Annotated in this window: 60 protein-coding genes, 1 tRNA gene and 2 pseudogenes (1 of these 63 only partly in view); 32 read left to right on the top strand and 31 right to left on the bottom strand. The window is 42.6% G+C overall.

All coding sequences use genetic code 11. The features are described from left to right. Positions 1-39: 39 nt before the first annotated feature. Positions 40-1,065, bottom strand: coding sequence for a cysteine hydrolase family protein (locus NIES1031_RS00540; protein ID WP_073547619.1), 1,026 nt, complete (start codon positions 1,063-1,065; stop codon positions 40-42). A gap of 302 nt (positions 1,066-1,367) precedes the next feature. Here NIES1031_RS00540 and NIES1031_RS00535 point away from each other — a divergent pair, with 302 nt between their 5' ends. Both NIES1031_RS00535 and rpsU read left to right on the top strand, forming a co-directional pair. Continuing rightward, positions 1,368-1,673, top strand: coding sequence for an RNA recognition motif domain-containing protein (locus NIES1031_RS00535; protein ID WP_073547618.1), 306 nt, complete (start codon positions 1,368-1,370; stop codon positions 1,671-1,673). 322 nt (positions 1,674-1,995) lie between these two features. Further along, complete coding sequence (gene rpsU / locus NIES1031_RS00530) at positions 1,996-2,184, top strand: 30S ribosomal protein S21 (protein ID WP_073547617.1); 189 nt, start codon at positions 1,996-1,998, stop codon at positions 2,182-2,184. A gap of 687 nt (positions 2,185-2,871) precedes the next feature. Here the strand turns inward: rpsU and NIES1031_RS00525 are convergent. Beyond that, positions 2,872-3,231 (bottom strand): MerR family transcriptional regulator, encoded by a 360-nt coding sequence (locus NIES1031_RS00525; protein WP_073547616.1) that lies wholly within the window; start codon positions 3,229-3,231, stop codon positions 2,872-2,874. A gap of 75 nt (positions 3,232-3,306) precedes the next feature. Here NIES1031_RS00525 and NIES1031_RS00520 point away from each other — a divergent pair, with 75 nt between their 5' ends. After that, positions 3,307-3,657, top strand: coding sequence for a hypothetical protein (locus NIES1031_RS00520; RefSeq protein ID WP_073547615.1), 351 nt, complete (start codon positions 3,307-3,309; stop codon positions 3,655-3,657). 11 nt (positions 3,658-3,668) lie between these two features. On the opposite strand, the gene NIES1031_RS00515 is transcribed toward NIES1031_RS00520, so the two are convergent. From NIES1031_RS00515 to NIES1031_RS00485, 7 genes are all read right to left on the bottom strand, one after another. Beyond that, the gene (locus NIES1031_RS00515; RefSeq protein WP_073547817.1) at positions 3,669-4,574 is read right to left on the bottom strand and encodes a LysR family transcriptional regulator; all 906 of its coding nucleotides are present in this window, start codon (positions 4,572-4,574) and stop codon (positions 3,669-3,671) included. 386 nt (positions 4,575-4,960) lie between these two features. After that, positions 4,961-5,743, bottom strand: a complete 783-nt coding sequence (gene ccmO / locus NIES1031_RS00510) for a beta-carboxysome assembly protein CcmO (RefSeq protein WP_073547614.1) — start codon at positions 5,741-5,743, stop codon at positions 4,961-4,963. Positions 5,744-5,778: 35 nt separating this feature from the next. Then, positions 5,779-6,414 carry a beta-carboxysome scaffolding protein CcmN gene (ccmN, locus tag NIES1031_RS00505; RefSeq protein ID WP_073547613.1) on the bottom strand — a complete coding sequence of 212 codons (636 nt, stop codon included), beginning with the start codon at positions 6,412-6,414 and terminating at the stop codon, positions 5,779-5,781. Between the two features lie 91 nt (positions 6,415-6,505). Further along, positions 6,506-8,188, bottom strand: a complete 1,683-nt coding sequence (gene ccmM / locus NIES1031_RS00500; protein WP_073547612.1) for a beta-carboxysome scaffolding protein CcmM — start codon at positions 8,186-8,188, stop codon at positions 6,506-6,508. Positions 8,189-8,292: 104 nt separating this feature from the next. Then, positions 8,293-8,595 carry a beta-carboxysome shell vertex protein CcmL gene (gene ccmL / locus NIES1031_RS00495; protein ID WP_073547611.1) on the bottom strand — a complete coding sequence of 101 codons (303 nt, stop codon included), beginning with the start codon at positions 8,593-8,595 and terminating at the stop codon, positions 8,293-8,295. 12 nt (positions 8,596-8,607) lie between these two features. Beyond that, positions 8,608-8,952, bottom strand: a complete 345-nt coding sequence (locus NIES1031_RS00490) for a carbon dioxide-concentrating mechanism protein CcmK (protein WP_015187137.1) — start codon at positions 8,950-8,952, stop codon at positions 8,608-8,610. Between the two features lie 62 nt (positions 8,953-9,014). Beyond that, positions 9,015-9,323, bottom strand: coding sequence for a carbon dioxide-concentrating mechanism protein CcmK (locus tag NIES1031_RS00485; protein ID WP_015187138.1), 309 nt, complete (start codon positions 9,321-9,323; stop codon positions 9,015-9,017). Between the two features lie 579 nt (positions 9,324-9,902). Between NIES1031_RS00485 and NIES1031_RS00480 the strand changes: the two genes are divergently transcribed. From NIES1031_RS00480 to guaD, 4 genes are all read left to right on the top strand, one after another. Further along, positions 9,903-11,780, top strand: a complete 1,878-nt coding sequence (locus NIES1031_RS00480) for an NAD(P)H-quinone oxidoreductase subunit F (RefSeq protein ID WP_073547610.1) — start codon at positions 9,903-9,905, stop codon at positions 11,778-11,780. 78 nt (positions 11,781-11,858) lie between these two features. Further along, positions 11,859-13,394 (top strand): NADH-quinone oxidoreductase subunit M, encoded by a 1,536-nt coding sequence (locus NIES1031_RS00475; RefSeq protein ID WP_073547609.1) that lies wholly within the window; start codon positions 11,859-11,861, stop codon positions 13,392-13,394. A gap of 49 nt (positions 13,395-13,443) precedes the next feature. Continuing rightward, complete coding sequence (locus tag NIES1031_RS00470) at positions 13,444-14,580, top strand: CO2 hydration protein (protein ID WP_073547608.1); 1,137 nt, start codon at positions 13,444-13,446, stop codon at positions 14,578-14,580. Positions 14,581-14,776: 196 nt separating this feature from the next. Next, the gene (gene guaD, locus NIES1031_RS00465; protein WP_073547607.1) at positions 14,777-16,117 is read left to right on the top strand and encodes a guanine deaminase; all 1,341 of its coding nucleotides are present in this window, start codon (positions 14,777-14,779) and stop codon (positions 16,115-16,117) included. 180 nt (positions 16,118-16,297) lie between these two features. Here the strand turns inward: guaD and NIES1031_RS00460 are convergent, their stop codons facing one another. The 3 genes from NIES1031_RS00460 to priA all read right to left on the bottom strand — a co-directional run bounded on the left by NIES1031_RS00460 (position 16,298) and on the right by priA (position 20,599). Further along, a complete protein-coding gene (locus NIES1031_RS00460; protein WP_073547606.1) occupies positions 16,298-16,912 on the bottom strand; it encodes a trimeric intracellular cation channel family protein in 615 nt (204 codons plus the stop codon). Positions 16,913-17,202: 290 nt separating this feature from the next. After that, on the bottom strand, positions 17,203-17,781 hold the full coding sequence (locus NIES1031_RS00455; protein ID WP_073547605.1) for a YdeI/OmpD-associated family protein: 579 nt from the start codon (positions 17,779-17,781) through the stop codon (positions 17,203-17,205). Between the two features lie 349 nt (positions 17,782-18,130). Further along, entirely contained in the window at positions 18,131-20,599 is a 2,469-nt protein-coding gene (gene priA / locus NIES1031_RS00450; RefSeq protein WP_073547604.1) for a primosomal protein N', read from the bottom strand. Between the two features lie 740 nt (positions 20,600-21,339). On the opposite strand from priA, the gene NIES1031_RS00445 reads away from it, so the two are divergent. The 4 genes from NIES1031_RS00445 (at position 21,340) to NIES1031_RS00430 (ending at position 24,247) form a co-directional block, all read left to right on the top strand. Next, complete coding sequence (locus NIES1031_RS00445) at positions 21,340-22,494, top strand: RNA polymerase sigma factor, RpoD/SigA family (RefSeq protein ID WP_073547603.1); 1,155 nt, start codon at positions 21,340-21,342, stop codon at positions 22,492-22,494. A gap of 141 nt (positions 22,495-22,635) precedes the next feature. Then, a complete protein-coding gene (locus tag NIES1031_RS00440; RefSeq protein ID WP_073547602.1) occupies positions 22,636-23,139 on the top strand; it encodes a GNAT family N-acetyltransferase in 504 nt (167 codons plus the stop codon). A 108-nt stretch (positions 23,140-23,247) separates the two neighbouring features. Next, positions 23,248-23,454, top strand: a complete 207-nt coding sequence (locus NIES1031_RS00435) for a hypothetical protein (protein ID WP_015187152.1) — start codon at positions 23,248-23,250, stop codon at positions 23,452-23,454. Between the two features lie 112 nt (positions 23,455-23,566). After that, positions 23,567-24,247, top strand: a complete 681-nt coding sequence (locus tag NIES1031_RS00430) for a class I SAM-dependent methyltransferase (protein WP_073547601.1) — start codon at positions 23,567-23,569, stop codon at positions 24,245-24,247. 338 nt (positions 24,248-24,585) lie between these two features. Here NIES1031_RS00430 and trhO read toward each other — a convergent pair whose 3' ends face one another. Beyond that, positions 24,586-25,500, bottom strand: a complete 915-nt coding sequence (trhO, locus tag NIES1031_RS00425; protein WP_143167673.1) for an oxygen-dependent tRNA uridine(34) hydroxylase TrhO — start codon at positions 25,498-25,500, stop codon at positions 24,586-24,588. Between the two features lie 102 nt (positions 25,501-25,602). Between trhO and NIES1031_RS00420 the strand changes: the two genes are divergently transcribed. From NIES1031_RS00420 to NIES1031_RS25295, 6 genes are all read left to right on the top strand, one after another. Continuing rightward, a tRNA-Ala gene (locus NIES1031_RS00420) sits at positions 25,603-25,675 on the top strand. A 386-nt stretch (positions 25,676-26,061) separates the two neighbouring features. Then, positions 26,062-26,517 (top strand): hypothetical protein, encoded by a 456-nt coding sequence (locus NIES1031_RS25315; RefSeq protein ID WP_236738663.1) that lies wholly within the window; start codon positions 26,062-26,064, stop codon positions 26,515-26,517. Further along, positions 26,439-26,852 (top strand): PD-(D/E)XK nuclease family protein, encoded by a 414-nt coding sequence (locus NIES1031_RS25310; RefSeq protein ID WP_330219929.1) that lies wholly within the window; start codon positions 26,439-26,441, stop codon positions 26,850-26,852. Before NIES1031_RS25315 ends, NIES1031_RS25310 begins: the two co-directional genes overlap by 79 nt. Continuing rightward, entirely contained in the window at positions 26,849-27,739 is an 891-nt protein-coding gene (locus NIES1031_RS25305; RefSeq protein ID WP_236738662.1) for a hypothetical protein, read from the top strand. Before NIES1031_RS25310 ends, NIES1031_RS25305 begins: the two co-directional genes overlap by 4 nt. Before the next feature lie 152 nt (positions 27,740-27,891). Then, on the top strand, positions 27,892-28,257 hold the full coding sequence (locus NIES1031_RS25300; RefSeq protein ID WP_236738661.1) for a hypothetical protein: 366 nt from the start codon (positions 27,892-27,894) through the stop codon (positions 28,255-28,257). Then, on the top strand, positions 28,258-29,070 hold the full coding sequence (locus NIES1031_RS25295; protein WP_236738660.1) for a Piwi domain-containing protein: 813 nt from the start codon (positions 28,258-28,260) through the stop codon (positions 29,068-29,070). 5 nt (positions 29,071-29,075) lie between these two features. Here NIES1031_RS25295 and NIES1031_RS00405 read toward each other — a convergent pair whose 3' ends face one another. After that, positions 29,076-29,291, bottom strand: a complete 216-nt coding sequence (locus tag NIES1031_RS00405) for a DUF1816 domain-containing protein (protein WP_073547599.1) — start codon at positions 29,289-29,291, stop codon at positions 29,076-29,078. A gap of 264 nt (positions 29,292-29,555) precedes the next feature. Next, positions 29,556-30,629 (bottom strand): potassium channel family protein, encoded by a 1,074-nt coding sequence (locus NIES1031_RS00400; RefSeq protein ID WP_073547816.1) that lies wholly within the window; start codon positions 30,627-30,629, stop codon positions 29,556-29,558. 277 nt (positions 30,630-30,906) lie between these two features. On the opposite strand from NIES1031_RS00400, the gene NIES1031_RS00395 reads away from it, so the two are divergent. Beyond that, positions 30,907-31,581, top strand: coding sequence for a potassium channel family protein (locus NIES1031_RS00395; protein WP_073547598.1), 675 nt, complete (start codon positions 30,907-30,909; stop codon positions 31,579-31,581). A gap of 2 nt (positions 31,582-31,583) precedes the next feature. Further along, on the top strand, positions 31,584-32,144 hold the full coding sequence (locus tag NIES1031_RS00390) for a DUF3124 domain-containing protein (protein WP_073547597.1): 561 nt from the start codon (positions 31,584-31,586) through the stop codon (positions 32,142-32,144). Positions 32,145-32,350: 206 nt separating this feature from the next. Here the strand turns inward: NIES1031_RS00390 and NIES1031_RS00385 are convergent, their stop codons facing one another. Beyond that, positions 32,351-33,946, bottom strand: a complete 1,596-nt coding sequence (locus NIES1031_RS00385) for a cation:proton antiporter (protein WP_236738659.1) — start codon at positions 33,944-33,946, stop codon at positions 32,351-32,353. Positions 33,947-34,178: 232 nt separating this feature from the next. Between NIES1031_RS00385 and NIES1031_RS00380 the strand changes: the two genes are divergently transcribed. The 5 genes from NIES1031_RS00380 (at position 34,179) to NIES1031_RS00365 (ending at position 37,267) form a co-directional block, all read left to right on the top strand. Continuing rightward, positions 34,179-35,456, top strand: coding sequence for an aspartate aminotransferase family protein (locus tag NIES1031_RS00380; RefSeq protein ID WP_073547595.1), 1,278 nt, complete (start codon positions 34,179-34,181; stop codon positions 35,454-35,456). Between the two features lie 149 nt (positions 35,457-35,605). Next, a complete protein-coding gene (locus NIES1031_RS00375; RefSeq protein WP_073547594.1) occupies positions 35,606-35,821 on the top strand; it encodes a hypothetical protein in 216 nt (71 codons plus the stop codon). Beyond that, a complete protein-coding gene (locus NIES1031_RS24075; protein WP_178378004.1) occupies positions 35,822-35,986 on the top strand; it encodes a hypothetical protein in 165 nt (54 codons plus the stop codon). It abuts the gene before it with no gap. Positions 35,987-36,020: 34 nt separating this feature from the next. Beyond that, positions 36,021-36,347 carry a helix-turn-helix domain-containing protein gene (locus NIES1031_RS00370; RefSeq protein ID WP_073547593.1) on the top strand — a complete coding sequence of 109 codons (327 nt, stop codon included), beginning with the start codon at positions 36,021-36,023 and terminating at the stop codon, positions 36,345-36,347. Positions 36,348-36,553: 206 nt separating this feature from the next. Next, the gene (locus NIES1031_RS00365) at positions 36,554-37,267 is read left to right on the top strand and encodes an ABC transporter substrate-binding protein (RefSeq protein ID WP_073547592.1); all 714 of its coding nucleotides are present in this window, start codon (positions 36,554-36,556) and stop codon (positions 37,265-37,267) included. On the opposite strand, the pseudogene NIES1031_RS00360 reads toward NIES1031_RS00365, so the two are convergent. Continuing rightward, a pseudogene (locus tag NIES1031_RS00360) lies at positions 37,172-37,528 on the bottom strand (Uma2 family endonuclease); the annotation flags it as partial. The gene NIES1031_RS00365 and the pseudogene NIES1031_RS00360 sit on opposite strands and share 96 nt — an antisense overlap. Before the next feature lie 275 nt (positions 37,529-37,803). Between NIES1031_RS00360 and NIES1031_RS23555 the strand changes: the two are divergent. Continuing rightward, a complete protein-coding gene (locus tag NIES1031_RS23555) occupies positions 37,804-38,010 on the top strand; it encodes a hypothetical protein (protein WP_143167672.1) in 207 nt (68 codons plus the stop codon). 129 nt (positions 38,011-38,139) lie between these two features. Here NIES1031_RS23555 and ruvC read toward each other — a convergent pair whose 3' ends face one another. Beyond that, on the bottom strand, positions 38,140-38,688 hold the full coding sequence (ruvC, locus tag NIES1031_RS00355; RefSeq protein WP_073547591.1) for a crossover junction endodeoxyribonuclease RuvC: 549 nt from the start codon (positions 38,686-38,688) through the stop codon (positions 38,140-38,142). A gap of 329 nt (positions 38,689-39,017) precedes the next feature. Between ruvC and NIES1031_RS00350 the strand changes: the two genes are divergently transcribed. Beyond that, entirely contained in the window at positions 39,018-40,406 is a 1,389-nt protein-coding gene (locus tag NIES1031_RS00350; protein WP_073547815.1) for a gluconeogenesis factor YvcK family protein, read from the top strand. A 431-nt stretch (positions 40,407-40,837) separates the two neighbouring features. On the opposite strand, the gene NIES1031_RS00345 is transcribed toward NIES1031_RS00350, so the two are convergent. Then, entirely contained in the window at positions 40,838-41,131 is a 294-nt protein-coding gene (locus NIES1031_RS00345) for a hypothetical protein (RefSeq protein ID WP_073547590.1), read from the bottom strand. A 201-nt stretch (positions 41,132-41,332) separates the two neighbouring features. After that, a complete protein-coding gene (locus NIES1031_RS25880) occupies positions 41,333-41,467 on the bottom strand; it encodes a hypothetical protein (protein ID WP_269085980.1) in 135 nt (44 codons plus the stop codon). Positions 41,468-41,717: 250 nt separating this feature from the next. Between NIES1031_RS25880 and tsaE the strand changes: the two genes are divergently transcribed. Continuing rightward, on the top strand, positions 41,718-42,191 hold the full coding sequence (gene tsaE, locus NIES1031_RS00340) for a tRNA (adenosine(37)-N6)-threonylcarbamoyltransferase complex ATPase subunit type 1 TsaE (RefSeq protein ID WP_073547589.1): 474 nt from the start codon (positions 41,718-41,720) through the stop codon (positions 42,189-42,191). Positions 42,192-42,210: 19 nt separating this feature from the next. Here tsaE and NIES1031_RS00335 read toward each other — a convergent pair whose 3' ends face one another. Next, complete coding sequence (locus NIES1031_RS00335) at positions 42,211-43,539, bottom strand: dihydroorotase (protein WP_073547588.1); 1,329 nt, start codon at positions 43,537-43,539, stop codon at positions 42,211-42,213. A gap of 293 nt (positions 43,540-43,832) precedes the next feature. Here NIES1031_RS00335 and lepB point away from each other — a divergent pair, with 293 nt between their 5' ends. Beyond that, positions 43,833-44,411: a signal peptidase I gene (gene lepB / locus NIES1031_RS00330; protein WP_073547587.1), complete on the top strand. Its 579-nt coding sequence runs from the start codon at positions 43,833-43,835 to the stop codon at positions 44,409-44,411. A 12-nt stretch (positions 44,412-44,423) separates the two neighbouring features. On the opposite strand, the gene NIES1031_RS00325 is transcribed toward lepB, so the two are convergent. After that, positions 44,424-45,686: a dihydroorotase gene (locus NIES1031_RS00325; RefSeq protein WP_073547586.1), complete on the bottom strand. Its 1,263-nt coding sequence runs from the start codon at positions 45,684-45,686 to the stop codon at positions 44,424-44,426. A gap of 68 nt (positions 45,687-45,754) precedes the next feature. Continuing rightward, a complete protein-coding gene (locus NIES1031_RS00320; RefSeq protein ID WP_073547585.1) occupies positions 45,755-47,107 on the bottom strand; it encodes a histidine phosphatase family protein in 1,353 nt (450 codons plus the stop codon). A 286-nt stretch (positions 47,108-47,393) separates the two neighbouring features. Between NIES1031_RS00320 and NIES1031_RS00315 the strand changes: the two genes are divergently transcribed. Beyond that, positions 47,394-48,983 carry a type II CAAX endopeptidase family protein gene (locus NIES1031_RS00315; RefSeq protein ID WP_073547584.1) on the top strand — a complete coding sequence of 530 codons (1,590 nt, stop codon included), beginning with the start codon at positions 47,394-47,396 and terminating at the stop codon, positions 48,981-48,983. An 8-nt stretch (positions 48,984-48,991) separates the two neighbouring features. Here NIES1031_RS00315 and NIES1031_RS00310 read toward each other — a convergent pair whose 3' ends face one another. The 3 genes from NIES1031_RS00310 to NIES1031_RS00300 form a co-directional block, all read right to left on the bottom strand. Next, complete coding sequence (locus tag NIES1031_RS00310) at positions 48,992-49,429, bottom strand: hypothetical protein (RefSeq protein WP_073547583.1); 438 nt, start codon at positions 49,427-49,429, stop codon at positions 48,992-48,994. Between the two features lie 219 nt (positions 49,430-49,648). Continuing rightward, entirely contained in the window at positions 49,649-50,452 is an 804-nt protein-coding gene (locus NIES1031_RS00305) for a PIG-L deacetylase family protein (protein ID WP_073547582.1), read from the bottom strand. 11 nt (positions 50,453-50,463) lie between these two features. Further along, entirely contained in the window at positions 50,464-51,387 is a 924-nt protein-coding gene (locus NIES1031_RS00300; protein WP_073547581.1) for a glycosyltransferase family 2 protein, read from the bottom strand. Between the two features lie 411 nt (positions 51,388-51,798). On the opposite strand from NIES1031_RS00300, the gene aroA reads away from it, so the two are divergent. Further along, positions 51,799-53,139: a 3-phosphoshikimate 1-carboxyvinyltransferase gene (gene aroA, locus NIES1031_RS00295; protein WP_073547580.1), complete on the top strand. Its 1,341-nt coding sequence runs from the start codon at positions 51,799-51,801 to the stop codon at positions 53,137-53,139. A gap of 300 nt (positions 53,140-53,439) precedes the next feature. Here aroA and NIES1031_RS00290 read toward each other — a convergent pair whose 3' ends face one another. The 4 genes from NIES1031_RS00290 to NIES1031_RS00275 form a co-directional block, all read right to left on the bottom strand. Further along, positions 53,440-53,691, bottom strand: coding sequence for a hypothetical protein (locus tag NIES1031_RS00290; RefSeq protein ID WP_073547579.1), 252 nt, complete (start codon positions 53,689-53,691; stop codon positions 53,440-53,442). A gap of 74 nt (positions 53,692-53,765) precedes the next feature. Beyond that, a complete protein-coding gene (locus tag NIES1031_RS00285) occupies positions 53,766-54,749 on the bottom strand; it encodes a glutathione S-transferase family protein (RefSeq protein ID WP_073547578.1) in 984 nt (327 codons plus the stop codon). 259 nt (positions 54,750-55,008) lie between these two features. Beyond that, entirely contained in the window at positions 55,009-55,302 is a 294-nt protein-coding gene (gene gatC / locus NIES1031_RS00280) for an Asp-tRNA(Asn)/Glu-tRNA(Gln) amidotransferase subunit GatC (RefSeq protein WP_015187185.1), read from the bottom strand. 82 nt (positions 55,303-55,384) lie between these two features. Beyond that, entirely contained in the window at positions 55,385-55,900 is a 516-nt protein-coding gene (locus tag NIES1031_RS00275) for a photosystem I assembly protein Ycf3 (RefSeq protein WP_015187186.1), read from the bottom strand. A 180-nt stretch (positions 55,901-56,080) separates the two neighbouring features. Between NIES1031_RS00275 and NIES1031_RS00270 the strand changes: the two genes are divergently transcribed. After that, positions 56,081-56,611 carry a GrpB family protein gene (locus tag NIES1031_RS00270; protein WP_073547577.1) on the top strand — a complete coding sequence of 177 codons (531 nt, stop codon included), beginning with the start codon at positions 56,081-56,083 and terminating at the stop codon, positions 56,609-56,611. Positions 56,612-56,686: 75 nt separating this feature from the next. Further along, a pseudogene (locus NIES1031_RS00265) lies at positions 56,687-57,220 on the top strand (Uma2 family endonuclease). Here the strand turns inward: NIES1031_RS00265 and cobN are convergent. After that, a protein-coding gene (cobN, locus tag NIES1031_RS00260) for a cobaltochelatase subunit CobN (protein ID WP_073547576.1) crosses the window boundary here: on the bottom strand, positions 57,212-57,671 show its final stretch. Its footprint extends 3,317 nt past the window's final position; the window shows 460 of its 3,777 coding nt (coding positions 3,318-3,777); the start codon falls outside the window, past its right edge; the stop codon is at positions 57,212-57,214. The pseudogene NIES1031_RS00265 and the gene cobN sit on opposite strands and share 9 nt — an antisense overlap.

Here is a 57,671-nt window from a genome sequence, read left to right as displayed (position 1 = left end):
ATTGTCAAAAAAATATTTATTCCCATTACCCATTACCTATTACACTAACCAATCACTTGCTTGAGTCGATTTCACTAAATGCATTCCCGCCGCAGCAAACCTTTCAAAAGCTGCTTCAGCTTGTTCGGTATAATCTACTATGTCAGGGATAACAACAGAAGATGTACAATCTTCTAGCAAGTAAATTTTTTGCGCTAGATTGGAATCAATCGATTTAATTTCTGTTAATAAATCATCAATTGTCCACGCAACGCAGTGGCTTTTAGCTTGACCTGCAACTATGAGTTTGTCAAATTTTAATAAGTGCTGGATTAATTCTGTATTTTTTCGCGCGATCGCTTGACCGTTAACACCTGTTAATACTTCGGGATGTAGTACTGAATAATTTTCGGTTAATGGGTTGTTACCTTTAATTTCAAATCTTGCTTGGCTGTTACGGGCGATTGTATGGAAAAATACCGCTTCTTCTACCGCAGAAACCAAAGCATGACTAATTCCACCCAGCATCGCATGATAAGGCCAGACCGTTAAGGGATATTTACCGTGTTGTGTTAGCTGATTGACATAGTGTAGAGCGTGGTTTTGTAGAAGTCGAGCATCTCCATCACTAATACTCGGCGCTACAGCAGGATTGACTTTCCAAATACCTTCTGCTACTTCCTCAGGGGTAATTAGCGTTGCGGGTGCTGGATGATCGCCAGCTTCATTTATCCAAAATACAGGATGGAAAATTTGCATGGCAGTGTGCGTGTCCATTGTTGCCGCGATCGCGCTAATTCCACCCAAATTACGATAAATAAATTCACACAAACGTGCATTGTCTTCAACTGCACCTGTTCCAGATCTTCCCCCGACAAAGAGTTCAAATCCAGGAATGCAAAATGTATTCTGCACATCAATCAGAAGCAAGCCAACGCGAATCTTGTCTTCGTTGGCTGGTGTAATATTGTACTTATGTGCCCACGATGCTGCTTCTTGCGCGCGTTGCTGGTAAGGGACACGCCACACTTCATGAACTTTACTAGGCTCAAAGAAAGTAGGAATTGGTAGCTGATGAGTGTTCATAGGTATGAGTTTTTATTCTCATTATGATTAACTACATCAAGTCTTGCGTGCTGTTAATTTTTGCTTCATTGCCAGCATCGTTGAACTAAGCTCATTCATCAGCAAAAATAAAGCAATAGTTAATACAATTAAGACATTCTAGAAGCTCAAAACTATTTTTCATTCTGACCTCTGACTTCTACTATATAAGTTGTATGTTAAGCTGGTAGGCGAGAAGTAAATTCGGCGGTAGTGTTTGTTTTTAATTCACAAGCGCCTCTCCGGATCGAACTCTCTACAAAATTCGATGCAGGAGAGGTTCAATGTCAATCTACGTAGGTAACTTGTCCTTTGAAGTTACCCAAGACGATCTCAACAGTATTTTTGCTGAATATGGTACCGTGAAGCGCGTACAACTACCAACGGATCGCGAAACTGGTCTTCCTCGCGGCTTCGGATTTGTAGAAATGGAAAGCGAAGCTGCCGAATCCACCGCAATCGAAGCGCTCGACGGTGCAGAATGGATGGGAAGAACCATGAAAGTCAATAAAGCTAAACCCCGCGAAGACAGGCGTTCGAGTGGCGGGGATTGGGGTAACAAAAATCAAAATTACTCCAAACGCTACTAAGCATTGATGTATAGCTTGAGTGAATTGCATCAACTGATGTTAGGATTAATGACATACAGTTGCGATCGCGGCTATAAAAGCTTGTTAAGAGTTGAAAAACTGAATAACTTTCAGAAAAGTCTGCGTTTCTTTTGCTAGCTTACAAGTTTTCATTCGCAATTGATTTGTTCTTCAAGAATTATACTAAACCGAATTTGGTTAATTAACTATAGCTAGCGTTTTTCTACAGTTGATTGTTTGTCATTAAAAATAGCAGTGACTAATACACATTTTATTAAATTGGCGATCGCAATGCCAAAAATTGTCGTTAAGAGGAAATAGAATGACCCAAGTTGTTGTCGGCGAAAATGAAAATTTTGAGTCAGCACTAAGAAGATTTAAGCGTCAAGTCTCTAAAGCAGGAATTTTACCAGATATTAAGAGTAAGCGTCACTTTGAAACTCCAATTGAAAAGCGTAAGCGTAAAGCAGTCGCGAGAAGACGTAAACGGCGTTTTCAAAGTAGAGGATAACTCAATGTGATAAATGGGCGCAGTAGGTGGGCATAATTAAATATCACACTTGTTAAGGTCGGTAATTGGTAATGGGGAAGCCTCTATGATTTGCCACTTGGCTATTAGCTATCAAACAGAAGCTAATAGCCAACAGAAGAGCGGTTAATTGCGCTCAATAAACTAATTTCCCGTTACCAGTGACCAACTTGCCAATAACGTTTTTTTCACTCACCTACTTAACTATGTCTGCTTATTTTTGTTATGAATGTTATGAAGTTAGGGTTTATCTAATAAATGGGATTGCTTGCTCTATCCTTACAAGCTGCTTAATGATAAGCTTGTGCAGCAGCAATTAGCCTTTTTGATCGCTGATAGTTTTATGTTGAGCTACTAATGAGTGTTCAATCTATGCAGCATAACAGTCACTGTTAACATATAAAATTTAACGTGTAATATAACGCCTCAACTCCCCCTGATCGCTTGATAGAAGAAAAACTCATTACACGCCTCTGCTAATCTAGAATCAACTATTGCCGAAACAGCGATCGCCCTAGGCTCTGAATAATGACGCATTAAAGTCTGAACTTGTACCCTCGATACCAGGTATAGCACTACACTCTTAGATTAGGACAAGTTAGGTGGCTAGACTCATACCACAGCAAAGTTTTTCCTCCTGTCTCCTGCTACACTACAAATCCTAAAGTATTAAGCTTTATCGCAGCTTTGTAACTGTTGAAGCTTATTCATGATAAAGCTCCGAGACTCTTGGAGTCCCTCTAACTGTTTGTCGAGGCGCTTTAGTTGCTGATGCCAAATTTCGGCTTTCCGCTCATCACTAAGTCCTGATTCCCATAATTCAATTCCAGAACGCAATTCAGCAAGACTGAAGTTGGCAATTTGTCCAAGACGAATTAAGCGAATGCGTTCAAGTGCTGCTTCTGTGTATTCACGGTAGCCGTTTGTTCGGCGACGGACATGCTTTTGCGTCAGTAATCCTTGCTTTTCATAGTATCTCACTGTATCTGCTGTGATGCCAAAATGTTTAGCAACTTCGTGAATCAGCATAATCCCTGCTTGACCTGAGAGTTACTCCATAGTTTATTCTACTGGTGCTAAAGAGAGTCTTAAAAGTCAAAAAAAGTGAAAGACAGAACTTTACTTTTATCTCGCACCTTCGCAATTTTGGTTGGAACAATTACAATTTTATTTATCGTTTTGGGACTAACTCAAAATGCAGACTTGTTTGGACCTGCTGATATTGTATTAGGTTTTATTCTAATTATCGCAGCCATGACACCTAAATCTAAACTCGCTTGTTTAGGAATGCTCATCGGCTACTCATACACCGCAGGCGTTTTTTCTTTATCAATAACAGCAACTTTCTTGGATGGAACTGTCAACATAGCATCAACTATAGGATTAATTGTATGTATTATATTTATCTATGTTTTGGGTCGATGGTTATTTAACAAGCTGGACTCTCAACTTTAAGAATTTCCTGATTAAGAAGTAGCAAATTGTTTAGCCGCGTCGAGTAAATATTCTAAATAAGTACGCGCTACAACAGAAAGCTGCTTACCGTTAGGGTATACAACATACCAGTTCCGATGAATTGGGAAATGTTCTACATCTAATACAGTTAATTCACTACTAGCGCCGTCGGGTGTTAAGGTATGGCGAGATAAGACAGAAAGTCCTAAACCGCCAGCGATCGCTTGCTTGATCGCCTCGTTACTACCAAGTTCTAATTTGACTTCTACCGAAATTTCGTGTGCGGCGAAGAGTTTCTGCACGGCTTTTCGCGTTCCTGACCCAGGTTCGCGCATGATAAAAGGTTCTTCTGCAAGCCGTGATAGTGAAATGTTTTTTTCATTCGCTAGCGGATGATTTGCGGGTGCGAGTACCACAAGCGGATTATCCAAAAACGGTTGAAAAACGACGTCTAAGTGTTCAGGAACTTGACTCATTACATACAAATCGTCAAGGTTATCCGTCAAGCGTTCGAGAATGCCTGAGTGGTTTGTGACTTGTAAAGAAATATCAATTCCAGGATAGCGTTGGCAAAATGGACCTAATAGACGCGGGACAAAATACTTAGCGGTTGTAATTACTGCTAGTCTTAATTGTCCTTGTTTTAGCCCTTTGAGGTCAGCCACAGTCATTTCTAGCTGCGCTAACTGCTCAAAAATCGCCCGACAAGTCGTAAACAATTCTTTGCCAGCTTCTGTTAGATAAAGGCGCTTACCGACTTGCTCGAACAAAGGTAAACCCACCGCTTTTGTGAGTTGTTTTACCTGCATCGAGACAGTTGGTTGAGTCAAAAATAACTCCTCCGCTGCCCGCGTAAAGCTACCGTGCCGTGCCGCAGCCTCAAAAACTTTTAATTGATGAAGCGTTGCTTGCTTCAAGGTTCCCTCTCCTTTGAGATTCAAGGAGGCTCTATAGATAATATTCTATTATTACTATCAGAAATAATGGCTTTTCTTTATAAGAGTTTGCGGTTATTATCAAAACAACAACAAGAGCGTAAGATCCCTTCTGTCAAAGCGTTGCACATTTCTACGATAGTCTGCTATGCGAGCAATAACTACTTTCCCATCTGCGCTTGTGGTTTTTGGCCACATTCAGCGAATGTGCCACTCTCATCATACTATCAGTGTTATCAGTGTGCAGCGCTTTTCTCTTTTGGCATCCAGGCTACCAATCAACGTTAACCCAAGGCTGTAACTTCGGTTTTACTCCATCAACAAATAACTATTACGAGAAAAAATTATCATGACAAAACTTTAAAAATCTACTCTTCTTGCTGAATTTCTACTGGAATTGCGGCTAAGTCTGGTAGTTTAATTAACTCAGCTTCAGGCGTCTTATCTTTGATTGCTACTGGTAACTTCAGTGGCTTAGGTTGCTCTTCGATTAAGCAACTTGCTAAAGGTAAGTTTTGCTCTAAATCATCTAACGGTCTAGGAATGACGGTGACTGCATTTAACGAGTTAGCGTCAATGCGTAAAGCTTCTTGCATTCCAGCTTCGACTGCTACCACAACGTCTGCAACTGCCCCGCGAATAATTGCGGTACATAGCCCCGCGCCGATCTTTTCGTAAGACATCAAGTGTACATCAGCCGCTTTCAGCATCGCATCAGCTGCTCCGACCATGACTGGAAAGCCGCGCGTTTCCAATAAACCAATTGCTTGACTACTCACGCGAATGTCGCGTTCAAACTGAGCCAGGTCAGACAAGCGGTTACTAATCGGAAACACAACGTCTAGATTAGGTAAAGGTCGCGGTATAACCAGCGTTGAAACAAGCTGACCGAACTCTGCTGCTGTCTGTGCTCCTGCTTCCACCGCCAAGCGAATGCTGGCAACTTTACCACGCACGATTGCAGTACAGTGACCGCTACCGATCTTTTCAAATCCTACCAAAGTCACTTCTGAGGACTTCAGCATGGCATCAGCAGTTTGGATAATTGCCGGAAAGCTCAAGGTTGAAACTAAGCCCAAGGCACTTTCCCTTAGATCGTCTTTGCGGCTGAACTGCTCTTTGGGAGCGAATCCTGGGTTTGGTGTCTCCATCTTAAACCTCCATGGGAACCGATCATAATGTCAAGTTAAGGCTGATCAGAAGGAGACTGACCATCTTGTAAGGGGCGGTTTAAGGCTTGGCGGTGGGGAAACATCGTTGACAGCATACGATTTAATTGTGCTTGTCCATAGACTTTTTGACTTGTTGGTGGTGGTGAAGACGCTGCATCAGTAGGTTCAGGCTCAGATGGTGTAGGGGGTGGTATATTCATGGGCGGGGGGCGATCACCATTTGTGGCTTCGTCAGAAGCAGGGGAGGCGGTTTCATTGATTGTATCAACGTCCACCACAGTTGGGCGTGTCACAACGATACGACTTTTATCGCCGACGAGCGAACCTGGTAAGACGACTTGCTGTGGTTCGACCGAAGCATTCAAAATCGTAGCTGTCGAGCCAATGCACGCATTCGCGCCAATTTTTCCTTTACCCAGCACTAAAACACCCGCTCCGAGATTCGCGCCTGGCTCTATTTCCAATGTGCCTTCAAAAGCATGAAGAATACAACCCATACCAATGCAAACTCCCGCGCCGATAATAATCCGGCTATCGGGACTTGCTTGCAAAAGGACTCCTGGTGCGATCGCCGCACTAGGATCAATGGTAACTTCGCCACTGATGTAAGAATCATCATGACTAGGCGGACGCAGTGGCGGCACATACATTAGAATGGAAACCTCGGCCGGATAAAATGTGATTAAGTCGCAAGCTATCCACAAGTCTAACGAAACTTGTCATTGCTGTAGGTTAGCTTACTTAAGGTCGTTGAATAATAGTTTCTAAAATCCGTCGTTTGTTAGAATCAATGCCAATTAAGCGTACGTACTCGCCTTCGTACTCGGAAAGAAATGACTCAATGGCTGCGATCGCCGCCGAAGCACTCGTACTATCAACTGGTCCACAACTTGTCCACGAACCAGTACGGAACCGACGCTGATCGACGTGTTCTGCACTCACGCGATTACCCTGCGCAATCAGTTGACGAATCTGTTCGACGACTTCTGGCTGCAAGCGCGTGCTACTTGCTGAAGACTTATTGTTGTAAGTTGGTGCGGGTTGTGGTTGGCTAAAAGCAGAACTGCGATGGCTATTTGAAGGTGCTGCTATCTGATTACCGCCTGGACGTTGAATAATTGTTTCCATCACGCGACGCTTGCCTTTGGGGTCAATGCCAAACATCCGCACGTATTCACCCGCATGATTTGCCATACACGCTTCGAGTTCAGAAATCGCTTGCGACTCACTGCTAGCACTAATCGGAGTACAGCTTTGCCAAGAACCTGTGCGGAATCTCCGCTCGTCAACGTGTTCAGTGCCGATCTTAAAACCTTGCTGAATCAAGTGTCGAACTTGCGCAACGGTGTCTTGATTTATTTGTCCACTCGTTGCTGAAGTTGTTGCAACTGAAGGCTGATAACTACGATAACTACCACTAAAGCTGTTTTCCTTAGTCGCTGCTGGTTGAGCAATTTGCTGACCATCGGGGCGCTGGATAATCTTTTCCATCACGCGGCGCTTGCCTTTGGGGTCAATGCCAAACATCCGCACGTATTCACCCGCATGATTTGCCATACACGCTTCGAGTTCGGCAATCACTTCCGATTCGCGCTTAGCCGTAATAGGAGTACAGCTTTTCCAAGAACCCGTGCGGAACTTCCGTTCATCGACGTGTTCGGTACCGATCTTGTAACCTTGCTGAAGTAGGTTTCGGACTTGTGCTATGGTGTCTTGGCTGAGGTAAGGACTTGTCATCATAGAAGAAGTAGAAATGTTGCGGCTAGAACCATTTGAACTATCTGAACTTGAAGTGCTAGTCAGCTCATTACGAATTGACGTTATACAAGCTTCATCACTGGCACATAAATATCCTGCTCGCAAGGCGTCATTGACACCCACGATGTAACGAGCAAATTCTCTATCGTCTGCTTCAACGTCGGGTAAGCGATCAGCTTGCTGCTGATTCGTAATCACTGCTCCTGAAGGCACAAACTTACCGGCGGGAACTTCCACGTCTTGAATCAAGGCGTGCATCATCACGATGCAACCATGTCCTATACGAGCGTTGAATACCGTGGAACGAAAGCCAATAAAACAGTTGTCTCCAACATAAGCAGGACCGTGAATCAGCGCCATGTGCGTAATCGACGTGTTTTTCCCAATCCACACCGAGTACTGTTTTCCGTCATCGCCAATGACACGACCTTGTTCTAATCCATTGATGACAACGCCATCTTGAATATTAGTTCCTTCACCTATATAAAAAGGAGCGCCTTCGTCAGCGCGGATAGAAGTTCCAGGAGCGACCATCACGTTCGCTCCGATAGTTACATCTCCAATAATGTTAGAAAATGGATGTACAAATGCACTTGATTCAATTTTTGGCTCAACTAAATTTTTTGACCAAGGCGTCGGGGGGGCAGCCAGGCTGCGGACTACCATCGGTAATTTCCTCCTAATTACTGCGGAACTCAGAATTCAGAATGCAGAACCTACAAGCGAAGTATCTGTCATTCTGTATTCGTCGTTCATCCAAAGCACGTTACTTATCGATATTGGTCTTTCTTGCTGTAAATAAGGCGATCTTCAATGCGAACACTGTCAATAATCGCTACTACCACAGCATCGAGTGGGCGCTGCTCGTTTCCTTGAACAATGCGAGCGGCGCTACCGCAACTTACCAATACCCACTCATCGACTCCTGCACCTACGTTGTCTGCTGCAACTTCGTATTTTGGTAAGGGTTGCCCTTCTTCGTCTACGAGTTGTAATAAAAGCAGTTTTGTCCCGCGAAGACTGGGTTCTTTTTGCGTGCTGACTACGTTGCCACGAACTTTTGCAATTTGCATTACGGCTTACATCTACAGTCGGTTTCCGTAGGGGCGAATCGCATTTGTACTTTCGCGGAACTGTTCTACGGCTTCGGTATACCGAATTGGCAGCACGTACTCCAAGTTTTCGTGAGGACGAGCAATAATGTGGGTTGATAGCACCTGACCCCCATTAACGCGCTTAACGTTATCGATTGCTGCTGCGACTGAAGCTTGCACTTCGGAAACGTCCCCGCGCACAATAACCGTAACGCGACCACTACCGATTTTTTCGTAACCAACAAGCGTTACCCGTGCAGCTTTCACCATGGCGTCGGCTGCTTCTACGACTGCTGGAAAGCCCAGCGTTTCTACCATTCCGACGGCAATTGACATCGGTTTTACTCCTTAAATGTATTTAGCAAAAAATTGATGCACCTCAAACACAATTCCGTTCGTTACATTCGGAACTGTTCTACGGCTTCGGTATACCGAATTGGCAGCACGTACTCCAAGTTTTCGTGAGGACGGGCAATAATGTGAGTCGAAACAACTTCACCGCCGTTGACTCGTCTTGCCGCATCAACTCCAGCCGCAACCGAAGCTTGCACTTCGGAAACGTCCCCGCGCACAATAACTGTGACCCGCGCACTACCAATTTTTTCATAACCGACAAGCGTCACCCGTGCAGCTTTCACCATGGCGTCGGCTGCTTCCACCACTGCTGGAAAGCCCTTCGTCTCAATCATTCCCACTGCAATTGGCATCGCAGACCTCCTATGTAATTAAAGCAATAACTACTACCAATCAGGCTGTTACAGAAAAATTGACGGGAATGCCATTTGTAACGTACAAAAGCATCTCCAAATTAAGCATAGGAAAGCTTGGCTCTCTTGACAATATTAATTTCTATTATAATTTAAAATAGGATACTTTAAAAAAACTTAACACCCCATGATTGGTTGCTTTTACCTCATTGAAGTTTATTGCTTTCTAGCGGTGTAACTTCTGTTTTATAATTTCTTTATTACTTTGGGTTCAGCCAAAATGATCAAACCAAACCTTCATTCTGGAGCGGTATAACAGGAGAACGATATTCGCTGTCTAATTAGGCTTCAGTCTGGCTACGTTTTGACCAAAGTATGCTTTGATCGAGAGAACAAAAATTTTAATAAAACTGAATAGTCTCACTTTACCAGAAAACGATACCAGAGGTTTATGTTAATTTAAAGCAGTACGTAGCAAAATCAATTTTAATTTATTTTTCGTAAGTATTCTAGTTGTTTAATATCGTTAATTAACTTTAAATTAACATTAAAAAACACAAATTTGTTTGGAAAGCTGGAATGAATCAGACGTTATTTTTAACAAGTTGGTGGGTGCCTTTTTATGGATTGATTGGCGCTGCGTTGACACTACCTTGGGCGACTGGAATAGTACGGCGCACTGGTCCTCGACCAGCAGCTTACTTAAATTTGTTGATGACAGGTGTCGCGTTTGTACACAGTTTAATTGTTTGGAAAGACATCTGGAACCAAGAACCGCAAAGTTTGCTTTTTACCTGGCTCAAAGCTGCTGATCTAGACTTATCGATCGCAGTTGAACTGTCACCCGTTAGTATGGGAGCTGCAGTTTTGATTACAGGATTAAGCCTTTTAGCGCAACTGTATGCGTTAGGATACATGGAAAAAGATTGGGCGTTAGCTCGATTCTTTGCGTTGATTGGCTTTTTTGAAGCTGCATTAAGTGGTTTAGCATTAAGCGATTCTTTGTTTCTCAGCTACGTGTTACTAGAGTTGCTGACGCTGTCTACTTATTTATTAGTAGGATTTTGGTATGCACAGCCGCTTGTCGTCACCGCCGCCCGCGATGCGTTTTTAACCAAACGCGTAGGCGATATTTTACTGTTGATGGGAGTCGTGACGCTCTCAGCAATAGCAGGAAGTTTGAACTTTTCCGAATTGAACCAATGGGCGCAAACTGCTGAACTTTCACCTTTAACCGCGACATTCTTAGGTTTAGCACTGATTGCGGGTCCTGCGGGGAAATGCGCGCAATTTCCTCTGCATCTTTGGCTTGATGAAGCAATGGAAGGACCAAACCCGGCTTCAGTACTGCGAAACTCAATGGTTGTCGCGGGTGGCGCGTACGTGCTGTTTAAATTACAACCAATTTTAGTGCTATCACCTGTGGCGCTCGATGCTTTAGTCATTCTGGGGACAGTCACGGCGATTGGTGCATCGTTAGTTTCACTAGCACAAATTGACATCAAGCGCGCCTTATCGCATTCGACAAGTGCGTACATGGGGTTAGTGTTCATTGCGATCGGGATGGAGCAAGGCGGAGTAGCGCTGGTATTGTTGTTTACCCATGCGATCGCTAAAGCATTATTATTCATGAGTGCCGGATCGGTCATTCTAACTACACATACGCAAGATTTAACCGAAATGGGCGGTTTGTGGTCGCGGATGCCTGCAACAACGACAGCTTACGTTGTAGGAGCTGCAGGCATGGTGACGCTACTACCTTTGGGGAGTTTTTGGGCAAAGCTGCAATGGGCAGATGGTTTTTGGAGTAGTCATCCTTGGATTGTTGCTGTCCTGTTTTTGACAAATGGCTTAACAACCTTAAACCTTACCCGCGTATTCCGCTTGGTGTTCTGGGGCGAACCTCAACCAAAAACGCGCCGCGCGCCAGAAGTTGGCTGGCAAATGGCTGTACCAATGGTGAGTTTAACGATTACAACACTGTTAGTACCGCTCTTGTTACAACAATGGCAACTGCTCCCTAATTGGGCAGATGTGAATTGGTCAGCAACGATAGTTCTTGTATTATCGAGCGTTCTAGGATTAACTATCGGCTCGACGATTTACCTCCACAAAGCATGGTCGAGATCGATTCAGCTACCGTGGCGATTTATTCAAGATTTATTAGGCTACGACTTCTATATCGACCGTCTGTATCGCTTAACCGTTGTGAGTGCAGTTAACTTCATGTCGCGGTTGAGTGCGTGGGTCGATCGCTACATCGTCGATGGCTTTGTCAATCTAGTTGGTATCGCGACAATTATCAGCGGACAAAGCTTGAAATATAGTAGTTTTGGGCAATCGCAGCTTTATCTACTCACAATTATCTTAGGCGTCAGTCTGCTAGGTTTTTTGATTAGCTGGTCATTTGGTCTTTTCGATCACTGGCAATTGTTCTGGAAAGCAATTAGAGGCTAAGGAAGAACGAGTGACTAATCAAAGCGCCACTAGTCACTAACCACTAACAACTTTTATGTTTAAGGATCTCGTGTATCAATGCTGAGTGCTTTGATTTTAGTACCGCTTATTGGTGCAGCAATTGTGGGTTTTTTCCCGAAAGCGATCGCACCTACTAGTTCGCGTAACATCGCTTTAATATTCGCAAGTCTTCCGTTCTTACTGAGTATCGTTCTTGCAGCGCAGTTTAATCCTACGAACGTTACTCAACAATTTTCCGAATTCATCCCGTGGATCACAGCGATCGGCTTGAACTATCACTTAGGTGTTGATGGTTTATCGTTACCGCTGTTGGTATTAAATGGTTTACTGACCTGTATTGCGATTTACAGCAGCGATGAAGATATTCAGCGGTCGCGCTTTTACTACTCACTTGTTCTGATTTTAAGTGCAGCGGTAAGTGGCGCATTTTTAGCACAAGATTTACTTTTGTTTTTCCTCTTTTATGAAATAGAACTGATTCCGCTGTACCTATTAATTGCCATTTGGGGAGGACAGCGGCGCGGTTATGCAGCAACGAAGTTCTTAATCTATACTGCTACCTCTGGAATATTGCTTTTAGCAAGTTTCTTAGGTTTAGTTTGGTTAAGTGGTGCTTCAAGTTTTGCACTCGCAACGTTAGATTCTAACGCGTTACCTTTAGCAACACAAATTGTGCTACTGTGCGGAATTTTACTCGCTTTCGGAATCAAAATTCCCCTAGTGCCTCTACACACGTGGCTACCAGATGCACACGTTGAAGCCTCGACACCTATTTCGGTATTACTCGCAGGAGTCCTTTTGAAATTAGGTACGTATGGCTTATTACGCTTTGGTTTAGGCTTGTTGCCCCAAGCGTGGGAAGTGTTAGCACCAGTGTTAGCAATTTGGGCAGTGGTAAGCGTATTGTACGGTGCTTCGTGTGCGATCGCGCAAACCGACATGAAAAAAATGGTTGCGTATAGTTCGATTGGACATATGGGCTATATCCTCCTCGCCGCCGCCGCCGCAACGCCATTAAGTATCTTGGCGAGTGTTTTGCAAATGGTTAGCCACGGATTAATCTCGGCATTGCTGTTTCTTTTAGTCGGCGTTGTCTACAAAAAAACTGGCAGTCGCGATATCGAAACTTTGCGCGGTTTACTCAACCCTGAACGCGGTTTACCTTTGATTGGCAGTTTGATGGTGTTGGGCGTGATGGCAAGCGCGGGTATTCCAGGAATGGTGGGATTTATGGCTGAATTTCTGGTATTTCGAGGAAGTTTTCCAGTATTTCCGACAGAAACTATATTATCGATGGTTGGTACCGGTTTAACTGCTGTTTACTTCTTATTGCTCATCAACCGCGTATTTTTTGGCCGTTTGTCACCACAAGTTATCGATTTACCCCGCGTGTATTTTCGCGATCGCGCCCCTGCGGTTGTCTTAGCCGTTTTAATCGTCATTTTCGGCTTACAACCAAATTGGCTGATTCGTTGGAGTGAACCTGCAACAACTGCAATGAGTGCGATTCCAGTCGTGGCGCAGCGATCGCAGTTGGCAAGTCATACACCGATACTAAAATCCAATCCTGTCACATTCAACTCTTTGCAGTAGCTACGCCGACTTTATATAAAAACTGTCAATGCCTTAGGAGAAACAGCAGATGGTCAGCATTACTAATAAGCCTCTCAACCATCCCTTTGCTACATATATTACGCGCATCGAAACTGGAAAAACACTGCTTCCTGATTCTTCAGAAAATGTTCTCGATGTTGTCGGTATCCTCAAAAGCTATGGTATTGTTTTGGATGCTTACTCTAAAAACCTGATTTACATTTCTGAAAATCAATTTTTGGTTTTATTTCCCTTTTTCAAATACTTCAACGGCGATATCTCATTCCAAAAACTTCTCCGCCACTGGTGGCATGATCGCATTAACTTTGAATATGCCGAATACTGCATGAAAGCGATGCTCTGGCATGGTGGTGGCGGTTTAGATAGCTATTTAGATTCAGCCGAATTCAAAACACGCGCTGCCGCCGCAATTCAAGCTAAGTTCAAAAATAATCCTTTCATGTTGGGATTAAACCAACTATTTCCTGACTTTCTCACCGAACAAGTCCGCGTTTTATCGTATTACAGCGCACTAGGTCAATTTTGGCGCGTTATGAGCGATATGTTTATAGCTTTGTCAGAGCGCTACGACAAAGGAGAAATTAAAACTATTCCTCAAGTTGTAGAGCATATCAAAGCAGGCTTAGTCAATGCTGCGGCATTACCAATTACTTACTCGGTTGAACTTCACGGTAAAGTTTACGATATTGTTCCCAAATCTATCGGTTTAACATTTCTTGCCGATACAGCCATCCCTTATGTTGAAGCCGTTTTCTTTCGCGGTACACCGTTTCAAGGTACAGTTTCCTACAACGCCCAAGCGCACCAAATTCCACCCGATCAAGCACGATTTGCTTATGGTGCACTTTATGCCGATCCTTTACCCGTTGGTGGTGCAGGAATTCCACCTACTTTATTAATGCAGGATATGCGGCATTTTCTCCCAGATTATTTGCATAAACTGTATCAAAAGCGCAGCCGTCGGGAAGAAGACGATTTACGCGTACAAATTTGTATTAGTTTTCAAAAGTCGATGTTTTGTGTTACCAATGCCGCAATTTTAGGCTTAATGCCGTATCCCATCGATACAACGGTTCCTGAAGAACAAGCAGTAAATCGCGCATTTTTAGTCAATTGGATGGATCGATTTATGACTTCACGGTTACAAGATGTACAAGTTGCATAATGTTTGCAGTCAACATACTTTATCTGTGTTTTTTTGTAAGCTATGGCAGAGGTCAGGAATCAGAAGGCTAAGGCAGTCCCTTACTCGTAGTCTGGGTTAAAAGTTAGTTGACGATTACTATAAATAAAAATCAAATGTAGATGTGAGAAAAGTCGTCATGACTTGTTTATTTATAACAATATAATATATCGGTTTGATGCTAACACAATCAGTTAAAGCTTTTCGTTGTGCTTTCCTTGACTTTGTTGACGATCCATTTTATGTTTCTGAAGCTGAAAGTGTCCGCTATATCGCTGATGGATTACTTGTCATCGAAAATGGTAAAATAAAGGAATTAGGACATTATCAAAGCTTACAAAGCAAATACGCAGAAGTTCCAATAACTGCTTATCCTGGAATGTTAATCATGCCAGGATTTATTGATACGCATATCCATTTTCCTCAGACAGAAATGATTGCTGCGTATGGAGAGCAACTTTTGGAATGGTTGAATGAGTATGTATTTCCAACTGAGGCAAAATTTAAAGATAAAGCATACGCACAAAAAATTGCGGCAATTTTTCTTAATGAACTACTGAGAAATGGTACAACAACTGCACTCGTTTTTGCGACAGTTCATCCGCAATCAGTTGATGCTTTTTTTGAAGAAGCAAGTCGGCAGAATTTAAGAATGATTGCTGGTAAAGTGATGATGGATCGTCATGCACCAGATAACCTTTCAGATACTGCTGAAACATCGTATCAAGAAAGTAAGCAACTGATTCAAAAGTGGCATAAAAAAGAACGTTTACTTTATGCTGTTACGCCTCGGTTTGCAATCACATCAACTCCTGAACAACTGCGGTTAGCAGGAAAGCTTTTAACAGAATTTCCCGATGTTTATTTGCATACACATTTATCAGAAAATGTCAATGAAGTTGAGTGGGTAAAACAGCTATTTCCTGAAAGTCAGGGTTATTTAGATGTTTATGATCGCGCCGGATTAGTCGGAGATCGCTCAGTGTTCGCGCACGGAGTCCAACTCACAGACGCAGAATTTCAGAGATTATCGCAAGCCAAGTCAGCGATCGCATTTTGCCCAACCTCTAATTTGTTTCTAGGAAGTGGACTTTTCAAGCTGACACAGGCTAAATGTAGAGAACACCCTGTAAAACTAGGTTTAGGAACCGATGTCGGTGCGGGAACGAGTTTTTCGCTTTTAGACACTGCCAGTGAAGCATATAAAGTTGCTCAACTTCAAAATCAGAAGCTATCGCCCTTTCAGGCACTCTTTTTAGCAACGCTGGGCGGTGCAAAGGCGCTGTCTTTAGAAGATAAAATTGGTAACTTTGATATCGGTAAAGAAGCTGACTTCGTTGTTCTCAATATGCGCGCAACTCCGTTAATGGCGCTGCGGAATCCTGCAACAACCCCAACTTCACTAGCAGAACTTGCAGAACAAGTGTTTGCACTGATTGTGCTAGGCGGCGATCGCGCAGTTCATGCAACGTATATTATGGGCGAAGTTTACACGCCATATTATGAAGGTGTTTCTTGATATGAACTTCTCTTTGACGGTTTTAAGCCTTGCGACTGAAGTCGCAGCTACTTAAACAAAGTGTGCCTCTGCACACTTTAGACATCAATAATTTTACAAGGGTAGACAGAATTTATTTGTGATCGCATTTATGCAGGAAGTTCACTTTTTGTAACTCGTGCGGTGAATCTTTTTCTAGGTTTACTGACGATCTTGCAAACTAAATACAGGAAGCGATAATCCCCAAACGATGGAAGCAAGCCTGAGTGCTGTAATTGTTCCCATTCCTAGTAAAGCCGCAACTGTTCGCACAATGCCGAATTGTTGTAAAATTAGATACATGATAATACCAGCGATCGCTGCTGTTGCGTAGAGATTTCCGCGTCGCAAAATCAGAGGAATTTCGGCTAATAGGACATCGCGTATAACACCTCCCGCAACGCCTGTAATTGTTCCCATTAAGACAACAATAATGCGAGATAAATCTGCTTGTTCCACGCCTTGAGCGCCACTAATTGCAAAAAAGCTTAAACCCAGTGCGTCAGCGATTAAGAGTGCTTTAGCCGGTGGTTGGCGAAACCGAGTGTAGATAAGCGTTAGTGCGGCAGAGGATAGAATGACTACTAAATAAATGGGATTTTGAATCCAGAATACTGGATTATCTAGCAAAACATCGCGTAGCGTACCTCCACCAATTGCTGTAACAATGGCGATCGCTGCTACACCCAACAAATCCAAGCTTTTACGCCCTGCTGCTAGCGCTCCACTTACCGCGAAAACAGCGACACCTAAAAGATCCAGTAAATAGAGAATCACAAACTATAGCAATCCTATTTGAATTGAAAGATGTTTTTGAAACGAACCACAGAGACGCAGAGAGCACAGAGGCAAGAAATAAGGAGAGGTTTTCACAAATGATTTGGGACTGCTATATATCAGCACAAAATTTTCCTCAGCTTAATAGCTTATACTATTTTGGATTTTGGATTGAGATGTATTAAATGTTAATTGAATTACGCTTAACTTATATAGCTTGAGGAGCAAAAAATCAAGATTTTGGGAATTTTCGGATACTAAGGCAACAAGCAAATACACAATTACTACAGTTATCGTGCTAGAGGACTTTTGTTTTGTGCTGCTGAATTGACAGTTTGCTCGATGCGCTTCAATCTTGTTTCTATACGCTTAGCACTAGTAATCCAATACAGTATATTCTTTTTAATTGTATTACTAAATGCCACAAAATATTGATTAGCAGTTTCATTCGCTATTAATGCTTGCTGCAAATCTGCCGGAATTATCAAAGCTTCACTCTCATCTAACGTAGTCCATGAACCATCTTGTTTTGCAGTTTCAATCTTTTTAAGACCAGCCTCAGTCATCAAATTTTGTTCTATCAATTCTTCGATATACTGCTTATTTAATTTTGACCACACACTTTTTGATTTTCGAGGTGTGAAGATCTGCATATAAGATTCAGTATCTAAAGATCTCACTTTACTATCAATCCAACCAAAGCATAAAGCTTCTTTTACTGCTTCGCTATATTGAACGCTTGGCTTACCACTTTTTACTTTGTAGTAGATGAGCCAAATACCGCGAGAAGTACAATGATTTTTCTCTAGCCATTCCCGCCACTGTTGGCGATCTTGAGCTTGAAAGGTTTCTAAGTCATCAATTGCCATAACAAGTTGCGATTTACTTGCTAACGCTCGTCAACTTTAGATGATACTATTTGATGCGATCGCTTCGGATACTGCGCTATGCGCAATCGCTAGGATTTAAATAATCTTACTTAATTTGTCTTGTACTCGCTTTGTAGCATCGACATTAAAACTAAAGACTCGAAGCGATCGCCAGGCTTTAAGACACTCGCGTAGGATTCCCTCAATAATAAAACCCTCTTTTTCATACAATCGCCGCGCTAGCCGCGCTACATAGTTGAAATTTTTGTGTTGTTGTGTCCACTGCTATACAAAAGGACTGTTTTTTCGATCCTGTTCTGTAGTAGCGCGTAAATCCAAAATCATTCGTTTACATAAAATTTAGTGGATCGACATCGATGGTGAGACTTACCGAAGGTGGAATCAGCGATCGCATAGCTTCCCAGTCGGGTAATTCGGGCTGTATCTCCGATGCAAGCTTCAGTAGAATTTGCCAACGGTAACGATTAGAAACTCGTAAAACACTTGCTGGTGCGGGTCCTAAAATCTCACAATTCGAGATAGTGTTTAACTGTGCTGCGATCTGTTGGGCGGTACTTTCTACCGTAGCTGGATCAGTGCTACTTAATCGCAACAAAATCAATCTTCCATAGGGTGGATAATTGAGTGCAGCGCGTTGCTGCAATTCTGCTTCAGTAAAAGCTTCGTAGACGTGTTGTTGCACTGCTTGAATCACAGGATGTTCAGGCGAATACGTTTGTAAAATGACTCTTCCTGGATCTTCGCCGCGCCCAGCACGACCTGCAACTTGTGTCAAGGTTTGAAACGCACGTTCGGCGGCGCGATAATCGGCGAGATGCAACAATCCATCCGCAGCGACAACGCCAACTAAGGTAACTTGTGGTAAATCAAGTCCTTTTGTCAGCATTTGCGTTCCCACCAACAAATCAGCTTCGCGGTTTGCAAACCGCGTTAGTAGCGTGCGATGTGAACCTTTGGTACGAGTTGTATCACTATCAAACCGAATGACTCGTAACTGCGGAAACTGTCGCGTTAACTCTTGTGCGACTCGCTGTGTTCCGCTACCAAAAAACTTTAAATAAGGCGAACTACATTCAGGACAATGACGCGGATGCGACTGTGCATAATTACAGTAATGACACCGCAAGATTTCTGGCGCTTTTTCCTCGGTTTGGTGATACGCTAGCGAAACATCGCAATGCGGACACTCAATGACGTATCCGCAACTACGACAAGAAACAAACGTACTGTGTCCCCGACGGTGGATAAATAAAATTCCCTGCTGTTCGCGTTCTTGCAACTGCTGTAAAGCACCTTGTAGCGATCGGCTAAAAATTGAACGATTTCCCTGCTGCAACTCTTGGCGCATATCAACTATTTCTACAGGAGGAAGAGGGCGCGATTGGATGCGTTCGGGAAGGGAGAGGTAATGGGTATTTAACGTGTTCTCGCTTTTCACTTCTACCCACGTTTCTAAAGAAGGAGTGGCGGAACCTAAAACGAGAGGACAATTTTCGAGTTCAGCGCGCCAAGTGGCTACGGTACGCGCATGATAGGTAGGAATTGGTTGGTCTTGTTTGAAGCTGCTATCATGTTCTTCATCGAGGATGATTAAACCTAAATGCGGTAAAGGTGCAAATACTGCCGAACGCGTACCAATCACGACTTGCGGTTCGCCTGTTAGCATTTGTCGCCAGGTGTCATAACGTTCGCCATCGGATAAGGCGCTGTGGTAGACACAGACTTTGTTACCAAAACGCGCGCGGAAACGATCTGTTAATTGTGGCGTCAACCCAATTTCGGGAACGAGAACTAAGGCGGATTTACCTTGATTGAGCAATGGCGCGATCGCTTGTAAATAAACTTCGGTTTTTCCCGATCCTGTCACTCCATGCAGCAAAACTTGAGCGTAGCCATCCAACTGAGTAATCGTTTCTAAGGCTTGCGACTGCGCTGATGTTAAGGCTTTGGGTTGATCTTGTGCGATCACATCGAACGCGATGCGTAACACCTCGCGCTCTTGAATAACAATATAACCTTTTTGCTCTAATGTTTTGAGCGTTGCGGAACTCGTACTACAAATCTGCAACAACTCACTTAGCCACATATCGCCACCACGACGTCGCAAAACTTCTAAAATTTCGCGCTGGCGGGAAGTGATATCACTTTCTAATCCAGTTCCTACGAGCGTAACGGCTTTTTGTCGCTTTGGTTTAGACAATCGTGGCGGTTCTAAGTAACTTTCTACCAAGTGCGATCGCAGCAATTCCCGTACTCCACGATACGCGCCTTTAACTTGGCGTTGGATGTGGGTAAAGCTATAATCTCCCTGATTTTGCGCTTGCAACAGTTCAAGGATTTGTCGCGCTGCGGGAGTTAAAAATTGAGTCGCAGCATCTGCTTTTGCAATCAGCCGAATGCGCCGCTGCGATCGCCCTAATAACCCTGGCGGTAAAGCAACTCGAATCACTTGCATCAATGGCGTGTAGTAATATTCAGCAATACGATTGAGTAATTGCCAATATCCACTAGGAAAAAAGCCCGCACTGACGATATCTATGACTTCTTTGATTTTGTCTTGGGCTAAATCTGCTGGTGGTTGTGATAAACGAATCGCGATCGCTCCTACTTGCGATGTACCAAACGGTACACTCAAAATGTCTCCTGGTTGTACGTCTAACTCTGCTGGTAATTTATAAGTATAAATACCTTGCACTCCTGGGCAATCTACTAATACTTCAATCCAACGCGAGGTAAGTTGAAAGGGAACTCTCGGTTCTGCTGCGACGATTGATGATTTCAAGCCAGGAAGATACATAGAATGTACTCTTGAATTTAAATATATTAAAACTTTTTTACTGATAAGCTAAAAGAGCGATCACTGTGTGATAACATCTACTATCTTTTCTTAGTAGTGCTTCTAACGTAAATTAACAGCAATTCACTAAGATGCGAGTTTTCGCCCAAGTGTAGTCTACTATACTAAAATCTTGTGCAAAGTTTTTGTGTTAGATAGTATACAACTTCTCAGCCTTATAACGTAGGTGTTTTACCAAGCCTTTTCTCCCTATTGGTAGACAACAAATGAGTGCAGAATGTGAGATTGTAGCTTCATGGTAGAGAAAACACCACTGGCTCCTCTTTAAATTTATTGAGGATTTGCAATTTAAGTATATACGTTCTAGCAAATGTCAAGAATTATTTGCTAGCCATAGCTTTATATTTATCAAAGTAGTCGAATTTTCTTATAAAGTGAACCTCAAGTATTCATGAATTGAGACTTAATCTAAAGAAGTTACTCAGTCGTAGTAGCGCAAGAGAATCCCAACAAAATTAAATAAATTTGTTAACCTAAGTAGAGGAGTTTTGTCCCTGTCAAAAAATATGTAGTAGAAGTCAAAATCAGCACAAGCGATGAAAGAGAAAAATCTATTACTAATGGGCAAAAATAATTCGACATAAATGCGAGATGGTAGATATCTTTTCTTCGTCCACAAAAATTGCCTTTCATCATATTAGCAAGTCAATCATTTATCAGTCTTGAACCTAATATAAAGTATGAATATTGCTGAATTAAACGCAATTGATTCCCTATTAACAACAGCAACAGATAGTGACATTAACAGTGCTGATTTAGAAGAACCATCTCCAGAGAATTTAGCAGAAGTCGCATCAGATTTATCTCCAATAGAACAGAATTTAGAAGTAGAAGACAAAGACGAAGATCTAGCTACGGCAAGACCTTCAGGGTATCAGAAAACTAAATCCGACGATGCTGTAGGTGCCTTCTTTAAAGAAATGGCGCGCTATCCTTTACTTAAACCAGAGGAAGAAGTAGAACTAGCACGGCGAGTCAAGTTCCTCGTTGAATTTGAAGAAATACAACAGCGCTTGCAAGCAGAAATAAATCGCCAGCCGAATAAAGCAGAAGCGGCAACTTTGTTAGGAATGTCAGAGCGTCAGTTGGAACACCGACTATATCAAGGACGCGTAGCAAAGCGGAAAATGATTCGCTCCAATCTGCGTTTAGTTGTCTCAATTGCCAAGCGCTATTTAAATCGCGGTTTACCTTTTTTAGATTTAATTCAAGAAGGCGCAATGGGGTTAAACCGTGCAGCAGAAAAATTCGATCCTGATAAAGGATACAAATTTTCTACTTATGCTTATTGGTGGATTAGACAAGCAATTACACGGGCGATCGCAAATGATGCTCGCACAATTCGATTGCCAATTCACATTGTAGAAAAGTTAAACAAACTCAAAAAAGCACAACGCGAACTCAAACAACAACTGCAACGGAATCCTTCAGAAGTAGAACTTGCTCAATTTTTAGAAATTTCAGCAGAGCATTTGCGTCAACTGCTACAACTACGACGCAAATCACTTTCTTTAAATCACCGAGTTGGTAAAGAAGAAGACACTGAATTACTAGATTTGTTAGAAGACGAAGACAGCCAATCGCCAGAACAACAAACGAGCGAAACGATGATGCGTCAGGAAATTTGGGATGTTTTAGGAGATGTTTTGACTCCTAGAGAAAAAGACGTTATTTCGCTACGCTACGGTTTGGTTACAAGTGAACCGTGTACATTAGAAGAAGTTGGCAGTATATTTAATCTTTCCCGCGAAAGAGTCCGCCAGATTCAAAGTAAAGCTATGCGCAAGTTACGTCGTCCTCAAATTGCTAAACGCCTAAAAGGATGGTTGTTCTAGAAGCAGTTAGCGATTAGCTAGTTTATACTAGGCTAGAAGAAGTAATATGGTTAGTAGTTGAGAGTAGTTGATTAACTGCTCTATTTTTTTTTAGATAGGGTAGTGTTAAATAATTTGGTTTTTACCTTTAGAAGCTGAAACGTGATAAATTCTGAAATAACGTTGCGTCCTGCTACTCCAGATGATGTATCAGTACTATTCTTTTTGATTCAAGCACTCGCCGAGTATGAAAAATTATCTCATGCGGTAACAGGTAGTGCAGAAGCGTTACGACAACACTTGTTTAACCCTCAACCGTATGTAGAAGCGATTATTGCTGAAACTCAAGGAAAAGCTGTGGGTTTTGCGTTGTTCTTTCACAACTATTCAACTTTTCTCACACAACCTGGAATCTATCTGGAAGACTTGTTTGTACTTCCTGAGTATCGTCGCCAAGGTATAGGGAAAGCTTTGATAAAATATCTAGCACAACTTGCTATAGAGCGCGATTGTGGACGACTGGAGTGGAGTGTTTTAGATTGGAATGAGCCAGCGATCTCATTTTATCGTCGTATGGGAGCAGCTATCTTACCCGACTGGCGCATTTGTCGCGTTACTGGGGAGGCGATCGCATCAATCGCGAATACTGAGATGTCAGATTTTTGAGTTCAGCCGATTCATAATTTAAAATTTATAATTTATCACGTTGCAAAGCAGTAAGCTATACAATTAGCAGGTTTTAATCATTGATTTTCCAAGTGGAGGAGCCATCTGATGAAAATCTGGGTAAATGAGCAAATCGATCCTTCAGGTATGATTCATGCTTGTATTGCTTGCGCCAATGAGGAACAAGCAAACGATTGTCACGTGTCGTACGAACGTAACTTAACTGATACGCAAAAAGCCGCCGGTTGGATCGCACGCATTCGTACAGTCGAGTCGTGGGATGAAGTACCAGTCAACGCTCTCAAGCTCGATTAAACTCATTTAAGATTCAGGATTGTCAAAATCACAAAATAAGGAGCTAGTAGAATATAACGATCGCTACCAATTACTAGCCCCTTTTTGTTACCTACTTTTAAGCAAAAGCCAAATGGGTGTTCAAACGCTGCAACTTGACGAACAGCTTTACAACTATATGCGATCGGTTTCTTTAAACGAAGCAGAAGTATTAACGCAACTGCGACAGGAAACCGCAAAACACCCAATGGGTAATATGCAAATTGCACCAGAACAAGGGCAATTTATCGCATTACTTGTGCAACTCATGCAAGCTCAAAAAACCCTCGATATCGGCGTGTTTACAGGCTATAGTGCGCTTGTTGTAGCATTAGCCTTACCGCCTACAGGTAAAGTTGTGGCGTGTGATGTTAGCGAAGAATATACGAAGATCGCGCGTCATTGGTGGAACCAAGCTGGTGTTGCTAATAAGATTGAGTTGCATATAGCGCCTGCTGAGGATACCCTCAAACAACTACTCGCAACAGATGGCGCAAATACTTTTGATTTTGCCTTGATTGATGCTGACAAAAGCAACTACGATACTTACTACGAGCTTGCATTACAACTCATTCGCCCTGGTGGCTTAATTGCGGTTGATAATGTACTGTGGTCAGGAAGAGTCGCCGATCCCCAAGTGCAGGATAATCGAACCAATAAAATCCGCGCTTTCAATCAAAAACTGTATCAAGATGCGCGCGTCGCCATCAGCTTGGTTCCAATTGGTGATGGGTTGACATTAGCTTGGAAACGCCCTGACATTGTTTTCAATTGAAGTAAAATTATGATCAAGTAGTTAGTGACTAGTGACGAGTAACTAACTGTAATAACAACCCTTTCAGGAACAGAAAACTTAGTAGTCAAGGTTTTTAGAGTTCGACACGTATGCTAACTTAATTTGCTATTACAACTAGCCACTCATCACTAGAATTCCTGCATGAATCACAGACGCCCTCCGACTTTCTTCAGGGCTATCCAAGCAAAGTGTACGAAGGTACACTGAAACAAGATTTTTGAGAGGGTAAGGCACGCCTTACCCGTAGTACACGGTGGTTGACTTTCTTTTATTTGGCTATCGAATTTATACGAGATCGCATTCACGCAGGAGGTCTACTAGGCACTTCTATCAGAGGAGATGACATGAGTTCTATTTTTAGCTAACTCGATTTGTTTTTGTTTTTCTTGCTGACGTTTGCGTTTTTCCTCAGTCAGATCTGCAAAACAATGGGGACAAGAAACGCCTTCTTCGTACTGTGGCGATGTTTTATCCGCTTCAGAAATTGGATGTCCACAACTACGACACATGTCATACGAGCCGCTTTCTAAAGCGTGAACGACTGCAACTCGTTCGTCAAAGACAAAACACTCGCCTTCCCACAAGCTATCTTCCGCAGGAACTTCTTCTAAATATTTTAAAATGCCACCCTTGAGGTGATAAACTTCAGTGAAACCTTGGGACAATAAAAACGACGAAGCTTTTTCGCAGCGAATTCCGCCTGTACAAAACATCGCAACTTTTTTATGCTGGCTTGGATCGAGGTTTTGATGAACGTATTCAGGAAATTGGCGAAATGATCGCGTTTGCGGGTTTTGCGCGCGTTGAAAAGTTCCGATATTTACTTCATAAGCGTTGCGGGTATCAATCACAGTCACTTCAGGATCGCTAATTAAAGCATTCCATTCGTGCGGCGATACATAAATTCCTACTTTTTGATTGGGATTGACTTCTGGCACTCCCAGCGTCACGATTTCTTTTTTAAGACGTACTTTCATGCGCTCAAAGGGTGGCGCATCTGCGGTAGATTCTTTATGCTCTAAATCAGCAAAACGAGGATCGGCGCAAAGAAACGCTAAAACTGCATTAATGCGATCGCGTGTAGCAGCAATTGTACCGTTAATTCCTTCCGGTGCAAGCAGAATTGTTCCTTTGACGTTGTGCGCTAAGCAGTAAGACAGCAGCGGTTCTTGTATTTCTGCCGCGTCTGGCAAATTGACAAACTTATAGAACGTTGCAACAATTTGGGTCATTGTTCTGACAATTGTTGAAATTTGCTCAACAAAGTACTTGATTTAATTTGAACCTATAGGTTAAGATAACAAAGGCGAGTAAAACAAGCCACTTCTCAAATCGGGGGTATAGCTCAGTTGGTAGAGCGCCTGCTTTGCAAGCAGGATGTCAGCGGTTCGAGTCCGCTTACCTCCATAAAAAGCAAGATCGTCGCTTAGCTGTTGACATTGTTTACTTCAAAAGCTTACTAGCGTTTACTGGGTGCTACTGTACTTGTGTAAACTTGCCACGAACCTGGAGGACTAGTAATCCAATTCGGCTTCGGGAATGAAGCGATACGGTTGAATCAAACTCAATGCTTTTCCTCTTCGTCGAAACAAAGCAAACAATGCTTGATAATTTTGTTTGAAAAAATCTTCATCATGCTGCGGAATACGCTCAGCTAAAAAATTAACTCTTCTTTAATGTTGACATGATAGCGGGCGCGGAGGTTGCCTCGGCGACATTAGCTGACGAAAAAATCAAGCCTGAGTTATGATTTGTGGCGTCGAAGAAAAAACCAATATAACTCTTAACAACACATGACGTGGCTTCCCTTCGCCAGTTACAACTTGTGGTCACTATTTGCACCAGCTATTGGACAAGAACGACGGCATTGCGACATGAAACGAGGTTTCACGAAAACGCGTGGTAGAGAAACGGCGATCGCAGAAATCTTAAAGCAAGATAACATTCCCCAGCGAATTGGTCATTTAGCACAAAGAGGAGTATACGAGTTTCATCAAGACCATTCAATGTTGAATTGCAGCAATGCAGTGCAAACAATCGCAGAAACTTTGCAGTTGAGTCAAGAAAAAGAGGAAGTGCAAGAACGCGTACACTTGATTCTGAGAAAATATCAAGAAAATCCCATTCTCGGGGATAAACATATCATTCATCTCACACGCGGTGATGAAGGATTCCCCCAACCAATTCAAATTCAACATATGCAGCAATTGATTGTATCTTCACAGAAGATGGTATCTTACACATTTTAGATTTTAAAACAGGTAAAACAGACGTAGATCCTCGACAAGGAATTGTTTATCTGTTAGCAGTTAGTTATCTGTATCCAAACCGCCCTGCGATTGCTTCATTTTACAACTTGGAAACTGGTAGATGGTCAAAGCCAATTTCAGCAACAGTGTCTCAATTAAAAGCAGTTCAAACCGAGATTGCACAAATTGCTAAGAAACATCAGAATGAACTCCAGCGATATCGGAGAAATGTCGAAGCTTTTAATCAAACTTTTCCACCAAATCCTGGTATTCAGTGTCAATATTGTCAATTTAAATCAATTTGCGATTTTTCTAAGATTGAGGTTACTGCATGACAACTACTGTTTCAGAGACTGAAAGATTTTTAAGTGAAATTTTACCGCTAAGTATATCGAATCATAACTTGATGTGTTTTCGATTAATACCAGAAATAGAGCGCGAATTAGGCAATAGATTTGCTTTTCGTTTTAGTTTAAAATTTCCCAAAGTTGTTACTGTATGGCAAGAAGGATATTTTTGGGTAGTTGGAACAATTCAACAAAAACTACCTAACCAAAATGAGTGGCGAAACGCACTAGCAAAGATTCAAGATGAGTTGCATAATGATATTGGCGATCGCTACTATTCAATTCAGTGGGTACGTCAGCCATCACCAACGCCGTTCGTTCTGGCACAGCTTGCTGTACAAATATTAAAAATAAATCGTCCTTTTTCTTTTACTCCTGTATTATCGAAAAATTTAGTAGAAGTTCTTCGAGAAGTAGAATTTTGGGCAGAAACAGTTGAATGGCTATTAGTAACACTACCAGCGATAAGCTTAACGATTCGTAGTAGTATTATGCCTAAATGTGATTTAGCAGATTTCTTTAACAATCATCCTTATCGAGACAAACCCGAACGAACTTTAGTTGGGCTTAAAGTTCAAGAAATCGAGCATGGTAATACTTGTAATATTATAGGTATTACTGGAACTCTCGGAGAACAACGAGAAGAACTATTAGCATTAGCTCAGGGTTCAGTTAGTAAACGAAAGCTAGAAGAAGCATCAGCGGATCAACCTGTGGTTACAGTGCAATTTGGTAAAAACAAACAGCAATTTCGCTATCCATTAGCTGCGCTACGTCCCTGCGTCACGGTTGAAACAGCAGAGCAATTTCAAGTTGATTATGGAGAGTTACTAAAAAAACGAAAGTTTCTAACCAAGAGCGACAAGACTTATTAAAATCCTGCAAGCAAATTGCTCAACATACTTTAATTGCTTATGGTTTTAGGTTTGAGCTTAGTATTAATAGTAGAGATTATCCCAATTTATTTTGGCAACCAGCAACGCCTATCAAAGAAACTCCCTTACTTTTTGGTAACGGATTTGTAGGAGTGAGAGGTAAAATTCTTCAAGGATTATCTACAGGTGGTGTTTATCGCCGACATAATGAATATAGCGATGAATCAAGAAGTATTAGAATTGCAGCACTGAAGCTGTGTGATTTAAGAGTAAATTCTTTTTTAGAGGAAACTAGAAAACGTCTCAAACAATATAAATTTGCTAGTGACATTGTTAATAAAAAAGCTTTAGAACTTCAAAACTTGGCAGGTGCTAGTTTAAGAGCAGAAGTTGAACAAACTGTCAACGAACTTATTGTAGTTCCACCGAATATTGTTTTAGTGTTTCTACCTACAAGCGATCGCACTGCTGATTGTGACGAAAGCGGCAGTCTTTACTATCAAATATACTCGCAATAATTGCGACGTGGAATTGCTAGTCAAGTCATTTACGCAGATACTTTAGAAAGTGTGGATTCAAGAAATATACTAAACTCTGTTATTCCAGGAATTCTCGGCAAATTAGGCAATTTACCTTTTGTTTTAGCCCAACCCTTAGAAATTGCAGACTATATTATCGGGTTGGATGTCTCGAGGGTTGCTAAAGCAAAATTACCAGGAACGTTGAATGCTTGTGCTGCTAGTATTCGTCTTTATGGCAGACAAGGTGAATTTATTCGCTACCAATTAGAAGACGCTTTAATTGAAGGTGAAGAAATTCCACGACGAATTTTAGAAAGTTTACTTCCGGTAGCTGAACTAAGGAATAAAACTGTTTTGATTTACCGCGATGGATCATTTCGCGGTCAAGAAGTTCATAATTTAGTTGAGTGGGCTAAGGCGATCGGTGCAAACTTTATCTTAGTAGACTGTCTTAAGTCTGGAAATCCTCGGTTGTACAACTTTAGTAAAATTAATCAAACAATCTCGGCACCGACGCAAGGGTTAGCACTAAGAATATCATCCCGCGAAGCAATTGTTGTTACCACAAGAGTCCATCTTAGTGTAGGCTTAGCTCGTCCGTTACGTTTGAGAATACATCCGCAAGGACATCAAACATCAATTGAAAATGTTGTAGAGACTACTCTAAAACTCACACTATTGCACTACGGAGCGTTGAAAGAGCCTCGTTTACCGATGCTTCTTCACGGTTCGGATCGCATTGCTTATTTACGATTAAATGGAATAAATTTTAGCGGAGTGTTAACGGGCGATCGCCAACCTTGGTTATAAAGTTCTTATATACCTTCATCTTCGCAGATTGTGAGTTCTTTAGGCTGACAGCGTTGAATGACAACAATAATTCCTTTTGCGCCCTCGCCATCAAGATCTTTCACATATCCTGAATAAGCTGCTTTAGCTTCGTTAATCGTTTCAAATGGTCCAAAATAATAAACACAGCGCGGTGAAATTGTCGTTATCTCCGCCCACCAATCTGTAGCAGCTTTTTCCATTTTTAATCAATAACTTTTGAGTAAGCGTGAAAATGAATTAGCAAAATTGTAACAATACTTAATCTACTACGGTTAGCAGCCGCTACTTACTGCCAAAAGACGGAAATAGGATAAGTCATATTTAAATCTGGTTGATGAGTGATGATAAAAATGGTGGCTAGTAACTAGTAACTAACCACCAAGAAAGGTTACTTAAGCGAAGATGATATCAAACGTATTTAATGAAAAAATCACTACAAAATTAACCCATAAAGGCAAAAAATATTAATTATGCTTAGGCGGGCGGGGAAGTTTAGAATTAATTGGTCCTAGAATTTGGTTGAGGCGTCGTAGTTGTTCGGCTGTACCCATACAAATTAATAAATCTCCTGCCATTAACTGCGTATCGGCGGTAGGACCACCGATTAAAGTACCATCGCTGCGGCGGATCGCGAGAACTAGTGCACCTGTTTGCGATCGCAATCGGGCTGCGCCTAAATTTTGACCAATGCAAGGACAAGTATCCGCGTCAAGTCGCACCTCTTCCATGTATAATTCGCGACCTGCACCTGTGAGAATGCCATCGACAAAATCCATTACTTGCGGTCTTAAGGCGGCAGCTGCCATGCGTCTACCACCTGTAATATACGGAGAAACAACCGCATCTGCTCCAGCACGTTGCAGTTTTTGGAGTGCCTCTTGCGTACTTGCTCGGGCAATCGCACGAATTTGTGGGTTCAGTGCTTTTGCGGAAAGAACTGTATAAAGGTTTTCAGCATCAGAAGGAAGAGCAGCCACTAAACACGTAGCGCGATCGACACCTACCTTTAATAAAACTTCATCGAGCGTGGCATCGCCTTCAACGACTGTATAACCGAGTTGCTGCGCGGCTTGCACCGATTCAGGATCAGAGTCAACCGTCACAAAAGGAATCGCCTCAGTCGCAAACTCTAGAGCAATTTGCCGACCAGTACGTCCAAAGCCACAGATAATATAGTGATCCGATAAAGAGTCTATCAATAGTCGTTGTTGCCGAAGTTGAAAACCAATTTGAAAATAGCCCTGAACTAAAGCATCGGTAAATCGATTAACAATGTAACCGATACTGATTACTCCCATGATAATCAGAGTTACAGTAAACAAGCGACCGCGATCGCCTAATGGACGAGTTTCGCTGTAACCAACAGTCGCTAGCGTAATCACCGTCATGTACGCGGCATCTATCCACGACCAACCTTCAACTAACCAGTACCAGAGAGTACCAACTAAAAGAACAACCCCAAGCCCAATGACAGATAAGGTGAGTTCTCGGCGAATACGTCGATATTTCTGCTCAAATTCTGCTTGCGAACTAAACACATTACCTGCACTCACTACGTCGAGCCGTATACTATTTTGGACTGAATTTGGACTGAAAAACCGAAATCCACTTCTTGTGGACTTTGTTTATCTAGCGGCGAATATCTTCGCACTCGCATCCATATAAGATGTTTTTAGCGAATCGATGCGTTCGCCCACATCTTGCTGGGAAACGGTATTAGTATAGCGATTTTGACCAAGACACAATACGATATTGATGGCTCAACTTGACGAATACAGTAAAGTAAAACTGAAAGCTTAAACTAAATCAAGAGTAATGTATGTACTCATTGGCGGCGCTGGACTTGTTGGCCTGAGTTTGGCACAAAGACTTATTGAATTAGGGCATACTGTCGCGGTAATTGATATCGACCCGACAGCTTGTCGTTATGCGCGCGAACAAGTAGGAGTGATGGCGTTTGAAGGTAGCGCGGTAAGTACCGAAGTTTTACTAGAAGCCGGAATTCGTAAAGCCGATTCGGTAGCCGCTGTTTTAAGACACGATGCATTGAATTTAGCGATGGTAACGCTTGCTAAACATTACGGCGTTCCCCACATTTTGACACGGATGCGCCATCGTGATTTTGCCGAACCACTGCGTCTTGTGGGAGCGCATCATATTATCAGTACCGTCGATCTTGCGGTTTCCACAATGGTAAATGCCATTGAGTATCCGCAAATTGAATCAATGATGCATTTTGAGCAAGGACAAATCGAAGTTTTAAAGCTTCCTATACCCAAACGCTGTAATGTTGCAGGAAGAAGAGTTGCAGAAGTAGCGCAAGATCCGTGCTTTCCAGGAGGATCGTTAATTATTGGCTACCAAGCACATCCGCACGAAGACTTGAAGATTCCTAACGGAGGTACTGTCCTCGAACCAGGTTCTACGATACTGATTGTGACCAAACCAGGATCTTTACATCAAGTCATTGATTTCATAGAAGGCTGCTAGCGATGTCTCAGGCGATATTTCATTGGTTGGCATTCGCCGCTATTGTTGTTCTGAGTGCGTGTACCTCACCCACAATGACATCCCAACGACAAGGCGAACCAGCACCAGCTACTCAACCGCAACAAGTCACTTTAGACGAAAATTCTCAAATAGCAACTGGTCAAACGCTGTATATCCCAGTTTATCCGTACATATATTATGAGGATCAAAGACGAATTTTCAACTTAGCAACGACGCTGAGTATTCGTAATACTGATTTAGCTGACTCTATTATCATCACCTGCGTGCGCTACTATAATTCGGAAGGTCAGTTAATTCGGCAATATTTAGAGCGTCCGATTCAACTTGCAGCTTTAGCTTCTACCGACTTTTTTATTAGTACATCTGACAACAGTGGCGGTTTAGGCGCAAACTTTATTGTCGATTGGGTAGCGCAAACAAACGTTTCTGAACCAATAATCGAAACAGTAGCGATCGGAACTGGCTTCCAGCAAGGAATTTCTTTTATTAGTCCTGGTAAAGTTATTCAAAATCAAACTAACTATACCTGCTCGTTATCTTAAAAAAGAGCAGGGGACGCTAGGGTAATACCATTTCACTTTAAAGCTGCTACAAATGGGCAGCAGAGAAAGCAGAGGAGTTTAGGAAAACTTAAATTGTAATGATTATTTAGTGAAATAGCATAAGAGAGCGGGAAAATCTCCAAATCCCTTAAAACTACTTGTAAATTCAAATTATGCCTACAAAACCCTGACCTCCGACCTCTTGCTCAATCATCTTCCAGCCGTAACAACTGTTCGTCAATCGCTTTTAGCCGATATCGAGCAACTTCCTCAGAAAGAATGCGCTTGCGTAGTGCTTCATTCAACGTTCCTTTTTCTGCTAGTAGCAGGCGGCGTCGAATGGCATCGAGTTTAGTATGATCGCTACCAGTAATCGCAAATTGATCGGGACGACGATTATACAAATCGCGTAAAGCTTTTTCTGCACTAGCAACGCGCACTTGATAAGCTGCGCGGAGTTCTTCATAAATTGCCTTAGGTAACACTCCTCCCTTCAACAAGGTTTCTAACTCATCTTGCGCAGCTTTTGCGGTCATGAGTTGAGCTTGTAATTCCTCAACTTGCTGCAATGAAGAAGAAAACTGCTTAATTCTTAACCGTTTGACGATCCAGGGTAAGCTTGTTGCTTGAACTACCAATGATAAAAAAACAGCACCAAATATTAAAGCAATCAATTGTTCGCGTTCAGCCAAGGCAAGCGGTAAACTTAAAGGTAATGCCATTGACAGCGATCCCTTAACATTGCCAAAAAACAAGACGTGTTGCCAACGTAGCGGCACTGGACGATCAAACCATTTGATAATTGCCAATAACGGATAAACCGTTAGCAGTCGTCCAGCTTGAAAAGCTAAAACTGCTAGAAGTACACCAGGTAAAGTTTGCCAAAAAATTTTCAGGTTAATTTCGACACCGATCAACAGAAAAATAAATGTGTTGACGCCAAAACCTGCGTACTCCCAAAAACTCAATAAAGTGATGCGGCTAGAAGCCGAAATACTCCGCGACAGCCCAACATTTCCAAAAATTAATCCAGCGACGACAACAGCTACCGCCCCCGATACATTCAAAAACTGTCCCGCTTGAAACGTTCCTAACGCTACAGCCACAGTAAGTAGAATACTGCTGAGTGGATCGTCTAGACGATTAAATAAACCAACGCTGAGGTATCCTAAGATTAATCCGACAACAATACCACCCACGGAAACAACAACTAATTCCTGAAGTCCTCCTAAAACAGTGAACGAGCCAGTCGAATAGGCATTTAAAATTAAGTTGAATAAAACCAGTGCTACCGCATCGTTGAACAGCGTTTCTCCTTCCACAATCGTAGACAAACGCGAAGGTACGGGAATTTCCTTAAATACAGCTAAAACCGAGACGGTATCTGTATTTGCTAGCATGACTCCCGCAAGTAAAGCGGGTATCCAGGTTAATCCCAGACCAAATTTCAGTAAAATCGCAATGATTGCTGCTGAAATCATCGCCCCTGGACCTGCCAAAAGTGCGATCGCCTTAAATGTACTCCTCAAACGGCTAATATCAGTATTGATACCAGCCTCAAAGATGAGAATTGGCAAGAAAAGATTTAAAACTAACGCCGGATCTAACCCAAACTGGCGCGGTAGAGTTTCAGTGAATACAAGTCCGGCTAAAACTAAGCCAGTGACATAAGAAACTCGCAATCGACGCGATAATAAAGCAACACCAGTTGCGACTAATAACAGAATAATTAGCCCAATGACTAACTCAGCAACACTTCCTGAAGGCTGCACATCCTGAACTGGTAGATAATTGGTAGTCAAGCAAAACCACAAAGCTTTTATTACCGATAAATACTATCACCGAAAAGGGGTGAGCAGTGAGGGGCTAGTAGCTAGAGGACATTACAATATACTTCTTCCCACACTTCCCACACTCCTCTTTTCTTCTGCACAAGAAGCCACTCGCGCCTTTACAATCTGATTCAGATGTGACAAAAGATTTTGCAGAATTTGATTAAGCTGGCAAATAATAAATAAATTTGAGGAGTAACGAGTGAGTATAGAAACGCTTATTCAAGACCCAGCAATACCAGCCGAAGCAGGAGCCGTTTTAGCTAGCCCTTACGATCCTACTGACTTCGATCAGAGCGTGATGACAACTTACGGGCGGTTTCCCTTAGCTTTAGAGCGCGGATCGGGCTGTCGAGTTTGGGATACACAAGGTAAAGAGTATCTTGATTTTGTTGCAGGAATTGCAACTTGTACTCTAGGACACGCACACCCTGCAATGGTAGAAACGGTGACACAGCAAATTCAAAAGCTGCATCATGTTTCTAACTTGTACTACATTCCCGAACAAGCAAAACTTGCCAAGTGGCTGATTGAGCATTCGTGTGCTGATCGCGTCTTTTTCTGCAATTCGGGCGCTGAAGCCAATGAGGGTGCAATTAAATTAGCACGGAAATACGCACATCAAGTATTAAAAATCGATCAGCCGATTGTTTTAACTGCACACGCGAGTTTTCACGGGCGCACACTCGCAACGATTACCGCGACAGGACAACCAAAGTATCAAAAAGACTTTAGCCCGCTTGTCCCTGGTTTTCATTACGTACCATATAACGATATCAAGGCGATCGCCGCCGCAATTTCTGAACTTGATGAAGGAGATCGCGCAGTAACCGCAATTCTCTTGGAACCGTTGCAAGGTGAAGGTGGCGTGCGTCCTGGCGACAAAGCTTATTTTCAAGAAATTCGGCGGATGTGCGATGAAACTGGGATATTATTAATCCTTGATGAAGTCCAAGTCGGGATGGGACGCAGCGGTAAATACTGGGGATATGAACACTTAGGAATTGAACCCGATATTTTCACTTCGGCAAAAGGTTTGGGTGGTGGTATCCCAATCGGTGCAGTGATGTGTAAAGCATTCTGCAACGTATTCCAACCTGGAGATCATGCGAGTACGTTTGGTGGCAATCCGTTTGCGTGTGCTACCGCGCTTAGTGTCTGCGAAACGCTAGAACGCGAAAATATCTTAGAAAACGTTCAGCAACGCGGCGAACAACTCCGCGAAGGTTTACACGCGATCGCTGCTAAATATCCCAAACAGATCACCGAGGTACGCGGCTGGGGTTTGATTAATGGTATGGAATTAAAAGCTGATAGTCCATTGACTGCTGCTGATGTTGTCAAAGCAGCGATCGCCGAAGGGTTGCTACTCGTCCCCGCAGGACCAAAAGTTATCCGCTTTGTGCCACCATTAATTGTCTCAGTACAAGAGATCGATACAGCGTTGCAAGTTTTGGAAAAAGTGATGGGTAGTTGGTAACAAGTAATGGGTACTGGGTAATTGGGCAACTGATTACCCATTATTTGCTTAAGTTTAATGATATGATTTATCATTAAAAACAGCTATGACATTGATCCTTTCCGTTCCAAAATTCCTCAGCCAGCAGCAGGATAGATCAGCACAAACTTATGACATTCCGCTGTACAACCCGTCAGGACAAAGCCAAGGGTATCAACTTGCGTCCTGGATTGAATCTTTTAATTGATAACTATACGCTACAAGACGAGCTTGTTGTAGATACGCGAATACCTCATGCAGACGAGTCCTACACCTCAGAGTTTAGTTTCATGATTTGCGGTAACAATACAAATGAGCAAGTTGATAGCGGACAAAACTTTTTGTAGGTGGGCTGGAGTAGCGGCGGCTTTGTAAAATGGCAAGCAGAACAGCATATGTTGAAGCTTGATATTCACATTGAGCAACCTCTTTATAAATCAATTATTGCCGATTTAGCTGAACATTCGGCTACAATGAGTCGGGCGATCGCCCAGCAACAAAATTACTTTTAAATTCATACAACCACACCCACAATGCAAGTTGCTATTGCATCAAATTTTTAATTTTCCTTATCAAGGATTAACAAGGGCAATATATCTCGAAAGCAAAGTTTTAGAACTTGTTGCCTTAAAACTAAAGCAAGCGATTGCAGATAATTCTAAATCTGATTCCAAGTGCTTAAAACAAGAAGATATTCTCCTATGCAATGCAGACAATCCACCTTCACTCATTGATTTAGCACGAAAAGTTGGTTTGAATGACTACAAACTTCAACTTAGTTTTCGCTACTGTTTTGGCACCACTGCGTTTGGATATTTGCATAGTTACCGTATGGAACAAGCGCGATCGCTTCTTGAATACAATTTAACTTAGTGTTAAAGAATAGGACAAAAAGTAGGTTACACCAACTCTAGACGCTTTGCGATCACCTTCAAGCAACGATTTGGCATTAGTCCGCAAGTATACCGCACCGGAATACTTAGCTGATCTTGGTATAACTAATAAAATTTTTGCCTTAGTGTCCGAAGGCACACTCAGTTTAAGTAGCCCCAACTTCAGTCGGAGGGCATCTACGATTTATGCGCATAGATTTATTTAATGCAAGTTTAGCGTTACCTGATGGCGGTGAGTTTCAGCAAGCTAACCCAACAGAAGAAATTGTGTTTGTGAGTGTAACTCGTGTCGGGAATTTGGTACGAGTAGCGATCACCGGTTTAGATGCACCGCCAGGAGTCGAGGTTAGCATTTCACCACAGTTTGTTCTTAGTGTTACTCCTAGCAGTGACACAGTAGCAAAAGTTGCGGCGCTGATTCCGCATATTTTAGATAGTATTTTGGCTTTAGGCGTGCAACCTGCGGCGTATGCTGAGACAGTGCGATTGAATTTACCGCGTTTTGACAACCCAGCAACACAAATTCCTCATTTAGGAAATCGTATTACAACACAACCAGTAAATTTAGGCGATCGCCAAAACCCATCTTTAGAAGCTTTGGTGCAACTCAAACCTGATGTCATTATCGGAGAACGTTGGTTGCATCAAGACGAATACCATTTACTTACAAAAATTGCTCCAACGCTTCTTTTTGACGATACCAAAGGTGAAAAACAACACTGGACAAACGATATCACAGGAATTGCCCAAGTGCTCGGTCGTGAAGATGCTGCACAAAATATTAATAGAAGCATTTCCGCAACAGCTAGCATCCGACAAAATTTCGGCAATGACATTAGGATATTTACCCTCTTCATGCCATACTACCCAACTTTTACGATCTTTCTTTTGCGTACCTAGCACGACAAAAAAGTCAAGTCCTCGGAAGTCACGCGATTTGAGTTGCCGTTCGTTATAGTAAATCGTCAGGTTGCCAGAAACATAAAAGTCTTCCCGCTCGCGCCACCACCATTTCAATAAACGGATTAATAAGTCAATTTGATCGCGATGAAAGGCAGTTTCCAAAGGCGGTTCATCACTTAACAAATCACTAGGAGGAAATTTAATATCTGCGATATCATCATCTGCCAACAAAGACTCTGGGGTAGCAGATTGAGACATAAATGCAACCCTCAAAACACGGTTCTATCTTACCAAAAAGGAAGCAGAAGGGCAGAGAGAGTAGATGAGAAATAATACATAATGTTCTCTAGTCACTAGTCATTAATCACTCACCCCTTGCTACTTACTACTTGAGTATAACGTACGTATTTTTATCATCATTTGGCTAGGTCAACTTGTCTCAACGATTGGCAGCAGTATGAAGGGCTTTGCGATTGAAATTTGGGTGTGGCAGCAAACACAACAAGCAACAACATTAACGCTGTGCAGCTTCCTTGGCAGATAAAATATTTGAACCAACGATGCAATCGCCACACTTGGTCGCACGTTACTTAGGAACAATCTTCAGTACAAGTGCAGGTTCTGGAATAGCGTTTCTATATGTACTGTGTGCGGTATGGGATGTATGTTCTTGGTCGGTTGTGTTGGTTATGCTGTACCAATTCTGCGCGAAAGTGCCGTGCGGAGGTGTCCTCCGTTGAGACAACTGGCGTTAATAGGTAATAAGTAATCAATAAAAATACCTACTCACTCTGCTCACCGATATTTGACAACTGTAAAGCCAACATAGTATGAACCCTGGGATGGAATACTCTGTTTTAACCCTGAGCCTAGACCTCTGATCCTTGCTCATTATACCACGCCGTTAACGCGACAGCAAGCGCATCTGCGGCGTCATCAGGGCGCGGAATATAATCTAAATCTAATTCTTGCGCGACAGCTTGTTGGACTTCATACTTCTTGGCATTACCCCAACCGGTGAGTGCTTGTTTAATTTGGGCTGGTGTAAACTCGACAAACGGGATATCGTGCTGTGCCAACACTAGCATAATCACACCACGCGCCTGAGCTACAGTAATTGTATTTCCCATCTTGTAGAAAAAGAGCTTTTCAATCGCAACTAAATCAGGTTGCGACTGTTCGAGCAAGATATTTAAGTCTTCGTAAATCGTACACAGCCGCTTTCCCATCTCGACGCCGGCTGAAGTTTGAATCACACCAAAATCAAGTAACGTTAATTCTGGTTTAGTAATGACTTCTGCATTGGCAGCATGAGAAGAAAGCGCCCCAGAAGAACTTCTATCTCGCTGTGTTGCACTAATTGTACCGAATCCCAAAATAGCTAGACCAGGATCTATTCCCAAAATTCGCTTTTCCATATCATTTTCCTGATCGCCAGGTTGTCACTAACACCTAGTACCCAACTTGTGTAAAAGTAGATGCAACTTTAATCACAAAGTCCTAGTCAAATACGGTGAATTCCATCGATATTACATGAAAATACATAAAATTATGCGTTCTCCCATCGCCATTAAAGCTATAAATGCATCGGAGACTTCTCTCAATGGGGGGCGGCGAAGTCGGCGATCGCGCCACCCCCACATGGGAGTATCCTCACTTAGTCAAGCTACTTGACAAAGTTAGCTCACCTACTAAATTCACAAGGGTTTGGTATACATCTTGGTATCTCCCTGCTGAAGAGTTGCATATGCCATTTGTTCGTTTTAAAAAATCTTTACGAAACATCAAGCAGGAATCGCTCCATCGCGCCCCCCATCGAGTTGGTCAGTGGTTCAAGTGGTTAGCGCCTGGGTTATTTGTCAAACGCTGGTTACTGTTAAGTGCTGGTGGAGTAGTGTTAGTTGGCTTAGGTTTAGCAATTTGGGTTAAACTGACGCCTATTTTTTATGCATTGCAATTAATACAGGACATTGTCGGTACGATCGCAAACGTTGTTCCTAATTATGTTAGCGGTCCTTTGGTACTGCTACTTGGCGCATTATTAATCTTCTGGGGACAAACTCGCACAGTAGGTTCGATTACCGAGGTGTTACGACCAGAAGGCGGTGAGGAAGAACTCATCGACGTACTATTAACACATCGTCGCTTGCATCGCGGACCTAAAATTGTCGCAATTGGTGGCGGGACAGGTTTATCAACCTTACTGCGCGGACTCAAGGCGTATAGCGCAAATATTACTGCAATCGTCACTGTAGCGGATGATGGCGGGTCTTCAGGACGGCTGCGGCGTGAAATTGGTGTTCTCCCCCCAGGCGATATTCGTAACTGTTTAGCCGCCCTCGCTTCTGAGGAAAAACTGTTAACCGAACTCTTTCAATATCGATTTCAAGCTGGTGATGGTTTAGTTGGTCATAGTTTTGGCAATTTATTCCTCACCGCGATGAGTGAAATTACTGGTGATTTAGAACGAGCGATCGCCGCAAGTTCCCAAGTTCTTGCAATTCGCGGACAAGTTTTTCCCGCAACGCTGAGTGATGTCCGTTTATGGGCAGAATTAGCCGATGGTCGTCGCATTGAAGGTGAATCTAATATTACTAAAGCAGGCGGCTGTATCCTTAAAATCGGCTGTACTCCCGCCGAACCCCCAGCCTTACCCAAAGCACTGCAAGCGATTAACGAAGCTGACTACATTATCATCGGTCCTGGAAGTCTTTATACAAGCGTCATTCCTAATTTATTAGTCCCAGAAATTGCGGCGGCGATCGCTGCCCGCTGTAAAGGAGGCAAAACACCGCCGATTCCTTGTATCTACGTTTGTAATGTCATGACGCAACCAGGCGAAACACAAGGTTACACTGTCTCGGATCATATTCGCGCGATCGATGCTGCGTGCGGACAAAAATTATTTAGTGCTGTCCTTGTTCATCGACGCACTCCCTCAGAAAAAAGCCTGAGGCGCTATGCACAAGAAAATTCTCATCCTGTATTTCTAGATCGTGATGTTGTCGCCCGCTTAGGACGGCGGATCGTTTTAGCCAACGTGATGGATGAAGACGAAGAAACAGGACTAGTGCGGCATAACCCTCAAGCATTAGCTCAGGTATTATTACGCTGGTATGGTCGCGCTCATGTGTAAAGTTTAACTAGCTCGCACAAGTTTTTCTATACCATCTTCTGTAGAATTCCCTTCAAGCATTTCTTGGAAAAACTGATTAAGTGATTTTTCTCGACTCACAAACTGAGACATAATTCTATCACTTTGAAAATGTTCTGTAGGCCGAAATGTGAGAAGATAAAGCATTTCGCTTGTATTCTGATTTAAAATTATTAAATGGTCTACTTAACAGGTAGTCTAATAGTTTACTAATAAAATGTATTTTATAGCAGAGGTCACGGTTGAAAATGAGTTAGGGTAATGGTTATTCATACCTTCGATGTCCTAGCTACCCCAACGAGACTGCTATATAATCTAAGGTATGCACTGAAGCATCAAACTTGTAATATAGTAGGAGTCAGAGGTCAGAGTTAAACTTCCCTAGGGAAGTCAATATGAGCTTCTATAATATCCTAACTCTGTTGACTATGGCCATACCACAAACATAGATGAATGAGTGGTAGCGATCGCCTACAAGTTTGCGTTGCTACTACTTGTACCGCTTGAACTAAATCAACCAGCGATGTTGACGCAGTATTTGTTTTCTTGACGTGTAAACGATGAGGTGATCGCTTTTCTATTTCTAATCTTTCTAGTTGAGATGTTAAAGCGCTAATTTGACCTTCTAAAGTGTTTTTCTCTAATCTAAATTGTTCAATTCGAGATTTTAGCTTTTCCTGCTCCATGAGTTGAGTGTTTTGTTGCATAATAGCAGCAACTCTACACTCTAAATCTTTTTTGTCTCGTTTGAGAGATATAAGTTTTTGTTCAGCCTGGTGTAATTCTTCTCGTCTTTGAACAAATTGTCCTTCAACTTTAGCTAATTCTGATTGCGCTTTTCGTAGTTCATTAACTCTTACTATAAGAACTTGTAGTTCGGCTTTTCATCTTTCTAACTCTGCTTTATATTATTGGTTACTGCTGAGTAGTTTCTTACTAGAAATAGTAGCGCCAACAGCCCCTGTGGTACTTCCCAATAATGCACCACTCGTTCCTCCTACTGAAGCTGCTACACCTAAGCCAACAGCAAGTGAACCTACCATTAATCAATCTTGGTTTGGCATACCCCCACAAGTCCTTATGCTAAATTGGTTACACCATTTCTACATAAAGCTTGTTGAGTCAGCCTCGTCAAATTTACGGAATGTATTATTTTTACTAATATTTACCAGTGAGTAATTATTCGGTTGTTTAAATAATAAAATAACTTAAATCTTTAACTTGCATATTCTAAGCAACAATTAAACATAAATAATCGAAGTTTGTAATGTCTAACAAAGTACACATTAAATTATGACTATTAATACTTTTAATTGCATACTTATAGATACAAATGCTACGATGTATTTAGGTGTATTATTAGGACGATTTTTAAGTGCTGGAAGTGTTATTTTGTTACACGGCGATCTAGGCACTGGCAAAACAACTTTAGTTCAAGGAATTGGTAAAGGATTAGGAATCACTGAACCAATTGTTAGCCCTACTTTTACTTTAATTAACGAGTATACGGAAGGACGTTTGCCGCTTTATCATCTAGATTTATATCGTCTAGAACCAAAAGACGTTGCTGCATTGCACCTAGAAACTTACTGGGAAGGTATCGACGCAGATTTGGGGATAATGGCAATCGAATGGGCAGAACGATTGCCCTACTTACCACCAACTTATCTTAGTATTTGCCTAAACCACACTTCAAATGGTCGCCAAGTAGAGTTGTCTGCGGTTGATATTTCGCTTGATTTTTTAGCAAGATTTCAAACTAACTAAACTCTAGGCTAACCCGCTTCTATCCATCAAACTGTAGCGCTTCACCTCTAACATTTGTATCTAATTTACCCTTGTTGTAGACAATCTGACCGCCGACAATTGTCGTTACAGGCCATCCAGTAAGTTGCCAACCTTCAAAAGGACTCCAACCGCACTTAGTTTGTAACTCCTCACGCAAAACAGGGCGGTACGTGTTGAGATCGACTAAGACAAGATCTGCGTCATAACCAACCGCGATCGCGCCTTTATTCGGAATCCGATATGCTTTAGCAACGGCGGTAGACATCCAGTGCGCGACTTGCGCTACAGTACAGCGCCCCTGCATCGCTTGTGTCAGCATCAATGCTAATGATGTTTCTACCCCTGGCATTCCTGAAGGTGTATTCGGATACTCTTGCGCTTTTTCTTCTAAAGTATGCGGTGCGTGATCGGTGGCGATAAAGTCAATAACACCATCAAGTAAAGCTTGCCATAACACTTCATTATCCTGCGGCGATCGCAATGGTGGATTCATCTGTGCTAAAGTGCCAATCTTGGCATAAGCATCAGTATTCAATAGTAAATGCTGTGGTGTCACTTCCGCCGTAACCCAGCTTGGTTTATCGTGACGCAACAATTCGGCTTCGTCTCCGGTTGACATATGCAGAATATGTAAGCGTCGCTGATATTTCTTAGAAAGTTTTAACGCGAGTTTTGTTGCATTTAATGCTGCTGCTACATCCTGAATTTGCGAGTGAATCGCCGGATCTTTAATGCCCGCAAACTCTTGTCTTCTTTGAGTGATGCGGGCTTGATCTTCCGCATGAACAGCAATTAAGCGATCACCTTGCGAAAAAATTTGCTCTAAGGCAGCTTCTTTATCAACGAGTAATTGACCGTGCATTGAACCCATGAAAATTTTAATTCCTGGGGTAGGATTGACGGCGAGTAAATCAGGGGTATTATCTCCGGTAGCTCCGATGAAAAAACCGTAGTTAACTAAACACTTTTGCCTGGCACGTTCGAGTTTATCGTCCAAAGCTTGCTGATTTGTCGTTAGCGGGCGAGTATTCGGCATTTCTAAAAAAGACGTGACACCACCTCTAGCACACGCACAGCTAGCAGTAAACAAATCTTCTTTGTGTTCTAAGCCTGGTTCGCGAAAATGAACTTGAGGATCGATAACACCAGGCAACAAAGTTAAACCGGATGCGTCTATTTCTAGATAGTCTGCGCTATTTGCTGGTGGCGCAATTTCAGGCGCGACTTGCGCAATTTGGCGATCGCGAACCAGCACATCTCCAATTAAAAAGTCACCATTTGGTAAAAGAATTTGGGCATGGCGGATGAATAGATTTGTAGATGACATGACAATTAATTAAGTACTGGGGTTGAGTGTAACAAGTGACAACACTTTGAAAATAGCAGGACTTATAAACAGTGGCAGAATAAATGCACGTTATTCTACCGGAAAAGCAAGGGGTGAGTTAAAACTGTAGAGCGATCGCGTCTTTATATCCACGTTCTCAAACTTCAATGAAACTTTTCAGGATACCAGTGTTACATTAATGTAAGCTTTTTCTAGTTAGAATTAATAAATCAAAGTATTTTCGCTCGTTAAATTAGTTATTAGCACCTTTCGGTTGTTTTAAACAAAGCTCTATGTCTCGTGTGCCAGATCAAGTATCGAAAAAAAATTCGCGACAAGATAGTGAAGGTTCTTGGATCGGTGAATTAGGTAGAACGATCGCCTTAAGTATTGTATTAGCTTTAGGAATTCGGACTTTTGTTGCCGAAGCGCGTTGGATACCTTCCGAGTCTATGCTGCCAACGCTGCAAAAGTATGACAAGTTGATTGTCGATAAGTTGAGTTATCGTTTCACAAGCCCACAACGGGGAGATATCGTGGTTTTTTCTCCTACCAAAGGAATTATTCAAGAAAACCCCAATCTCAAAGATGCTTTTATCAAAAGAATTATTGGACTACCTGGCGATAAGGTAGAAGTTAGAGGCGGACGAGTTTACATCGACGATCAGCCGTTGCGCGAAAACTACATCGAAGCGCCTCCGCAGTACCTATATGGACCTGTGATTGTGCCAGAAAACTCGTATTTAGTCTTAGGCGATAACCGCAACAACAGCTATGATAGCCATTTTTGGGGCTTTGTGCCGCGAGAAAATATTATCGGACGTGCAGTAGTCCGCTTTTGGCCTCCGCATCGAGTCGGGGAAATAAATTAAAGAACAGCCTTCTCAATTCTTGTACCAAGTTTGCACGACACGTCCTTGCAGCGTTTGTCCTAACCACGGCGTATTACTTGACAAAGATTTCAAAGTATGTACTTGCAATTGCCATACTTGGTGTGGATCGAAAAGAACCATTTCTGCCGATGTATCAGGAGAAATCGCACTAGGGTTTTGTTGTAAACATTGAGATGGGCAGGTACTAAGGCTGCGCCATAATTCGACTGCGGACAATTCACCCGTTTCTACAAGATTTTGCCACAGTAAGGGTAAAGCTAACTCTAAACCGATCGCACCCGCAGGAGCTTCGGCAAAGGCAACAGTTTTTTCTTCGTAGGTGTAAGGAGTGTGATCGACGGCGATTGCATCGATAATACCCGAACGAACTCCTTGACGTAGTGCCTGAACATCGCTGGTATTTCCGAGTGGTGGTTCTAATCGCAGCGAGGGATTGTAACTTTTCACCGCTTGCGTATCAAGAAGCAAGTGCATCCAAGTCGTACTCGCCGTAATAGGTAAGCCTTGAGCTTTTGCCGCTTGAATCAATTCGACACCCCGCGCCGTTGAAATCCGCATAATATGTACGGGAGTCCCAATCGCGGCGACAACTTCTAAAATTGCAGCCAACGCCGCCGTTTCTGCGATCGCCGGATTTCCTGATAATCCAAAACGAATTGATTGCGTACCTTCGCGCATCACGCCATTTCCCGCCAACTGCGCGTCACACGCCCACAACGCCACCGGCTTATTGATTGGTTTGATGTATTCTAGCAAGCGCCGTAGTAGTGCTAAATTTTCAATCGCGCGACCATCGGCAAAACCCACAACATTTGATTCAGCCACTAATTCTGCCAATTCGGTCATTTGCTGTCCTTTAACACCAACCGTCAGCGCCGCCCAAAACTTAACTTTAACCGTGGCGGCTGCGAGTTCCTGCTGTAGCCGCGATACTACCGATAGATTATCAAGCGCGGGCATCGTATCCGGCAAAACGTGCAATCGAGTAAACCCGCCAGCAGTTGCAGCATCAATAAGCGATCGCCAAGTTTCGCGTTCTTCAAACCCAGGTTCGCCAGAATGGCTGTACAAATCGACCAATCCAGGACCTAACACAAGTCCGCGACAATTACGCACCTGCGTATTAGTTGAATAGTCGGCGATCGTTTCCTGCAATGCCTGAATCAGACCATCAACAACCAAAACATCAGCTACCCGATCAGTACTCGATACAGGATCAATCACCCGAACTTGTTGTAGCAATTCACTCTTCATGAATTTTGATTGGGACAGACTCACCTGACACCAATTAATTTAATAATGACCTATTGTTACCCAGTACCCTACAACGCCCCTGCGGCAGTTTTATCAAGAACACCTCCCCCAAGATGAGTTGTGATATTCATTGCTTGCAATACAGGTAAACCTGCTGCACTTTGCGGATAATCAATAACGCTGACAGCCCCATTTCCTTGGCGAAAGTTCCAGAAATGCGCAGGTGACAAACCCAAAACATGACACAGTAAAACTTTATTCGTGGCATCGTGCGCCACAACCAACCCAGTCGTTTGACTTGCTGCGGAATCAAGAATACTTTGCCAAGCCGCAACACTGCGTTCCCAGACTTGCTGTAAATTCTCACCTTGTGGCATTTGTACCTCTGCTGGTACTGTTCGCCATTGATGTAGTTTCCCTGGAAAACTTTGCTCGATCTCTGATTCTAATTTACCTTCCCAAAGTCCGTGATTAATCTCTTGCAGGTCAGCGTGTAATTGCAGTTGAATTTCAGGGTGATGCTGCAAAATAATCTCTGCGGTTTCCTTGGGACGCAACATTGGGCTACTCACAGCGAAATCCAGCCGCACGTTTTTCAGAAATTCCGCTGCTTTTTGTGCCTGTTGCCGACCATTATCGTTGAGCGGAACATCGATTTGCCCCTGAAACCGCGTTTGGCGATTCCATTCGGTTTCACCATGACGTACAAGCAAAAGGCGCTGTCCTTGATGATTTGGTCGCAGTGAAGGTAGAATTTCGCCCAAATGTGCTGTTTGATTGAGTGATTCTAGCTGTACTGCTCCCCACTTGCTGTCTTTTTGGTGCGAAGGAGTCGCCGGATCGAAATTCAGGACTGTGACATTACAGTTCGATTGCTGAATCGAGTGGTAGCGTTGCGGCGAAATTCCCAAAGCCGTACTAATCAAAGCGCGATTGATACCGTTATGCCCCACGATCAGAATTGTTTCGCCTGCATGACGCGGTAAAGTTTCTTCCCAAAACTGTCTTGCTTGTTGAAACAAACTGAGAATGGGGAAGTGTTCGCGGTTTTCTCCCACCACCATCACCAGTTGATCCGGATGTTCGTGCCAAAGTCGGTAAGCATCAGGAAATTTCTCGCGCACCTCAGAGGAAAGCATTCCTTCCCACAACGACAAGTCAACTTCCATTAAGATACTAGAAGCTTGCGGCTTGAGGGGTGTTGCTAAGCAATTACAGATGATTTCTGCTGTATGTTTTGCTCGCTGTAGAGGGCTAGTATAAACCGCAGCAAAATTTAAGTGACTCAGCGCACCACCAACTTTACGGGCATCGTTTTGCCCCTTTTCAGTTAAAGTTGACACATCACTACGACCCTGAATGCGCTTTTCGGTGTTGTAGCTGCTTTGACCGTGACGCACAATAATGACACGAGTGGTCAATCTATTTATCCTCCCACAGCACTTTTTGTAAATCGTTCGCTGCACATTCGCAGCACATACGAGCCAGCGTTATTTTAGCGTGTGATGAACACTTGTTAACAACAGAATAATGAAGTGATTCGTGATTAGTGGGTGGTGATTAATGGCTAGTGTCTAGAGTACTTAACAGCTAGCAACTACTTCTTCCCCCGACCTTTGACCCCCGACCCCTGACCTCTTCCATTCCTTGCTATGATTCCACAAGGGTGCGATCGCGCGCTCAAGATGGCTGTAACGGGGGAGATTGATGACAATTAAGCGGATCATCTTAAGTTTGCTGACGGTAGTCGCAATTTTATTTGCTGGTGCGTCTTTATGGGAAAGCTGGCAACAACCGCAAATTCAAAGTCGCTTGGAACTGTATCAAGCTAATCTCCTTTTGCACGCACAAGAGTGGCAACCTCAGGGTGACAATGGCGCGAGTCTGAGCAATGCTCGCAGTGCTTTGCTCGGAGAACAACCGCTTAATTCTGCGTTCGAGCAATATCAAGAGGCAAGAACGTCAGCGCAGATTAACTTAGATAAAGCAAACAACCAACTAAAACAGTTACAGTCAGAACCTGTAACCACCCCTGCGACTCCCAAATCACAATCAGAAATTGCCCCAATTACCGATACTTCTCGCCTGCGACAACAGCAACAAATACAGCGATCGCGCGCTCAGTTGCAGCAATTGATTGCTGAACTAGATCTGCGGCTAGGACTATTACAAGTACAGCAAGAACAAACTGATGCAGCGATTCAAACTTGGACAAAGTTTCAACAGCAAGTTAACAATCAACAGCAAGCTGTACTCGCCGATACCGCAGCAGTTTTGATAGGGCTTTGGAGCGACCCGCCTCGGATATTTCCCGATGCCGAACAACTGATTCAGAATAACTTAGATGGTTGGTTTCGCTATCGTGCTTTGTCTCAGCTATATCAACTTCAGCAACGTCAAGACGCGCTGACACAGCTACAAGCCACCGAACAACAAGTAGCCCAGCAAGCTGTCATCAAACTCGCATTTATTGGTAGTCTGCCTGCTTTTGGTGGCATAGTTGGTGTTGGGCTACTGCTCATTTTAGGCGCTCAGCGTTTAGTCAAAGGAAAAGAGGCGCTACTTGCACAAAATGAAGATGCACGGTGGTCAACTCCTTGGACAGGAGAAACTGTTTGGCAGGTATTCATCCTCGGCTTTTTTCTCATGGGGCAAATTGTTGTTCCTTTGGGGTTGGCGCTACTGCAAATTAGACCGCCAGCAGGTTCGGGTGTGCGCGTTCAGGCTTTTTATATTTTGACGACTTACCTAACAGTTGCTTTGGGTGGCTTGGCAGTGCTTTACTTTTCAATTAAGCCTTTCTTCCCGCTTCCCAAAGATTGGTTTCGCTTCAATTTACAGGGAAATTGGTTTTTATGGGGGTTGGGAGGATACTGTGCTGCACTTCCACTCGTGGTGATTGTGTCGCTGATTAATCAACAAATCTGGCAAGGACAGGGTGGTAGTAATCCACTGTTATCCTTAGCATTGCAGGCACAAGATCAAGTAGCATTAGCTATTTTCTTTTTTACCGCTGCGATCGCCGCGCCGATTTTCGAGGAATTACTGTTTCGTGGTTTTCTTTTACCCTCACTCACCCGTTACGTATCCGTTTCGGGTGCGATTCTTCTCAGTTCGTTGCTGTTTGCGGTTGCGCACCTCAGTGTAGCTGAAATTCTTCCATTGACCGTTTTAGGAATTGTCTTAGGGGTTGTGTACACGCGATCGCGCAACCTCCTCGCACCCATGCTACTCCACAGTCTTTGGAATAGTGGCACGCTTTTAAGTTTATTTATTTTAGGTAGTGGTTCTGTTTAATTTGTTGGTCAGTAGTGTATCTCTAGCTTCAAAACATAGCGTCCGAGTTGTACTTGCGACCACAATTCATACTCGACTTGAAGTTGCTGCGGTAAGGGACGATTGACTAAAGTTAATTGTCGAGTAAAATTACGCAATTGCAGGATATTTTCGCTGCCCTGAAAAAATCCGTTTCCTAACCAGTAACGACTAATTCCGTAAACTCCGCGCTCCCAAAAATGACGATAGCATACTTGATTTTCTGCTTGTCTGGTCATAATGACTCGATATGGTGAAATTTCGAGCCACAAAAGACTAGGGCTAGCAAGTGAAGGTTCTGTTATCAATAAATGAAAACTCTCGCGATCTTTTTGTTCTAACGTAGCTACAGTCTGCACCACGTACCGCAAGGGTAAATCTGTAGAAATTAATGAAAGCGATACTGGTTGACGGTAACGAGTCAGCATGAGCAAAAAGACCGCATGGCTAGTACAGCGCTAGTTTATCTTGAACAAGACTTATGCCACTGTTCTTAAAGCAAAGCTTAATAACATTGCGCCGATTCAAGTAAATGGGTGGAAATTAAAAGTAGCCTTACAGCTTTTATTGGTCATTGGTAACTGCTAATTGGTCGCGCTTAAGAAAGCAAAGCGATCAATGTGGGGTTTTGTGTTAATTGGGCTAACTCATAATTCACAACTCAGCTTTTGCTTAACTGGCGACGTTTTAAAAAATATTTCGTAGGAAGAAATGAAGCACTCGATAAAACCTGGTGGCAGAATTGGCTCAACACCAGGCACTATACTAGAATATTGCGATTGATAAGCTGCCAAAGCTGCAATTTTTTTGTTTAGGACTTTGTTAATTGGTAATCTATAAGCATGGGCAAGCTCTGGAGATTTAAAATCAAGTTGATGTGGAACCCAGCGCGTCCATACAGGATACTGCAATACTTCAATAGGTAGCTGCGATTCTTGGACTGCGGCTTGCACTAAAGCGTAAGTTTCTTTATGGTCAGGATGAATATCCTGTTTGTAAGGTACGTATACCTCTTGCGGTTGGCGATCGCGTAACAATTGCACGAGTTGATTAATTGTCTCCTGACGTTCAGCACTCGATAGTACAGCTAAACCGCCATCAGGTTTACCCAGAAAGTGAATTGCTGATTGTGCGACACCAAGAGTCTTGAGGGCTTGAATTGCTTCTTGCTGGCGAATTTGCACCAACTGATCCGGACAAATTTGCGGATATTCTGCGTATGATGCTCTACCATCAGTTAGAAATACAACATCTAACGCGACTTTGCGATCGCACTTGAGCGCAATTGTACCACCACAACCTAGCGTTTCGTCGTCTTGATGCGGTGCAAAAACGATTGCTGATTTTTGATTCACTGCGATCGCTTTGCTTTTCTTGTACAACCACCACAAATAAATAAACCTTGATTTTGAGAGCAACCGCTGCTTGATTTTTTGATGGTACTTATTCATAAAGATACTTCCTAGTTAACTGGAACAGTTTTTACTTTTTGGCTAGATTCTTGCCTTGATAAATTGCTTTCCAATGTCAAGTTTCGAGAATACTTGAGGCTTCCTTTTAAAAGTCCAATATTCCAACTAAGTATCCACAACCATTTGGCAAATTGACTTTTATTTTTAAGATAAAAAACAATTTTAATTGGATATAATAAAACTTTTATTAAATAACCAAAAGCAACAATTCTACTAACAGACACTCCATAAAGCAAACGGAGGTATATATGGCTTTCAGCCCAGCTTTCTCCTTGCTTGTAAATGTCTTTAAATCTATGACGTAGGCGTATTTGAGCAACAGCATCTTCAACAAAATGAAGTTGAGTACCTAAAAGTTGAACGCGGAAACAATAGTCAGTATCCTCCGCATATAATAAGTTTTCATTAAATCCACCTACAGCTTCATGTAACGCTTTTTTGATACCGAGATTACCACTGCCTGCAAAAGGTAGATAAGGCGGAAATTCGTACTGCGAAAGCCCTACTTTCTGAACTTGCAAGATACCGCTATCAACTAGCCACGGTTCGTTGAGTTGCGTATAATCAAAACATCCAGCAACAAAATCACGTTTGAGAAGTGCTTCTCCCATTGTAGATAACCAACTTGCTTCAACTCGATCGTCAGCATCACAAAATAGAAGTGCTTCGCCAGTTGCAACTTTGGCACCAGCGTTACGTGCGTGCGCAGCGCCAGGGCGATCGCTTGCATGAATCAACTGAAGATTTGGAATTTGTTTTTGATATTTTTCAACAATTGCAACTGATTCATCTGTAGAACCATTATCAACAACAATAATTTCCCAATTTTTCCATGTTTGTTTAGCAAGGGCTTCTAACTGCACTGCAATTGTTTTTGCTGCATTAAAGCAAGGAATAATTACACTTATTTTCATTATTGTAGGTTTTTGAGATAATTTATTTTTTTTTAAAACTTAGTTATAGTCAGCTAATTAAATTTACTTAGTAGATTAATATTATTTACTATGCTCAAAGACTACTGAATAAATTTATGATTATAATTTTGTATAGAGATATACTGTCAGTTGAGTTTAAAAAAGTAAAGTTTGATACTTATACTTAAACAATGACTTTATATTGTTGACAGTTTTGTGAATTTTTGGTGAGAAAAAGGTTAAGACTACACTAAAAAGTAACTCAATCGATATTGTAAGTAGCATTTGAGTTATAAGCTGATAATTCTTGAGAAAATCGATGTAGTCTTGAGTTCAAAATTAACTAGGATTTCAGTACCTGAGTGCTAATACTGCGGTAGGATGAAATGCACACACGTTACGTGAGTTTTCATGTCGGTTGTCATCACGCAAGAAACGAATCGTCACCAAAATCTCGTTATTAATCGTGCTACAGGATTATCCTTACACGGTCGTATCCGAGTTCCAGGAGATAAATCGATTTCGCATCGGGCTTTGATGCTAGGTGCGATCGCATCGGGCGAAACGCGCATTCAAGGGTTGTTGCTAGGCGAAGATCCGCGCAGTACAGCAAGTTGTTTTCAAGCTTTGGGGGCGGAAATTTCCGAGTTAAATAGCGAATTAGTCACCGTCAAAGGAATAGGATTGGGGCAATTACAAGAACCTGTCGATGTCCTCAATGCTGGGAATTCTGGGACAACACTACGGTTGATGCTCGGAATTTTAGCGGCGCATCCTAGGCGATTTTTTGCTGTCACAGGTGATAATTCATTGCGATCGCGTCCGATGTCGCGTGTCGTCAAACCATTGCAACAAATGGGGGCGCAAATTTGGGGACGTAAAGATAATTCGTTAGCGCCTTTAGCAATTCAAGGACAAACGCTTAAACCAATTCATTACAATTCTCCGATCGCTTCTGCGCAAGTGAAATCGTGTATTCTCTTAGCCGGATTGATGACTGAAGGCGAAACAACTGTCACGGAACCAGCCTTATCGCGGGATCATAGCGAAAGAATGCTCCAAGCCTTCGGGGCGAAACTCAGCGTCGAGCCTGATACTCACAGTGTTACAGTCACAGGACCTGCACAATTACAAGGACAAACCGTTATTGTACCTGGAGATATTAGTTCTGCGGCTTTTTGGCTAGTTGCAGCAGCAATTGTTCCTGATTCCGAATTAATTATTGAAAATGTAGGGGTAAATCCTACACGTACGGGTATTTTAGAAGCATTGTCGATGATGAACGCAGATGTTCAGTTAGAAAATCAGCGTTTAGTTGCAGGCGAACCTGTTGCAGATTTACGCGTACGTTCGAGTCAACTCACTAGTTGTACGATCGCTGGCGATTTGATTCCGCGATTAATTGATGAAATCCCGATTCTTACCGTCGCCGCAGTTTTTGCGCAGGGGACAACCGTGATTCGCGATGCGGAGGAATTGCGCGTTAAAGAAAGCGATCGCATTACAGTTATGGCAAATCAACTGCAACGCATGGGGGCTAATGTGACCGAACTTCCTGATGGTTTAGAAATTGTTGGGGGAACTTTGCTTACAGGTACAGATGTCGATAGTCATACAGATCATCGCATTGCGATGAGTTTAGCGATCGCTGCGCTCAATAGTACCGGAACTACAACTATTAATCGTGCAGAAGCTGCGGCTATTTCCTATCCAGATTTTGTACCGACACTCGAACAAGTTTGTCGTACTTAACTTTATTACTCGCTGATTCATAAAGAACCGTGAATATTTTGAATAATATCAGGCGCTGCGATATTTTCTGTGGTATGGAAACTGGCGATGTAAATTGTTTCGTTAGGCTGATATCGAATAAGCGTTAAAACTGAGTTTGCACCAAAGCGATCGCTAATCCAGAGTGTTAATGCTTCTCTACCGTCGGTCTGCGGTTGTTCTTTGTGAGTTATTTGAGATATTTCAACTTCTGAATTCAGTATTTGGTTCGCAAGTGATTCAAATAAAGTTGGTTCAATGCGAATATCTGTTTTAATTAAATCAGGAGGTAATTTTCCCGTGCCATTTTTTTACAGGTGGTTGACTCGTAATTATCACTAATTCCCTGCGCAAACGCTCAACAAACCAATTTGGCGGATGTTGAATCGAGTAAGTATTAGGTTCTATATAAGTTTGCCATTGAGGATTTATTTGGCTAATTTGTTCGGACGATTTGTTATTCGTGATGTGAAAAAAGATAACTCCTAATCCTGTCATAGCTACTAACCCTAGGAGTATCAGTTTGAGTTTCATTTTTGATAGAAAGTAACGTAGGTTGCTATGAGTACCTACGTAGATGGTTGATAATTTATTTTGTTCCGTTTTTTTTACACTTGTAGAGTCGCGCCCCATCGATAACGGTTATGTGGTGCATCTAAATCTAGAATTGGTCCTTTGGGAACAATACGTGTCGGGTTAACTTTTGGATGACTCATGTAGTAGTGCTTTTTGATATGGTCAAAATGACACGTTTCTTTGACACCCTTTTGTTGATAAAGGTCTTTTAGATAATTCCAAAGATTAGGATAATCGGCAATGCGCCGCAAGTTGCACTTGAAATGAACGTAGTAAACAGGGTCAAAGCGCAGTAGTGTTGTAAACAGACACCAATCGGCTTCAGTTAGGCGATCGCCACACAAATAACGCTGCTCAGATAAGACTTTTTCCCAATAATCTAATGCTTGAAACAATTCGGTGACAGCTTCTTCATACGCGGATTGCGTTGTTGCAAAACCTGCGCGATAAACTCCATTGTTAATCGGTTGATAAATTGCATCAATCGTTTCGTCAATTTTTTCCTGTATGTCTTGCGGATAAAAATGAATATCCTGTTTAGCGTAAGCTTCAAACTCAGTATCCAACATCCGAATAATTTCGCGGGATTCGTTATTGACAATTGTGCCAGTTTTCTTATCCCATAAAACAGGTACAGTTACTCTACCGCTGTAGTCAGGCTCAGCTTTCAGATAGACTTCCCACAAGTAATTCGTGTGGTTAACTGTATCCGGAATACTCCCTGGTTCATCGTCAGAGAATTCCCAACTGTTTTGATCGATAACTGGTGCTACTACAGAAAGACCAATAACATCTTCTAACCCTTTCAACCGTCGCATGATTGCGGTACGATGCGCCCAAGGGCAAGCCCAGGAGATATAAAGATGGTAACGTCCTGGTTCAGCTTTAAAGCCACTCGAACCATCAGCAGTAATTTTATCGCGGAAGGTCGTTGAAGGACGCACAAACCTCCCTCCTTCGTCTTCTTGTTCGCGTTCTGGCACCCATTTGCCATCAATGAGAACACCCAAACCCATTATGAAAATCTCCTATAATTGCTTTCAAGGCTCTCCGACTTTAGTCGTGGCTATTTATACAAAGTGTGCCTACACACACTAAAAAAATAAAAATTTTGAGGAAATAAGACAGACTTCACTTGTTCACGGGGGGTAGATGAAGTTTGTCTCGTTGTGCATTCATTATTTAGAACTTTGCAAAGCTGTAGATTCGCCGTAGTTATTTCTGAGATAAAGACACAATTTCTTACTTTCCACCTTCAGATCTTGAAAGCTGTAACTACTCTTCTACATTCAAAATTTGTGGCACTTTAAAGTACTCGCCCTCTTGTTCTGGCGCACTGCTGAGAATTGCGGCGCGTTCTTCGTAAGGTTTTAGTTCATCAGGGCGTGTTATATTTTTTACTTCAATTGCTCTTGCTGTGGGTGGGACATCAGTTACATCGAGTTCACTTAGTTGTTCAAAGTAGTCCAGAATACTACTTAGCTGCGTAGTAAATTGTTCTTCCTCTTGTGGAGTTAACTCTAATCGAGCTAAAAGCGCCACTTTTCGGACTTGTTCGCGATCAATCATAGGTAAGAGGTAATTGGTAATTGGTGATGGGTAATAGAATCACACTGAGCTTTCTACTCACTAGTCACTAGTCACTCTCTCACTAAAAGTTTTCGTGCATTCTACCTGTCGTTTTCAGCCAGTTTTGTGCTTCTAGGTAATTGTTAGGGGCGATGCTGATGGCTCGTCTCCAGTAATCAGCAGCTTGGTCAAATAAAGCTTCTGCACCGTCATTGTCGCCTGCTTCTTTGGCTCTTTCGCCTTGGTAGTGATAGATTACCGCAATGTTGTTGAGTGCTTGGATCAGGCGCGGATTTGTTTCTAGTGCTTGGTGATAGTAGTTTAGAGCTTTTTCATGTTCGCCATTACTCGCATGAATTAAGGCAATGTTGTAGAAGATATAACTGCGATCGTATGGGTCTTCTTCTAATTCTAAAGCTTCGTTGTAGTTATCTAAAGCTTCAGCGTAGTCGCCGTCGGCTTGGGCTGCCATTCCATCACGGTAGTAGACAAAAGCTTCTTTGGCTTTTTTATTTGTCGGCAGAACTTTGAGAATTAGATCCGCCATGACGGTAAAAGATTTATCGATAAAGTTGTCGTTACGTTGAGTTCTTGGCATATCTGCTTCTAGTTTATTAAAGAGTGTCTGCTATTAATTGCTTCCAAGGATATTGTAGTTGAGAGCAGGGTAGACTAGGACAGCGATCGCACTCGAATTCAGCTTGATCCAGCTTCAGAAAGAAGAGTGGTTAGTTGATAAGTTTTGTGTTAGCACTCAGCATAAAATTCAGTCATCCCTATGAGAAAAGTCGAAGTTGTTCCCCATAATCCCCAGTGGCGAGACGCCTTTGTAAAAGAAAAACAGCACATCTTGCAAGCGTTGGGTAACAATGTCGTTGCAATTCATCATATTGGTAGTCCTGCAATACCTCATATTTACGCCAAACCGATTATTGATTTGTTAGTGGAGGTAAAAGCAATTGCCAAAACGGATCAATGCAATTTATCAATGATAGCTTTAGGCTATGAAGCGATGGGCGAGTTTGGAATTCCAAGTCGCCGTTACTTTCGCAAAAACAACACAGCAGGTGTCAGAACACATCATGTTCATGCATTTGAAGTGGGCAAACCAGAAGTAGAGAAACATTTAGCATTTAGAGACTACATGATTGCCCACTTGGAAGATGCGCAGGAATATAGCAAGTTGAAGCGCGAGTTAGCCAGAAAGTATCCATATGACATTGATAGTTACATGGATGGGAAGCATGGATTTATTCAACAGATGAATGAAAAAGCAGCAAAGTGGCGTGAGCTACAGAAAACTAGCTAATTGTCAATCGCTCAGCACTTTTCCATCGAACAGACGTTAATATTGAACAACCAATGAAAAAAGAGAGGTGAAACAATGACCTCTACAACAACGCCCAACATCACTTTAGCAGAGTTTCTCAAGCTTCCTGAGACGAAGCCAGCCAGTGAATACATAACAATGGAGAGATCGTCCAAAAGCCGATGCCGAAAGGGAGACACAGCCGCTTGCAGAGTAAGCTGTGTGCCGCAATTAACGACATTACAGAGGAGCAAAAAATCGCTTATGCTTTTCCTGAACTACGTTGTAGCTTTGGTGATCGCTCAATTGTCCCAGATATTGCGGTCTTCCAGTGGCAACGAATTCCTTTTAATACAGATGGGGAAGTCCCTGATAACTTTCAATTACCTCCCGATTAGGTGATAGAGATTCTTTCTCCACTGTTTACAACATGGATGTCGATTAGGTTAGTTGATTGACGCAGATGATCGCAGTATATTAGTTTTTCTGCCAGGTCAGCAACCAGAACTAAGACAAGATAGCGATCGCCTACCAGTGCTAGCAGAAATCCCTCTAGAGTTAACTACAGCAGAGGTTTTTGATTGGTTGAAGATGGCAAAATCACTTTAATGTTTGTTCGATACTGGCTTCAGCTTGGTGAACGAGCGATCGCAAATTCTCTAGCATCGCGCGATCAATATTCTGCCACAAACCGCGTTGATGCGCTTCTAATAATCTTTCTGCCATATCGCGCAACGCCCACGGATTCTTTTGTTGGATAAACTGCTGAACATCGGGATCAAATAAGTACGCTTGTGCAACTCCCTGATACATATGATCTTCAACACAATGCGCTGTCGCGTCGTAGGCAAATAAATAATCTACCGTCGCCGCCATTTCAAACGCACCTTTGTAACCGTGACGCATGACTCCCGCAATCCACTTCGGGTTAATTACGCGGGATCGATAAACGCGGGCAATTTCTTCTTTGAGTTGACGCACGCGGGGATTTGCTGGAATTGAGTTGTCGCCAAAATAAGTTTGCGGGTTTTTGCCTTGTAAAGAACGTACTGCTGCGGTT

Origin of the sequence: Chroogloeocystis siderophila 5.2 s.c.1 (assembly GCF_001904655.1) — a bacterium.
In the GTDB taxonomy this organism is placed as follows: domain Bacteria; phylum Cyanobacteriota; class Cyanobacteriia; order Cyanobacteriales; family Chroococcidiopsidaceae; genus Chroogloeocystis; species Chroogloeocystis siderophila.
The sequence above is the reverse complement of the archived record's forward strand: the minus strand, read 5'-3'. Positions and strand labels throughout refer to the sequence as shown.

Coding starts and splice junctions, on each gene's coding strand:
- NIES1031_RS00540 (WP_073547619.1), bottom strand. CDS start 1,065: ATGAACACTCATCAGCTACCAATTCCTACTTTCTTTGAGCCTAGTAAA.
- NIES1031_RS00535 (WP_073547618.1), top strand. CDS start 1,368: ATGTCAATCTACGTAGGTAACTTGTCCTTTGAAGTTACCCAAGACGAT.
- rpsU (WP_073547617.1), top strand. CDS start 1,996: ATGACCCAAGTTGTTGTCGGCGAAAATGAAAATTTTGAGTCAGCACTA.
- NIES1031_RS00525 (WP_073547616.1), bottom strand. CDS start 3,231: ATGCTGATTCACGAAGTTGCTAAACATTTTGGCATCACAGCAGATACA.
- ccmO (WP_073547614.1), bottom strand. CDS start 5,743: ATGGAGACACCAAACCCAGGATTCGCTCCCAAAGAGCAGTTCAGCCGC.
- ccmN (WP_073547613.1), bottom strand. CDS start 6,414: ATGTATGTGCCGCCACTGCGTCCGCCTAGTCATGATGATTCTTACATC.
- ccmM (WP_073547612.1), bottom strand. CDS start 8,188: ATGGTAGTCCGCAGCCTGGCTGCCCCCCCGACGCCTTGGTCAAAAAAT.
- ccmL (WP_073547611.1), bottom strand. CDS start 8,595: ATGCAAATTGCAAAAGTTCGTGGCAACGTAGTCAGCACGCAAAAAGAA.
- NIES1031_RS00490 (WP_015187137.1), bottom strand. CDS start 8,952: ATGTCAATTGCCGTCGGAATGGTAGAAACGCTGGGCTTTCCAGCAGTC.
- NIES1031_RS00485 (WP_015187138.1), bottom strand. CDS start 9,323: ATGCCAATTGCAGTGGGAATGATTGAGACGAAGGGCTTTCCAGCAGTG.
- NIES1031_RS00480 (WP_073547610.1), top strand. CDS start 9,903: ATGAATCAGACGTTATTTTTAACAAGTTGGTGGGTGCCTTTTTATGGA.
- NIES1031_RS00475 (WP_073547609.1), top strand. CDS start 11,859: ATGCTGAGTGCTTTGATTTTAGTACCGCTTATTGGTGCAGCAATTGTG.
- NIES1031_RS00470 (WP_073547608.1), top strand. CDS start 13,444: ATGGTCAGCATTACTAATAAGCCTCTCAACCATCCCTTTGCTACATAT.
- guaD (WP_073547607.1), top strand. CDS start 14,777: ATGCTAACACAATCAGTTAAAGCTTTTCGTTGTGCTTTCCTTGACTTT.
- NIES1031_RS00455 (WP_073547605.1), bottom strand. CDS start 17,781: ATGGCAATTGATGACTTAGAAACCTTTCAAGCTCAAGATCGCCAACAG.
- priA (WP_073547604.1), bottom strand. CDS start 20,599: ATGTATCTTCCTGGCTTGAAATCATCAATCGTCGCAGCAGAACCGAGA.
- NIES1031_RS00445 (WP_073547603.1), top strand. CDS start 21,340: ATGAATATTGCTGAATTAAACGCAATTGATTCCCTATTAACAACAGCA.
- NIES1031_RS00435 (WP_015187152.1), top strand. CDS start 23,248: ATGAAAATCTGGGTAAATGAGCAAATCGATCCTTCAGGTATGATTCAT.
- NIES1031_RS00430 (WP_073547601.1), top strand. CDS start 23,567: ATGGGTGTTCAAACGCTGCAACTTGACGAACAGCTTTACAACTATATG.
- trhO (WP_143167673.1), bottom strand. CDS start 25,500: ATGACCCAAATTGTTGCAACGTTCTATAAGTTTGTCAATTTGCCAGAC.
- NIES1031_RS25315 (WP_236738663.1), top strand. CDS start 26,062: ATGACGTGGCTTCCCTTCGCCAGTTACAACTTGTGGTCACTATTTGCA.
- NIES1031_RS25305 (WP_236738662.1), top strand. CDS start 26,849: ATGACAACTACTGTTTCAGAGACTGAAAGATTTTTAAGTGAAATTTTA.
- NIES1031_RS00405 (WP_073547599.1), bottom strand. CDS start 29,291: ATGGAAAAAGCTGCTACAGATTGGTGGGCGGAGATAACGACAATTTCA.
- NIES1031_RS00395 (WP_073547598.1), top strand. CDS start 30,907: ATGTATGTACTCATTGGCGGCGCTGGACTTGTTGGCCTGAGTTTGGCA.
- NIES1031_RS00390 (WP_073547597.1), top strand. CDS start 31,584: ATGTCTCAGGCGATATTTCATTGGTTGGCATTCGCCGCTATTGTTGTT.
- NIES1031_RS00375 (WP_073547594.1), top strand. CDS start 35,606: ATGACATTCCGCTGTACAACCCGTCAGGACAAAGCCAAGGGTATCAAC.
- NIES1031_RS00365 (WP_073547592.1), top strand. CDS start 36,554: ATGCGCATAGATTTATTTAATGCAAGTTTAGCGTTACCTGATGGCGGT.
- ruvC (WP_073547591.1), bottom strand. CDS start 38,688: ATGGAAAAGCGAATTTTGGGAATAGATCCTGGTCTAGCTATTTTGGGA.
- NIES1031_RS00350 (WP_073547815.1), top strand. CDS start 39,018: ATGCCATTTGTTCGTTTTAAAAAATCTTTACGAAACATCAAGCAGGAA.
- NIES1031_RS00345 (WP_073547590.1), bottom strand. CDS start 41,131: ATGCAACAAAACACTCAACTCATGGAGCAGGAAAAGCTAAAATCTCGA.
- NIES1031_RS25880 (WP_269085980.1), bottom strand. CDS start 41,467: ATGGTAGGTTCACTTGCTGTTGGCTTAGGTGTAGCAGCTTCAGTAGGA.
- tsaE (WP_073547589.1), top strand. CDS start 41,718: ATGACTATTAATACTTTTAATTGCATACTTATAGATACAAATGCTACG.
- NIES1031_RS00335 (WP_073547588.1), bottom strand. CDS start 43,539: ATGTCATCTACAAATCTATTCATCCGCCATGCCCAAATTCTTTTACCA.
- lepB (WP_073547587.1), top strand. CDS start 43,833: ATGTCTCGTGTGCCAGATCAAGTATCGAAAAAAAATTCGCGACAAGAT.
- NIES1031_RS00325 (WP_073547586.1), bottom strand. CDS start 45,686: ATGAAGAGTGAATTGCTACAACAAGTTCGGGTGATTGATCCTGTATCG.
- NIES1031_RS00315 (WP_073547584.1), top strand. CDS start 47,394: ATGACAATTAAGCGGATCATCTTAAGTTTGCTGACGGTAGTCGCAATT.
- NIES1031_RS00310 (WP_073547583.1), bottom strand. CDS start 49,429: ATGCTGACTCGTTACCGTCAACCAGTATCGCTTTCATTAATTTCTACA.
- NIES1031_RS00305 (WP_073547582.1), bottom strand. CDS start 50,452: ATGAATAAGTACCATCAAAAAATCAAGCAGCGGTTGCTCTCAAAATCA.
- NIES1031_RS00300 (WP_073547581.1), bottom strand. CDS start 51,387: ATGAAAATAAGTGTAATTATTCCTTGCTTTAATGCAGCAAAAACAATT.
- aroA (WP_073547580.1), top strand. CDS start 51,799: ATGTCGGTTGTCATCACGCAAGAAACGAATCGTCACCAAAATCTCGTT.
- NIES1031_RS00290 (WP_073547579.1), bottom strand. CDS start 53,691: ATGAAACTCAAACTGATACTCCTAGGGTTAGTAGCTATGACAGGATTA.
- NIES1031_RS00285 (WP_073547578.1), bottom strand. CDS start 54,749: ATGGGTTTGGGTGTTCTCATTGATGGCAAATGGGTGCCAGAACGCGAA.
- gatC (WP_015187185.1), bottom strand. CDS start 55,302: ATGATTGATCGCGAACAAGTCCGAAAAGTGGCGCTTTTAGCTCGATTA.
- NIES1031_RS00275 (WP_015187186.1), bottom strand. CDS start 55,900: ATGCCAAGAACTCAACGTAACGACAACTTTATCGATAAATCTTTTACC.
- NIES1031_RS00270 (WP_073547577.1), top strand. CDS start 56,081: ATGAGAAAAGTCGAAGTTGTTCCCCATAATCCCCAGTGGCGAGACGCC.